Annotated in this window: 45 protein-coding genes and 2 pseudogenes (1 of these 47 cut by a window edge); 28 read left to right on the plus strand and 19 right to left on the minus strand. The window is 60.0% G+C overall.

Annotated features, from left to right (window positions below; genetic code table 11):
* Positions 1–1732, minus strand: the 5' portion of a protein-coding gene (locus tag VNV36_RS12210; RefSeq protein ID WP_325717972.1) for an AsmA family protein. It extends 485 nt beyond the left edge of the window; the window shows 1732 of its 2217 coding nt (coding positions 1–1732); it begins with the start codon at positions 1730–1732; the stop codon falls past the left edge of the window.
* 78 nt (positions 1733–1810) lie between these two features.
* Positions 1811–2005: pseudogene (locus VNV36_RS12215) on the minus strand (acetyl-CoA sensor PanZ family protein); the annotation flags it as partial.
* Positions 2006–2362: 357 nt separating this feature from the next.
* Here VNV36_RS12215 and VNV36_RS12220 point away from each other — a divergent pair.
* The 7 genes from VNV36_RS12220 to VNV36_RS12250 all read left to right on the plus strand — a co-directional run bounded on the left by VNV36_RS12220 (position 2363) and on the right by VNV36_RS12250 (position 8238).
* Positions 2363–4027, plus strand: a complete 1665-nt coding sequence (locus tag VNV36_RS12220; protein ID WP_325717973.1) for an OFA family MFS transporter — start codon at positions 2363–2365, stop codon at positions 4025–4027.
* Between the two features lie 273 nt (positions 4028–4300).
* Positions 4301–4894 (plus strand): imidazoleglycerol-phosphate dehydratase HisB, encoded by a 594-nt coding sequence (hisB, locus tag VNV36_RS12225; protein ID WP_016772125.1) that lies wholly within the window; start codon positions 4301–4303, stop codon positions 4892–4894.
* The gene (gene hisH, locus VNV36_RS12230) at positions 4894–5532 is read left to right on the plus strand and encodes an imidazole glycerol phosphate synthase subunit HisH (RefSeq protein ID WP_325717974.1); all 639 of its coding nucleotides are present in this window, start codon (positions 4894–4896) and stop codon (positions 5530–5532) included. Before hisB ends, hisH begins: the two co-directional genes overlap by 1 nt.
* Positions 5533–5796 carry a DUF2164 domain-containing protein gene (locus VNV36_RS12235; RefSeq protein WP_325717975.1) on the plus strand — a complete coding sequence of 88 codons (264 nt, stop codon included), beginning with the start codon at positions 5533–5535 and terminating at the stop codon, positions 5794–5796.
* Positions 5797–5891: 95 nt separating this feature from the next.
* Positions 5892–6629, plus strand: a complete 738-nt coding sequence (gene hisA, locus VNV36_RS12240; protein ID WP_325717976.1) for a 1-(5-phosphoribosyl)-5-[(5-phosphoribosylamino)methylideneamino]imidazole-4-carboxamide isomerase — start codon at positions 5892–5894, stop codon at positions 6627–6629.
* Positions 6630–6638: 9 nt separating this feature from the next.
* Entirely contained in the window at positions 6639–7409 is a 771-nt protein-coding gene (gene hisF / locus VNV36_RS12245; RefSeq protein ID WP_007909211.1) for an imidazole glycerol phosphate synthase subunit HisF, read from the plus strand.
* Between the two features lie 73 nt (positions 7410–7482).
* Positions 7483–8238, plus strand: coding sequence for a substrate-binding periplasmic protein (locus VNV36_RS12250; RefSeq protein WP_325717977.1), 756 nt, complete (start codon positions 7483–7485; stop codon positions 8236–8238).
* Here VNV36_RS12250 and VNV36_RS12255 read toward each other — a convergent pair.
* The 5 genes from VNV36_RS12255 to gpmI form a co-directional block, all read right to left on the minus strand.
* Positions 8219–9592, minus strand: a complete 1374-nt coding sequence (locus VNV36_RS12255) for a Vps62-related protein (protein ID WP_325717978.1) — start codon at positions 9590–9592, stop codon at positions 8219–8221. The two genes, VNV36_RS12250 and VNV36_RS12255, sit on opposite strands and share 20 nt — an antisense overlap.
* A 115-nt stretch (positions 9593–9707) precedes the next feature.
* Positions 9708–10484, minus strand: a complete 777-nt coding sequence (locus VNV36_RS12260) for a divergent polysaccharide deacetylase family protein (RefSeq protein ID WP_325717979.1) — start codon at positions 10482–10484, stop codon at positions 9708–9710.
* A gap of 2 nt (positions 10485–10486) precedes the next feature.
* Positions 10487–11806: a S41 family peptidase gene (locus VNV36_RS12265; protein WP_325717980.1), complete on the minus strand. Its 1320-nt coding sequence runs from the start codon at positions 11804–11806 to the stop codon at positions 10487–10489.
* Positions 11807–11837: 31 nt separating this feature from the next.
* On the minus strand, positions 11838–13124 hold the full coding sequence (locus tag VNV36_RS12270) for a murein hydrolase activator EnvC family protein (RefSeq protein ID WP_325717981.1): 1287 nt from the start codon (positions 13122–13124) through the stop codon (positions 11838–11840).
* Between the two features lie 217 nt (positions 13125–13341).
* Positions 13342–14871: a 2,3-bisphosphoglycerate-independent phosphoglycerate mutase gene (gene gpmI / locus VNV36_RS12275; protein ID WP_325717982.1), complete on the minus strand. Its 1530-nt coding sequence runs from the start codon at positions 14869–14871 to the stop codon at positions 13342–13344.
* Positions 14872–15024: 153 nt separating this feature from the next.
* Here gpmI and VNV36_RS12280 point away from each other — a divergent pair, with 153 nt between their 5' ends.
* Genes VNV36_RS12280 through secB form a run of 3 tightly spaced genes read left to right on the plus strand, consistent with a single transcriptional unit; the run spans position 15025 to position 16238 of the window.
* Positions 15025–15438 (plus strand): rhodanese-like domain-containing protein, encoded by a 414-nt coding sequence (locus tag VNV36_RS12280; protein WP_016772116.1) that lies wholly within the window; start codon positions 15025–15027, stop codon positions 15436–15438.
* A 1-nt stretch (position 15439) separates the two neighbouring features.
* On the plus strand, positions 15440–15694 hold the full coding sequence (gene grxC / locus VNV36_RS12285) for a glutaredoxin 3 (RefSeq protein ID WP_325717983.1): 255 nt from the start codon (positions 15440–15442) through the stop codon (positions 15692–15694).
* A 58-nt stretch (positions 15695–15752) separates the two neighbouring features.
* The gene (secB, locus tag VNV36_RS12290) at positions 15753–16238 is read left to right on the plus strand and encodes a protein-export chaperone SecB (RefSeq protein WP_016772114.1); all 486 of its coding nucleotides are present in this window, start codon (positions 15753–15755) and stop codon (positions 16236–16238) included.
* A 122-nt stretch (positions 16239–16360) separates the two neighbouring features.
* On the opposite strand, the gene trmL is transcribed toward secB, so the two are convergent.
* The gene (gene trmL, locus VNV36_RS12295) at positions 16361–16816 is read right to left on the minus strand and encodes a tRNA (uridine(34)/cytosine(34)/5-carboxymethylaminomethyluridine(34)-2'-O)-methyltransferase TrmL (RefSeq protein ID WP_325717984.1); all 456 of its coding nucleotides are present in this window, start codon (positions 16814–16816) and stop codon (positions 16361–16363) included.
* Here trmL and VNV36_RS12300 point away from each other — a divergent pair.
* From VNV36_RS12300 to VNV36_RS12310, 3 genes are all read left to right on the plus strand, one after another.
* Positions 16815–17255 carry a hypothetical protein gene (locus tag VNV36_RS12300; RefSeq protein ID WP_325717985.1) on the plus strand — a complete coding sequence of 147 codons (441 nt, stop codon included), beginning with the start codon at positions 16815–16817 and terminating at the stop codon, positions 17253–17255. The genes trmL and VNV36_RS12300 overlap by 2 nt on opposite strands.
* A gap of 493 nt (positions 17256–17748) precedes the next feature.
* Positions 17749–19443, plus strand: a complete 1695-nt coding sequence (locus VNV36_RS12305; protein ID WP_325717986.1) for a leucine-rich repeat domain-containing protein — start codon at positions 17749–17751, stop codon at positions 19441–19443.
* Positions 19444–19590: 147 nt separating this feature from the next.
* Positions 19591–22065: a leucine-rich repeat domain-containing protein gene (locus tag VNV36_RS12310; protein WP_325717987.1), complete on the plus strand. Its 2475-nt coding sequence runs from the start codon at positions 19591–19593 to the stop codon at positions 22063–22065.
* Positions 22066–22593: 528 nt separating this feature from the next.
* On the opposite strand, the gene ntrC is transcribed toward VNV36_RS12310, so the two are convergent.
* Both ntrC and glnL read right to left on the minus strand, forming a co-directional pair.
* Positions 22594–24030 (minus strand): nitrogen regulation protein NR(I), encoded by a 1437-nt coding sequence (gene ntrC / locus VNV36_RS12315; protein WP_016772108.1) that lies wholly within the window; start codon positions 24028–24030, stop codon positions 22594–22596.
* Positions 24027–25112, minus strand: coding sequence for a nitrogen regulation protein NR(II) (gene glnL / locus VNV36_RS12320; protein WP_325717988.1), 1086 nt, complete (start codon positions 25110–25112; stop codon positions 24027–24029). The genes ntrC and glnL overlap by 4 nt, the downstream gene beginning before the upstream one ends.
* Positions 25113–25135: 23 nt before the next feature.
* Here glnL and VNV36_RS12325 point away from each other — a divergent pair, with 23 nt between their 5' ends.
* The gene (locus VNV36_RS12325; RefSeq protein ID WP_325717989.1) at positions 25136–25294 is read left to right on the plus strand and encodes a hypothetical protein; all 159 of its coding nucleotides are present in this window, start codon (positions 25136–25138) and stop codon (positions 25292–25294) included.
* 48 nt (positions 25295–25342) lie between these two features.
* Here VNV36_RS12325 and VNV36_RS12330 read toward each other — a convergent pair whose 3' ends face one another.
* From VNV36_RS12330 to glnA, 3 genes are all read right to left on the minus strand, one after another.
* On the minus strand, positions 25343–25966 hold the full coding sequence (locus tag VNV36_RS12330) for a DUF4124 domain-containing protein (RefSeq protein WP_325717990.1): 624 nt from the start codon (positions 25964–25966) through the stop codon (positions 25343–25345).
* Positions 25963–26475: a DUF4124 domain-containing protein gene (locus VNV36_RS12335; RefSeq protein ID WP_325717991.1), complete on the minus strand. Its 513-nt coding sequence runs from the start codon at positions 26473–26475 to the stop codon at positions 25963–25965. The genes VNV36_RS12330 and VNV36_RS12335 overlap by 4 nt, the downstream gene beginning before the upstream one ends.
* A gap of 283 nt (positions 26476–26758) precedes the next feature.
* Positions 26759–28165 (minus strand): type I glutamate--ammonia ligase, encoded by a 1407-nt coding sequence (gene glnA, locus VNV36_RS12340; protein WP_016772104.1) that lies wholly within the window; start codon positions 28163–28165, stop codon positions 26759–26761.
* A gap of 327 nt (positions 28166–28492) precedes the next feature.
* On the opposite strand from glnA, the gene thiI reads away from it, so the two are divergent.
* Positions 28493–29947: a tRNA uracil 4-sulfurtransferase ThiI gene (thiI, locus tag VNV36_RS12345; RefSeq protein ID WP_325717992.1), complete on the plus strand. Its 1455-nt coding sequence runs from the start codon at positions 28493–28495 to the stop codon at positions 29945–29947.
* 139 nt (positions 29948–30086) lie between these two features.
* Positions 30087–31907, plus strand: a complete 1821-nt coding sequence (typA, locus tag VNV36_RS12350; protein ID WP_003220792.1) for a translational GTPase TypA — start codon at positions 30087–30089, stop codon at positions 31905–31907.
* A 155-nt stretch (positions 31908–32062) separates the two neighbouring features.
* Here typA and VNV36_RS12355 read toward each other — a convergent pair whose 3' ends face one another.
* Positions 32063–32500 (minus strand): YkgJ family cysteine cluster protein, encoded by a 438-nt coding sequence (locus VNV36_RS12355; RefSeq protein ID WP_325717993.1) that lies wholly within the window; start codon positions 32498–32500, stop codon positions 32063–32065.
* Between the two features lie 258 nt (positions 32501–32758).
* Between VNV36_RS12355 and VNV36_RS12360 the strand changes: the two genes are divergently transcribed.
* The 5 genes from VNV36_RS12360 (at position 32759) to VNV36_RS12380 (ending at position 42254) form a co-directional block, all read left to right on the plus strand.
* On the plus strand, positions 32759–35209 hold the full coding sequence (locus VNV36_RS12360; RefSeq protein ID WP_325717994.1) for a glycogen/starch/alpha-glucan phosphorylase: 2451 nt from the start codon (positions 32759–32761) through the stop codon (positions 35207–35209).
* 171 nt (positions 35210–35380) lie between these two features.
* The gene (locus tag VNV36_RS12365) at positions 35381–38968 is read left to right on the plus strand and encodes a DUF2339 domain-containing protein (RefSeq protein ID WP_325717995.1); all 3588 of its coding nucleotides are present in this window, start codon (positions 35381–35383) and stop codon (positions 38966–38968) included.
* Positions 38965–40329 carry a DUF3999 domain-containing protein gene (locus VNV36_RS12370; protein ID WP_325717996.1) on the plus strand — a complete coding sequence of 455 codons (1365 nt, stop codon included), beginning with the start codon at positions 38965–38967 and terminating at the stop codon, positions 40327–40329. Before VNV36_RS12365 ends, VNV36_RS12370 begins: the two co-directional genes overlap by 4 nt.
* Positions 40330–40638: 309 nt before the next feature.
* Positions 40639–41649 carry a class 1 fructose-bisphosphatase gene (locus VNV36_RS12375; RefSeq protein WP_039756611.1) on the plus strand — a complete coding sequence of 337 codons (1011 nt, stop codon included), beginning with the start codon at positions 40639–40641 and terminating at the stop codon, positions 41647–41649.
* A 2-nt stretch (positions 41650–41651) separates the two neighbouring features.
* Complete coding sequence (locus VNV36_RS12380; protein ID WP_325717997.1) at positions 41652–42254, plus strand: DUF924 family protein; 603 nt, start codon at positions 41652–41654, stop codon at positions 42252–42254.
* A gap of 1 nt (position 42255) precedes the next feature.
* Here the strand turns inward: VNV36_RS12380 and VNV36_RS12385 are convergent, their stop codons facing one another.
* From VNV36_RS12385 to VNV36_RS25785, 4 genes and pseudogenes are all read right to left on the minus strand, one after another.
* Positions 42256–42588 (minus strand): type II toxin-antitoxin system RelE/ParE family toxin, encoded by a 333-nt coding sequence (locus tag VNV36_RS12385; protein ID WP_325717998.1) that lies wholly within the window; start codon positions 42586–42588, stop codon positions 42256–42258.
* Positions 42585–42857, minus strand: a complete 273-nt coding sequence (locus VNV36_RS12390; RefSeq protein ID WP_325717999.1) for a type II toxin-antitoxin system Phd/YefM family antitoxin — start codon at positions 42855–42857, stop codon at positions 42585–42587. Before VNV36_RS12390 ends, VNV36_RS12385 begins: the two co-directional genes overlap by 4 nt.
* Positions 42858–43078: 221 nt before the next feature.
* Positions 43079–43843, minus strand: coding sequence for a methyl-accepting chemotaxis protein (locus VNV36_RS25780; protein WP_414705508.1), 765 nt, complete (start codon positions 43841–43843; stop codon positions 43079–43081).
* Between the two features lie 93 nt (positions 43844–43936).
* Positions 43937–45022 (minus strand): annotated as a pseudogene (locus tag VNV36_RS25785) (HAMP domain-containing protein); the annotation flags it as partial.
* A gap of 230 nt (positions 45023–45252) precedes the next feature.
* Here VNV36_RS25785 and VNV36_RS12400 point away from each other — a divergent pair.
* Both VNV36_RS12400 and VNV36_RS12405 read left to right on the plus strand, forming a co-directional pair.
* Positions 45253–45507 carry a hypothetical protein gene (locus VNV36_RS12400; protein WP_016772095.1) on the plus strand — a complete coding sequence of 85 codons (255 nt, stop codon included), beginning with the start codon at positions 45253–45255 and terminating at the stop codon, positions 45505–45507.
* A gap of 29 nt (positions 45508–45536) precedes the next feature.
* Positions 45537–46106, plus strand: a complete 570-nt coding sequence (locus VNV36_RS12405; RefSeq protein WP_325718001.1) for a lipocalin family protein — start codon at positions 45537–45539, stop codon at positions 46104–46106.
* A gap of 120 nt (positions 46107–46226) precedes the next feature.
* Here the strand turns inward: VNV36_RS12405 and VNV36_RS12410 are convergent, their stop codons facing one another.
* Positions 46227–47591, minus strand: a complete 1365-nt coding sequence (locus tag VNV36_RS12410; protein ID WP_325718002.1) for a formimidoylglutamate deiminase — start codon at positions 47589–47591, stop codon at positions 46227–46229.
* Between the two features lie 146 nt (positions 47592–47737).
* On the opposite strand from VNV36_RS12410, the gene hutC reads away from it, so the two are divergent.
* The 5 genes from hutC to VNV36_RS12435 all read left to right on the plus strand — a co-directional run.
* Positions 47738–48448, plus strand: coding sequence for a histidine utilization transcriptional repressor HutC (gene hutC, locus VNV36_RS12415; RefSeq protein WP_162803449.1), 711 nt, complete (start codon positions 47738–47740; stop codon positions 48446–48448).
* Positions 48445–49017: a HutD/Ves family protein gene (locus VNV36_RS12420; protein ID WP_325718003.1), complete on the plus strand. Its 573-nt coding sequence runs from the start codon at positions 48445–48447 to the stop codon at positions 49015–49017. The genes hutC and VNV36_RS12420 overlap by 4 nt, the downstream gene beginning before the upstream one ends.
* Before the next feature lie 478 nt (positions 49018–49495).
* On the plus strand, positions 49496–51184 hold the full coding sequence (gene hutU, locus VNV36_RS12425; protein WP_325718004.1) for a urocanate hydratase: 1689 nt from the start codon (positions 49496–49498) through the stop codon (positions 51182–51184).
* Between the two features lie 137 nt (positions 51185–51321).
* Positions 51322–52791 carry a purine-cytosine permease family protein gene (locus tag VNV36_RS12430; protein WP_325718005.1) on the plus strand — a complete coding sequence of 490 codons (1470 nt, stop codon included), beginning with the start codon at positions 51322–51324 and terminating at the stop codon, positions 52789–52791.
* Positions 52792–52860: 69 nt separating this feature from the next.
* A partial coding sequence (locus VNV36_RS12435) for a glycine betaine ABC transporter substrate-binding protein (protein WP_325718006.1) occupies positions 52861–53492 on the plus strand: 632 nt, incomplete at its 3' end.

The following is a 53492-nucleotide window of genomic DNA, read 5'->3' on the forward strand; positions in this document are numbered from 1 at the left end:
TGGCGTTGAGCAGTACGCCGTTGTTGATGACGAAACTGGCGTTGCCGTTCAGCGTGTCGATCAGCGCCTGTTGGCTGTTGCCGCTGCCGGTAAGGCTGCTGGTCAGGGTCACCAGGCCTTTGACTGGCGGGTTCTTGCCCTGGCTTTCGATGATTTTTTCCGCAGGGACGCGATTAAGGCGGGTCTGCAGGTTCAGCACCGGCGCGCTTGGGCGCACGTCGAGGGTGCCGTTGGCGACGAAGCCGCCGTTGTACAGCTCACCACTCAGGTTGCTCAGGGTCAGCAGGCCGCCCTGGCCGGTAGCCTTGAGCGCGGCGTTCTGGATCGGCAGCTTGTCGAGGGTCAGTTGGCCGAAAGTCAGGTCGGCGTCGACATCAAGTTTGGCCAGGCGCTCGACCGGCAGCAGACGCTCGGTGCTCCAGGCGGTCTTGCTCGGTTTGTCCGGCAGCGGCGTGGTGCCTGCGACGGCTCCGGCCTCGGTGCTGGCGACTTCGGCCTGTCGCGTCTGTGTGGCGCTGTTGGCCTGGGCCGATTTCGGTGGCAGGTAGCGGTCGACGTTGAACGTGTCAGCCTTGAGGATCGCGCGCAGAGACTGTTTGGCAAAGTCTTCGATGGCGATGCGACCGCTGAAGCTGCTGTCGTCGAGTTTCAGGTTGATGTTGTCGAGTGACAGACTGCTCGGAGTGGCGGCGACACGGCTGACCAATTCGACTTTGCTCAGGCTGCCTTCGGCCATTTTCGGCAATGTCTGGCCGATGCTGTCGACAAATTTCGCCAGATCGAACTGGGCGATGGAGATACCGCCGCTGATCTGTGGTGTCTTGTCGAGGTCGTTGGCCTTTAGCTCACCGATGGCGCGTAACTGGTTGGCGGAGAGCTTGATGCCGGTCCATTCGGCGACGTTGGCGGCTTTATCCAGCAACAATTGCCCTTGCGCGGAGAAAGTCATGGTCTTGCCCTGCAGCGGATCGCCGGCCAGTTCGCCGGTAAGCTTCAGGTCTTCGAACTTGTAGCGCTGCAGGGCGCGCTCGAAGCGCAGTTCGCCGTTGAGCTCGGTGCGCACGCGCAGCACGGGCTGGTTGGTGCCGAGGAACGCGGTGGCTTTCACCGGAATATTGGTCGAATCGTGCACCGGACCGGTGCTCAGCTGAATGCTCTCGGCGCTGAACTGCTTGCCGGTCAGCTCGTCGATGTACTCGACGCGGGCGTTGTTGACAGTCAGGCTGTCGATATCGAGGCGGATCGGTTGCGCCGGTTTTTCCACGGCGACGGTCGGCTCGCTGGTCGCAGAGCCAGGCGTGACGGGAGGAGTCGAACCGGGCGCGACCGGCACCTTGCCAATGTCTTCCCAGTTGCCATGGCCGTTCTTGTCACGGTTCAGGCGCAGGTTGAGGCCTTCCACGCGCACGTCGCTCATCTGCACTTCGCGGCGCAACAGCGGCAGTACGCGCACAGACAGGCCGAGCATCTGCAAGTCGGCAAACGGTTCAGTGGGTTTGGCCAGGGTGGCGACGCTGGCTTCGTGCAATTCCAGGCCCAGCCACGGAAACAGGCTCCAGCCGATATCGCCATTGAGCGTCAGCTCGATGTGGGCCTTGTCGCGGGCAATCTGGCGGATCTCGTCTTTGTAGTCGTTGGGATCGAAGAGGTGGGTCAGGGCGAAACCTGCTGCCACGATGATCAGCAACAACCCGAGAAGTACCAGACCCAGGATTTTGCCGAACGCTTTCATGGGCGAGTCCTTGTAGTTAGTCGAATTCGTCAGTTGGCCGGGGAGTATAGCGCTGCAAGCACCCGGTTCGGTGTGGCGTCATCTGCCGAGGGTCGGCGGTGGCACCTGCAACCTCGCCACCGGTGCCTGCGCTTGAGGATGCCCGGCGGGCGCCAGAGGGCGCAATCCGGCCCCCGCTTGCGACGCCATTTTTTGCGCTTGGTTCACCAGTCGTTCAGCCCCGCCAAGGCGACGGGTAACTTTTCGCACGCATAAATGGGACAAGTAGCAAATGCACATCTCGCTCGTCAGGCACCTGAACCACATCCGGCATGGTAACCCCGTTGAAATGCCGTCTGTAGGAGCTGCGGAACGCTGCGATCTTTTGATTTTGGCATTTTCAAAAAGATCAAAAGATCGCAGCGTTCCGCAGCTCCTACAGGGGGCGAGAACAGATGACTTGAAAAAAGGTGATATCAGTTTGGTTTTTCTGTCACGTGAGAATGGTAACCTTCGCCAGTTCGTCCGCCCGTCTGCGACTTAAGGTCGCGCCTTCAAGGAGCTTCACCTAAAAAAACGGTCATGCCTGCGTGCATAAGGCCGAGGGTGAGCAGTGGCTGGCGAACCATACTAACAATTGGGGGATACACAATGAGCACGAGCATCACGGCGGACGGCCAACGCGCCGACCAGCCTGCGTTCCTGTCCAAGGAGCGCATCATCGCCAAGCCCGGTTTCAACCGCTGGCTGGTACCACCGGCCGCTTTGGCCATTCACCTGTGCATCGGCATGGCCTACGGCTTCTCGGTGTTCTGGTTGCCGCTGTCCAAGGCACTCGGCGTTACCGCGCCGGTGGCTTGCGCACCGGACATGAGCTTCATCGCACAGGTATTTTCTTCGAACTGCGACTGGCCGATCTCCATGCTCGGCTGGATCTATACGCTGTTCTTCATCTTCCTCGGCTGCTCGGCCGCGATCTGGGGTGGCTGGCTGGAACACGCCGGCCCGCGCAAGGCCGGCGTAGTTTCGGCACTGTGCTGGTGCGGCGGTCTGTTGATCTCCGCGTTGGGTATCTATACCCACCAGATCTGGCTGATGTGGATCGGCTCCGGCGTGATCGGCGGTATCGGTCTGGGCCTGGGCTATATCTCGCCGGTGTCGACCCTGATCAAGTGGTTTCCGGACAAGCGCGGCATGGCGACCGGCATGGCGATCATGGGTTTTGGTGGCGGCGCGATGGTCGGTGCACCGTTGGCGACTGCGCTGATGAGCCACTTCGCTTCGCCTGAAGGTGTCGGCGTTTGGCAGAGCTTCGTGGCCATGGCGGCCATCTACTTCGTGTTCATGATCGGTGGCGCACTGTCCTACCGCGTGCCGCCAACCGGCTGGAAGCCTGAAGGCTGGACCGCGCCGGCGAAGAAAGCCTCGAACGCGATGATCACCAACCGTCACGTCCACGTGAACGTAGCGTGGAAGACTCCGCAGTTCCGTCTGGTATGGCTGGTGCTGTGCCTGAACGTGTCGGCGGGTATCGGCATCCTCGGCATGGCTTCGCCACTGTTGCAGGAAGTGTTCGGCGGCAAACTGCTGGGCGTTGACGTGCCGTTCGGTCAACTCGACGCTGGCCAACTGGCCTCAATCGCGGCGATCGCAGCGGGCTTCACCGGTCTGCTGAGCCTGTTCAACATCGGTGGCCGCTTCTTCTGGGCCTCGTTCTCGGACTACCTGGGCCGCAAGAACACCTACTTCGTGTTCTTCGCCCTGGGTTTCGCTCTGTACGCGCTGATTCCGAACCTGGGTCACCTGGGCAACGTTGCGCTGTTCGTGGCGGCGTTCTGCATCATCCTGTCGATGTACGGCGGTGGTTTTGCCACGGTTCCGGCCTATCTGGCTGACCTGTTCGGTACGCAGATGGTCGGCGCGATCCACGGTCGTCTGCTGACTGCCTGGGCAGCGGCCGGTGTGCTCGGCCCGGTGCTGGTGAACTACCTGCGTGAATATCAATTGAGCATCGGCGTGGAACGCGCAGCTGCCTACGACATCACCCTGTACATCCTCGCCGGCCTGTTGGTGCTGGGCTTCCTGTGCAACCTGATGGTGCGCCCGGTGGCCGACAAGTACTTCATGACCGACGCCGAACTGGCCGCCGAACAGGCGCTGGGTCACGACAAGGGCGCTGATGCCAGCACCGTTCTGGAGTGGAAAGCCGCGCCGGGCAGCAAGCCGCTGGCCATTGCGGCATGGCTGGTGGTGGGTATTCCGCTGGCGTGGGGTGTGTGGGTGACCCTGCAGAAGACGGCGGTACTGTTTCACTAAGGTGTCAGCTGGATAAACACCGAACCTGTGGGAGCGAGCCTGCTCGCGAAGACGGAGCACCAGTCGACATGAATGTTGGCTGGCAAACCGCATTCGTGAGCAGGCTCGCTCCCACATTTGTTTTTGGCATGCCTGTAATGGCTTGTATGGACATGTCTACCCGCGACGGCCGGGTGTTCTATCCGTCAGGCATCTCACCTATCGTGTTTCTGTTTCGGCCCCGCGTGCCTATAATGGCTGCCTTTTTCGCCCAATGATTTTGCGGAGCTGGTGATGGCCGAACGTAAGGCGTCTGTCGAGCGCGATACTCTGGAAACCCAGATCAAAGCCTCGATCAACCTTGATGGCACCGGAAAGGCCCGATTCGATATCGGCGTTCCTTTTCTTGAGCACATGCTGGATCAGATTGCCCGTCACGGGTTGATCGACCTGGATATCGAATGCAAGGGCGATCTGCATATCGACGACCACCATACGGTGGAAGACGTCGGTATCACCCTCGGCCAGGCGTTCGCAAAAGCCATCGGCGACAAGAAAGGCATCCGTCGCTACGGCCACGCCTACGTGCCGCTCGATGAAGCGCTGTCGCGCGTGGTGATCGATTTCTCCGGTCGCCCGGGCCTGCAGATGCACGTGCCGTACACCCGCGCCACCGTTGGTGGCTTCGACGTTGACCTGTTCCAGGAATTCTTCCAGGGCTTCGTCAACCACGCGCTGGTCAGCGTGCACATCGACAACCTGCGCGGCACCAACACTCACCACCAGATCGAAACCGTATTCAAGGCTTTCGGCCGGGCGCTGCGCATGGCCGTAGAGCTGGACGAGCGCATGGCCGGGCAAATGCCATCGACCAAAGGCGTGCTGTAATGCAGACGGTTGCAGTAATCGACTACGGCATGGGCAACCTGCACTCGGTGGCCAAGGCGCTGGAGCATGTCGGCGCCGGCAAGGTGCTGATCACCAGCGATGCGACCGTGATTCGCGAAGCCGACCGTGTGGTATTCCCCGGTGTTGGCGCGATTCGTGACTGCATGGCGGAGATCCGGCGCCTCGGCTTCGATTCGCTGGTACGTGAAGTCAGTCAGGATCGCCCTTTCCTCGGTATCTGCGTCGGCATGCAAGCCTTGCTCGACAGCAGCGAAGAGAACGACGGCGTTGACTGCATCGGCCTGTTCCCGGGGGCGGTGAAGTTCTTTGGCAAGGATCTGCACGAAGACGGCGAGCACCTGAAAGTCCCGCACATGGGCTGGAACGAGGTGGAGCAGAACATCAGTCACCCGCTGTGGCACGACATTCCGGATCTGGCGCGTTTCTACTTCGTGCACAGCTACTACATCGCCGCCGCCAATGCGCGTCAGGTGGTGGGCAGCGGTCATTACGGTGTCGATTTCGCTGCGGCGCTGGCCGATGGCTCGCGCTTCGCCGTGCAGTTCCACCCGGAGAAAAGCCATACCCACGGCCTGCAATTGCTGCAGAACTTCGCCGCATGGGACGGTCGCTGGTAAATGGCTGCCAAGAAGTCCAGACCGCCGATTCTGACCCTCACTCCCGAACAGGAGAGCGAGGCCAATCGCAAGATTCAGCGGTTCATGGAGGATCGTTTCGAACTGGACCTGGGGGCGTTCGAAGCGGCGGAAATTCTTGAGCTGTTTACCCGCGAAATTGCTCCGCACTATTACAACAGGGCGATTTTCGATGTGCAGACCCACCTCAAAGAGCGGTTTGAAAGCATTGAAAGCGACCTGTGGGCGCTCGAAAAAAGCAGCTGAAAGCTCCAAGCTTCAAGCTGCGAGAGTAAAACGAACACACGCATGCTTGCAGCTTGTGGCTTGCAGCTTGCAGCTCTTTTGACGAAGGAAAAAGCATGCTGATTATTCCCGCTATCGATCTCAAGGACGGTGCCTGCGTACGTCTGCGCCAGGGCCGCATGGAAGATTCCACGGTGTTCTCCGATGACCCGGTGAGCATGGCTGCCAAGTGGGTGGAGGGCGGTTGCCGCCGTCTGCATCTGGTCGACCTGAACGGCGCGTTCGAAGGCCAGCCGGTCAACGGCGAAGTGGTCACCGCGATCGCCAAGCGCTACCCGACCCTGCCAATCCAGATCGGCGGTGGCATCCGTTCACTGGAAACCATCGAGCACTACGTCAGGGCGGGCGTGAGCTACGTGATCATCGGCACCAAAGCCGTAAAGGATCCGGCGTTCGTCGCGCAAGCCTGCCGCGCCTTTCCGGGCAAGATCATCGTTGGCCTGGATGCCAAGGACGGTTTCGTCGCCACTGATGGCTGGGCGGAAATCAGCACCGTGCAAGTGATTGATCTGGCCAAACAGTTCGAAGCCGACGGCGTGTCCGCCATCGTTTATACCGACATCGCCAAAGACGGCATGATGCAGGGCTGCAACGTTCCGTTCACCGCCGCGCTGGCCGCCGCCACCAGGATCCCGGTGATCGCTTCCGGCGGCATCCACAATCTGGGTGACATCAAATCGCTGCTCGACGCCAAGGCACCGGGCATCATCGGCGCCATCACCGGCCGGGCGATCTACGAAGGCACTCTCGATGTCGCCGAAGCGCAAGCTTTCTGCGATTCGTACCAAGGCTGAGGACTGACCATGGCGCTGGCCAAACGCATCATCCCTTGCCTGGACGTGGACAACGGCCGGGTCGTCAAAGGTGTCAAGTTCGAGAACATCCGTGACGCCGGTGACCCGGTGGAAATCGCCCGTCGTTACGACGAGCAGGGTGCCGACGAGATTACCTTTCTCGATATCACCGCCAGCGTTGATGGCCGCGACACCACGCTGCATACCGTCGAACGCATGGCCAGCCAGGTGTTCATCCCGCTGACCGTCGGTGGTGGCGTGCGCACCGTGCAGGACATCCGCAACCTGCTCAATGCCGGTGCCGACAAGGTGTCGATCAACACCGCTGCGGTGTTCAACCCGGAGTTCGTCGGTGAAGCGGCGCAGCATTTCGGCTCGCAATGCATCGTCGTCGCCATCGACGCCAAGAAAGTTTCCGGCCCTGGCGAAACCCCGCGCTGGGAAATTTTCACCCACGGCGGACGCAAGCCGACCGGTCTCGACGCGGTCGAGTGGGCGAAGAAAATGGAAGGCCTTGGGGCCGGGGAAATTCTGCTGACCAGCATGGATCAGGACGGCATGAAAAATGGCTTCGACCTCGGTGTCACCCGCGCGATCAGCGACGCATTGGGGATTCCGGTGATCGCCTCCGGTGGCGTCGGCAACCTGCAGCATCTGGCTGACGGCATTCTCGAAGGTCACGCCAGTGCAGTGCTGGCGGCGAGTATTTTTCATTTTGGCGAATACACGGTGCAGGAAGCCAAGGCCTACATGGCCAAGCGCGGGATCGTGATGCGCTAAACCGTACAGGCCAGTGGACAGCATGGCGTCCCCAAGGCACTCTTGGGCACGCCATGGATTCCGGTAGCCCGACATGATCAAACGCCTGCTTGTTGTACTCGCCAGTGCCGCATTTTTGCTCATCAGCAACGCCCGGGCCGAGAACAGTCCCGATACCGATCTGGTGCTGCTCACCGAAAACTTCCCGCCGTACAACATGGCGAAGAACGGCAAGAATTTCGCCCAGGGCGATAACATCAACGGCATTGCCACCGACATCGTTCGCGAGATGTTCCAGCGTGCCGGCCTCACCTACAGCCTGACCCTGCGTTTCCCTTGGGAACGCGTCTACAAACTCGCTCTGGAAAATCCCGGGTACGGCGCTTTCGTCATGGCGCGCCTGCCTGATCGGGAAAAGCTCTTCAAGTGGGTCGGCCCGATCGGTCCCGACGACTGGATTCTGCTGGCCAAGGCTGACAGCAAAATCACCCTCGACACCCTCAATGATGCGCGCAAATACAGGATCGGTGCCTACAAGGGCGATGCGATTGCCCAGACGTTGACTAAACAGGGCCTCAAGCCTGTGGTCGTGCTGCGCGATCAGGATAACGCGAAGAAACTGGTCAACGGCCAGATCGATCTATGGGCAACGGGTGATCCTGCCGGCCGTTATCTGGCCCGGCAGGATGGCGTGACCGGCCTGAAGACTGTGCTGCGCTTCAACAGCGCCGAGCTGTACCTGGCGCTGAACAAGGATGTCTCCGATGAAGTCGTCGCCAGGCTTCAGGCCGCGTTGGATCAACTGCGCAAGGAAGGCGTGGTCGATGAAATCATGGCGCGCTATCTGTAGCGGCGGACTGATCCGGTTCGGGCAGCGGGATGCTGATTTCGTTCTCTTGCACAGACGGCTGCACAACCGGCTCGTCGACCGCCTCAGGTTCCGCCACGACAACGATCTCAGGCTCGGTGGGCGAGTACTGGCTGATATGCAGACTACTACCATCGGTGTAGCTGAAGACCTCCGTCACTGAGGTGCCGTCTGCGCGCACCAGTCTGTAGTCGCTCTGCGCCAGGTAGGCTGCCACGGATCTGTTTTTGTCCACCACCGCAACCACTTCGATCGCCGTCGAATTGAGCCATTCGTTCGAGTGTATTTCGCATTGAGTGAAATCATGGCCCAGTCGCGCGGAAAACATCACAGCGTTGTGCTGATCGGTTTGCCATTGGGCGCCGAATTCGACGCCAGTAGCCTGGGTGAATGTTCGCAAGCCGGCAGTACGCTGAGCACGAGGGGCAGTCCATCTGAATATCTGGCTGTCGATGCCACTGTTACGTGCATGACCGACGAGGATGTACTGATCCTTGCGTTCCAGCAGATAGAAGGGCGAGTGACGTAATTGTTCGACGGCGGTGTAGCGTGGATCCTTGACCGTGAACCAGGGGAGAACGGCTGTGGAAGAAGGCTCGTCCGCTTGATCTACAGGTGTCGGCGTTTCCCCGCACAGTACGGGTGGCGATGGGCGTGTGTAGAGCTGCAGTCCAATCTGCAAGCGCAAGCAGTAGACCGGGAAACTGGCCGGCCTGGTGTAGTCACTCAAGCTGAAGAAACTGCCCGATGCCAGGTAGACCTCGCCCGATAAAGCGGCTGGAGGAACAGCACTCCAGGTGCTGACGCGCTGCCGGGCCTTGCTGCCCTTGTCGTCCCAGATCAGATCGGTGGTATTCGACGCGATCACCAGGTCTGCGCGAACGCAGCGAACAGCGTTGAGCGACGGTTTCTCATGATCATTCGAGCACACCGACCCCAGCGCCACGTAGCCTTCGGGAGGCAGCGGTCGCCAGATCGACAGATCTCTTTTTGAACCTGACCCGGAATCCTTCCACACCAGCTCGTAATCATCAGGACGCCGTAGTGCCCTGCCTTTGGTGGGATCACTGCTTACAAAGTCTGCTTCGCTAGCCACTGCCACCACTCGTTCGCCATTGATGTTGCCCAGGCCTCTGGTGACGACATCGCCCAAGGGGAAATAACCGGGCAGCGCGTCGGGAGCCGGGGTCGGGCGCCAGAACGACGCGGGTCTGGCCGACAGACCGGTGGTATCCCAGATGCGCAGAAATTCTGTTGTGAAGCTGATCAACAGGTTATCGATCCGGATCGGTTCAGTTCGCCCAAAGGGCGGGGTAATCGGGGCGTTGCTTGTCATGGGCACTCCTGATAGTTGAAAGCGACTCAAAGGAGCCGCGACCTGTAGCAGGTCTCACTATCCGGAACGGGGCGGGGCGTGCGGTGGTAACTATGTATTGCAACGTGACAGGGTGTTACCGGTAAACGCCGTCTTTGCCGTGACCGGCCATGGCGCGGTTGCTGCGCACGCTGATCATCTGTCTGATGTCGATCCAGTCGATGCCCTGAGCCTTGAGTCTGGGCAACTCTCGCTCCAGCACGGCCAGTGTCTGCGGATACGGATGGCCGATCATCACCGCTGAACCCTGCTTGCGCGCCAACGCGATCGCGGTCTGTAGCTGAGTGGCAATGGCCGCTTCGGTACGCTCGTCATCGAGGAATACATCCCGCGAGACACTGGCCAGATCGATTTTCTGCGCCTGTTGCGCAGCCACAGTCTGAGCGCTGGTACGGCTGTCGACGAAGAACTTGTGGCGACGCTGCAGTTCGCCCATCAGCCACGCCATCGCGGCCGGCTGCGCGGTCATGCGGCTGCCCATGTGATTGTTGATGCCAGCGGTAAACGGTACTTTTTCGAACGCGGCATCGAGGCGTTTCTGCAGTTCTTCGATGGGCAGTTCGGGGTGCCAGGCATACGGCCCGGTGGCCGGGTCCATCGGCATGTGCAGGATGACGATCTTGCCGGCGCGATGGGCCTCGCGGGCAAACTCGGTGGCGTGCGGGGTGTCCGGCATGATCGCCGCCGTGACCGGGCCGGGCAGGGCGAGCACCCGACGATCCCGGGGCAGGTTCTGCCCCAGGTCATCGATGATCAGTGTCAGGTAGGCCTTGTGCGGCGACGGACTGACGGGCTCTGCTTGCGCCGCACCCGCCAGACAGCACAACAGAATGCAGACGAAACGCAACAACATCCTCAACGGCCGGAGGTGATGCTCAGCCCTTTGAGCAGGCTCAGGGCCTGGGCCAATTGGTAATCGTCATCCTGCGGCATCGCTTTGGCCTTGCCGCCGGAACCGCTCGGTTTGTCGGCGCCGCCGTTGCCGTTGCCCAGGTGGCCTTGCAGGTCGGCTTCCTTGAAGTATTCGCTGTCGGCTTCGTTGGTGATCTTCGCGCGGCGCACTTCGATGTCCGGCACGATGCCCTGGGCCTGGATCGAACGGCCGTTCGGGGTGAAGTACAGCGCGGTGGTGATTTTCAGCGCACGGTCATTATTCAGCGGCAGTACGGTTTGCACCGAGCCTTTACCGAAACTGGTGGTGCCCATGACCACGGCGCGTTTTTGATCCTGCAGGGCGCCGGCGACGATTTCCGAGGCCGAGGCGCTGCCACCGTTGATCAGCACAACCATCGGCACCGCTTCGCTTTCGTCTTTGCCGGTTGCGGAGAAGCGCAGTTCGGAATTGGCGATGCGGCCCTTGGTATAGACGATCAGGCCTTTGGTGATGAAGTGATCGACCACTTCCACTGCTGATTGCAGCACGCCGCCCGGGTTGTTGCGCAGGTCGAGAATGATGCCGTTGAGCTTCTTGCCGTTGTCCTTGCGCAGCTTGGCCAGGGACTTGGAGACTTCCTCGCCGGTCTTGACCTGGAACTGGGTGATGCGGATATAGCCGTAGCCCGACTCCAGCAGTTGCGCCTTGACGCTCTTCACCTGAATTACCGCCCGCGCCAGGGTCACGTCGAACGGCGTGCCGCCGTCGCGAACCAGGGTCAGGGTGATTTTCTGGCCGATCTTGCCGCGCATCTTGTCGACGGCTTCGGTCATCGTCTGCCCGCGTGTCGGTTGGCCATTGATCTTGACGATGAAGTCACCCGCCTGGATGCCGGCCTTCGAGGCCGGCGTGTCATCGATCGGCGAGACGACTTTGATGAAGCCGTCTTCAGCGCCGACTTCGATACCCAGGCCGCCGAATTCGCCGCTGGTGCTCTCCTGCAACTCGGTGAAGTCTTCCGGGCCAAGGTAGGCCGAATGCGGATCGAGGTTGCTGAGCATGCCCTTGATCGCGTTTTCCAGCAGGGTCTTGTCGTCCACGGGCTCGACATACGCGGCCTTGATCCGGTCCATGACCTCGGCGAAGGTGCGCAACTCTTCCAGCGGCAAAGGCGCCTTGGCGGTCGCGGCAGTGCCTGCCGGAGCGACGGTCGGGGCCGGTTGCGCGGCGAACGCCAGAGGCGCGCCGATCACCAGGGCGATCGTCAGGGCCAGCGAGGTAAGGCGGGACAAATGCAGCATGTCGAACGAACTCCTGAATTAGATACCGTGCTTATCCTTGCGCACGGCACCATTGCGCCGGGTCACTCGGGTGACCCTGCTGACGAATTGCGAAATACAGCGCTGGCGTGTCCTGACCGCCACTGTTACCGACAGTGGAGATCGACTCGCCAGCCTTGACCACATCACCTGCCGACTTGAGCAGCGTCTGGTTGTGACCGTAAAGACTCAGAAAACCGTTGCCGTGATCGAGGATCACCAGCAACCCGGCCCCGCGCAGCCAGTCGGCAAACACCACGCGCCCGCCGTGTACGGCGTGCACCTGACTGCCGGCGGAGGCGCTGATCATCACGCCATCCCATTTGGTACGGGCATCGTCGCCGCGGCTTTCACCGAAGCGTGCGAGTAATCGACCATCAACCGGCCACGGAAGTTTTCCCCGGGTTGCAGCAAATGGGCCACCAAAGGTCTCACCACTGCTCGATACCAGCGCGCCGGGGCTTGATCTGGCAGGTTTTCGTGGGGCGTCGCTGGTGTCAGCCTGCGCCTCACGCAAACGCTTTTTTTCTGCTTCCTGCTGGGCGAGCAGCGCTTTCTGTCGCGCTTCTTCTGCCTCACGAGCCTGGCGAGCCAGGGTTTCTTCAATGGTTTTAAGGACTTTAGACAGGTCTGCCTGATCCTGCTCGCGCGCGGCGAGTTTCTGGTCGCGGGCTTTCACGTCGTCATTGAGCCTGGCGAGAACCTGCTGGCGCTCCTTGCGGACTTTCTCGAGTTCTTCACGCTGGGTGTCGAGGCTGCTTTTCTGCACCAGTAACTGCGCTTGCTGCAGGCCGATGTCTTTTTCGACATTGGCCAGTTGGCGCAGGGTTTCGTTGAAGTTCTTCAACTGCTCGAGGCGCGCCTGGCTCAGGTAATCATAATAGGTGAGGGTGCGGGCGAACTTCTCGGGATTCTGCTGGTTGAGCAGCAGTTTGAGGTATTCCTGGCGACCGTTCTGATAAGCCGCTCGAGCCTGAATGGCGATCAATCGCTGCTGTTCAGTACGCGCGCTCTGGAGTTTTTTTTTCTCTGCATCGAGCCGCTGCAGCTCGGATTCGCTTTTCTGCAGCTCTTTCTGCAGGGCATCGACCTGCTTCTGCAGTTTGCCCATCTCGGTTTCAGTGCCCTTGAGCTCTTTCTGCACGCCGGATTTTTCTTCCTGCAGTTTGCCCAGGAGCTTTTTCAACTCGGCAATATCCTGACGCGTGGCGTCCAACTGCTGTTGGGTTTGCGCGCGCTCGTCGGCGAAGGCCGGCTGGAGCAGACAGGTCAGAGCAAGGGCAATCAGGACGCGAAGCATAGGGGCGGGCGGCACCAGGGTAAGGGACGGCCTAGTATGCCCGCCCGAGGCTGCAAAAAAAACGCCCAATTGGGGCTGTGTGATAACCGGACAGAAAAACACCACAAACCCCATGTGGGAGCGAGCCTGCTCGCGAAAGCGGCGGGTCAGGCAACATCAATGTCGTCTGATCAAGCGTTTTCGCGAGCAGGCTCGCTCCCACAGGGATTATCAGTGATTAAACGAGGATTGAGGTACCGGTCATCTCCGCCGGTTTTTCCAGGCCCAGAAGCATCAGCATGGTCGGTGCCACGTCCGCCAGCACGCCGCCTTCGCGCACTTTCAGGTCGCGCTTGCCGACGTAGATGAACGGCACCGGCTCGGTAGTGTGCGCGGTGTGCGCCTGACCGGTGGATTCGTCAGCCATTTGCTCGACGTTGCCATGGTCAGCCGTGATCAGCGCTTCGCCGCCGACTTTTTCCAGCGCTTCAACGATGCGACCGACGCAGGTGTCCAGGCACTCGACGGCTTTGACCGCTGCGTCGAACACCCCGCTGTGGCCGACCATGTCACCGTTGGCGTAGTTGACCACGATCACGTCGTAACGCTGGTTTTCGATGGCGTCGACGATGCGGTCGGTGACTTCCGGTGCGCTCATTTCCGGCTGCAAATCGTAGGTAGCGACTTTCGGCGACGGAATCAGGATGCGCTCTTCGCCCGGGAACGGCTCTTCGCGACCGCCGGAGAAGAAGAAGGTGACGTGGGCGTACTTCTCGGTTTCAGCGATGCGCAGCTGGGTCTTGCCGTTTTTCGCCAGGTAATCGCCGAGCACATTTTCCAGGCTTCCAGCGGCGAAAGCCGACGGTGCCGGAATGCTGGCGGCGTACTGGGTAAGCATGACAAAACCGGCCAGTTTCGGCTGACGGGCGCGCTCGAATTCCTTGAAGTTGTCTTCGACGAACACCCGAGTCAGCTCACGGGCGCGGTCGGCACGGAAGTTCATGAAGACCACGGCGTCGCCGTCTTCGACCTTCACCGGCTCGCCGATGGAAGTGGCCTTGACGAACTCGTCGCTCTCGCCGCGGGCGTAGGCGGCCTCAAGACCTTCCTGAGCGGTGGCGGCGTTGAATTCGCCGTTGCCGTCGACGATCAGGTTGTAGGCCTGGGCGACGCGATCCCAGCGGTTGTCACGGTCCATGGCGAAGTAGCGGCCGATAATGCTGGCGATGCGGCCCTTGCCGAGTGCCTGGAACGTAGCGTCGAGCAGTTCGATCGACGAGGCTGCACTTTTCGGCGGCGTATCGCGGCCATCGAGGAAGGCGTGCAGGTAGATTTTTTCGGCGCCGCGCTTGAAGGCCAGTTCGGCCATGGCGATCAGGTGATCCTGATGGCTGTGCACACCGCCATCGGACAGCAGACCCATGAAGTGCACAGCTTTGCCAGCGGCGACGGCCTTGTCCACTGCGGCGCAGATGGTCGGATTTTCGAAGAACTCGCCGTCGCGGATCGCTTTGGTCACGCGGGTGAAATCCTGATACACCACACGCCCGGCGCCGAGGTTCATGTGACCGACTTCGGAGTTGCCCATCTGGCCATCCGGCAGGCCGACGTCCATGCCGCTGCCCGAGATCAAGCCGTTCGGCACGGTGGCCCACAGACGATCCAGCACGGGTTTCTTCGCCGCGAACACGGCATTGGATTCGGGGCTGTCACTGTGACCGAAGCCGTCGAGAATCATCAGGACCAAAGGTTTAGGCGTCGTCGTCATGGAATCCACTCGTGGCTGATAAAGAAGAGGGCAATGGAAAACGGAGTTGGAGTTTAAAGCGAAGTTCCGACCGCGTCACCGCCGGACGGGGTTTGGCCGACCATAGTGGCTGTGTATACTGGCCGACATTTTAACGCCCTGGAACCTCTTTCGATGGTTGCTCACCTGATTGAATTTGCCACTAACCACTACATTCTTGTCGGTATCTTCGTCGTTCTGCTGGCTCTGCTGCTGGCGCACACGATGCAGGGCGGCGGTAAAAGCCTGAGCACCGGCGAGCTGACCGCACTGGTCAATAAAGATGCAGGCGTGGTGGTGGACATCCGTCCGGCCAAGGATTACGCCGCTGGCCACATCGTCGGTGCAGTGAACATTCCGCAAGACAAACTGGCCGCCCGCGTCGGCGAGCTGGAGAAGCACAAGGCCAAGACCATCATTCTGGTCGACGCCCTCGGCCAGACCGCCGGTACCCACGCCCGCGAGCTGATGAAATCCGGCTTCACCGCCGCCAAGCTGTCCGGCGGGATTTCCAGCTGGAAAGGCGACAACCTGCCGCTGGTGAAGTGATATGAGCCAAGTCATCGTCTACTCCAGCGATTACTGCCCCTACTGCTCGCGAGCCAAGTACCTGCTCGAGAACAAAGGCGTGGCCTTCACAGAGATCAAGGTCGATGGCAAGCCGCAGCTGCGCGCCGAAATGACCAAAAAGGCCGGGCGCACATCCGTGCCGCAGATCTGGATCGGCGACACCCATGTCGGCGGTTGTGATGAGTTATACGCCCTGGAGCGCGCCGGCAAACTCGATGCGCTGCTCAAGGCCTGAACGGCTGCACCCACGTACAGCACTCCCTAAAAAGACCCAAGATCGATAAGGATCTGAGATGACTGACCAACAGAACACTGCAGCCAGCGAAGAAGAAACCGCACCGCAATTCTCCTTGCAGCGCATCTACGTACGCGACCTGTCCTTCGAAGCCCCGAAAAGCCCGGCGATCTTTCGCCAGCAATGGGACCCGGCGGTCGGTCTGGATCTGAACACCCGTCAGAAGGCGCTGGAAGGCGATTTCTACGAAGTCGTGCTGACCCTGTCGGTGACCGTGAAGAACGGTGAAGAAGTCGCCTTCATCGCTGAAGTGCAACAGGCCGGTATCTTCCTGATCAAGAACCTCGACGCGGCTTCGATGAGTCACACTCTGGGTGCGTTCTGCCCGAACATCCTGTTCCCGTACGCCCGCGAAACCCTGGACAGCCTCGTGACTCGTGGTTCATTCCCGGCGCTGATGCTCGCCCCGGTGAACTTCGACGCCCTGTACGCGCAAGAGCTGCAGCGCATGCAGGAAAGCGGCGAGACTCCGACCGTTCAATAAACGGTTCAGCAACATCCCATGTGGGAGCGAGCCTGCTCGCGAAAGCGGTTTATCAGCAACATCAATGTTGACTGGCACTCCGTAATCGCGAGCAAGCCCGCTCCCACATTTATTATGTGCGGTTACTTGAAGTCGTTCTGACGCCAGGCTTCGTAGACGGCGACGGCCACGGTGTTGGACAGGTTCAGACTGCGGCAGCCCTCACGCATCGGCAGACGCAGACGCTGTTCGGCGGGCAGGGCATCGAGCAAGTCCGCCGGCAGGCCACGGCTTTCCGGGCCGAACAAAAACGCATCGCCGGGCACAAACGCGGCATCATGAAATGGCCGCGAACCTTTAGTGGTGAACGCGAACAACCGTGGGTTGCCCAGGCTTTCCAGGCACGTGGCCAGGTCAGGATGACGCTGCAGGGTGGCGTATTCGTGATAATCGAGACCGGCGCGGCGCAAGCGCTTGTCGTCCATTTCGAAGCCCAGCGGTTCGATCAAATGCAGGTGGCAGCCACTGTTGGCGCACAGCCTGATAACGTTGCCGGTATTCGGCGGAATTTCTGGTTGAAAAAGGATGACGTGAAACATGCACGGCTCCGAAGGTAAAGATGACGCGCATTCTACGCCGCAAGCAGACCCGCGTTCGAAACTATTCCCGCGCGTGATCGGTTCGCTGGCAATTTTCGGTTTGATGATCGGTTTGATGATCGGCCGCCTGACCACGCCGGATCCAAGCGTGCTGGAACAGGTCGAGGTCACTGACGGCGGCCTGGTCGTCTGGTTCAACAATGAACCGAAGCTGCATGGTGAAATCATCGATGGCACCGTCGCACTGTTGTTTCAGGCCGAGGGCCGTGCGCAGAAGGGCCAGCTCAAGCTCAACGGCAAGGACGTGAACTGGCGTACGCGTAAAAGTGACGGTGGGTTGTTACTCACGGTGCTGGCAGCGCGACCGCTGCAGGGTGACTGGGCGGGCAGCCAGGTCGATGACCGCTGGCGCCTGGAGATCCGCTTGCAAATGCACTGACTGGCACCGTCCTTTGCGTTCTCCCACGTTTGCTGGCGGTATTTCCTACTGCCACAGTCTGCCTTTCCGCTCCACTTCAATTCCAGCTCAGGCTATCGTCCGCCCTCCATTCAAATCGGCAGGATGCCGAAAAGTGTCGCCCCGGCCCGAGTGCCCGGGGGCGGCTTTTCAAGGAGGAAACATGCCAGTAAAACCAACGCGCGGGGGCCGCTCCCGTGCTGATGCGGATGCCCGCAGCAACCCCAACCGGCCCGCGGACGTTGACACTTCGCTCCCTGGTCATTCAGGCGCCAGAGGCTTCGATCCAGGCGTGCCACTCGAGCCTGTGCCCAGAGCGGGACCTTCCGGCACGGATGCCATTACTGAACCTCCGGCCGTCGTGGTTCACGTCGGTTCCGCTGACGTTCACCTTCCCGCGCCACAGCTGTCGCTGAATGATTATGTGACCACTCCCATTGCGTTGCTCCCGCCCGTCAACAGTGAGGGAGTGCGGATGATCAACGGGCGTCCATACGTTGACCTGTCGGAAGGCGGCGTTGATCTCGCTCTTGTTGCTCAGGATCCAGAAACGGGACTGTACCGCGCTCGCCGACCAAGCGAGTTGTTTGCTTCAGGCCCGGTGCTGTTGCGCAATCCCGATAGCGGCCTTTGGCGTCCGCGCGCGATCGTAGAGCCCACCACCCGGGAGCAGGTCAGGAAATATTTGCCCGAAGCGACCGATCAGGACGCGGATGGGTTTATTGCCCGGTTCGATGACAAGGATGTGGCTGAGCTTGAACTCAAGCGAATCCAGCATGGACTTGCACAACTTGACAGTGAACGCGTGAGCATCCCGTACCATGAAAATCACGCTGTAAAGGGCCATGAGATAACTGAGGCGTTTGACATGTGGCGCAGGCTACGCCAGGTGTACAGCTGGCAAGGCGTGCCTGATCAGCGGGTCTACGGCGATGGACGGCTATCGGGTTTCAAGCTGGATCTCAATCTCACGCTATGGCCGGTCGATAAGCTGCTTTCATTGAAGTTCAAATCGGTTGTTTCTCTTACCTTAAGAGGATATGCACCGCTGAACCCGGAGGTATTTTTTGCGCAGTTTCCCAACATTGAAAGTCTGACGGTCACAAGTCAGCAAATCACCAGAAGAGGTTTCGGGACTGCTCCGGATGCGGAGGATTACTCCAGGCTCAGTGTGGATCATCGCTTCGCCGAGCAATTGGCCAAACTTCCCCGTTTACGAGAGCTGAGTCTGCAAGACTGTGAATTTCAGGCCGGGTTTTCTGTGAGAGGCATGACCAGGCTGCAGGTTTTGCGGATTGCTGACACACAGAGGGCCGCGGCGACAGGGGGAGCTGGTCCGTTGCGCTTCCCGGTGCCAAACCGGGACCAGATCGATATTTTGCAAGCTGCAGTTGACGTCACCGCGATGAGCGAACTGCGTGTGCTGGATCTGACAGGAAGTGGAATACGCCTGCTCCCTTTCGGGCTTCACACCAACAATGGGTCGTCGAGGCTGGAAGTATTGAGACTGGGTGATAACCCGCTTGCTATCGGGCCTTCGCTCAAAACAATGTCTGCGCTGCAGGAGCTTGATCTATCCAATACACGGTTGGACAGATTTCCCGAGGGCATCACCTCACAGGTTCCCCGCAGAATATTGAATCTGGCGAACAATCGAATTGCCTCGATCCCGGAAACCGTCGAACTTAGAGCGGGCTTCAATCTCAGCGGCAATCCTATAACGGATCCGGTTTCCCTTCGCCGGCTGATACATGCGCGCGTGTGGACAGGCACCGACTTTTGGCTGGGAGCAGAAAGTACTGACCACTCGGTAGACCTGTGGCTGCGAAATCTGCCGTCAAATGTGTCGGCGAAGGAAATAACTACGAGAAGGGCGCTGTGGGACGGCTTGGGCGTTACTGACAACGACATATTGGTCGGGATGCGGAAACTGACGCGTACGCCTGAATTTCTTGTCGAGTACCCCCTTTTGCAGGGGCGTGTCTGGCGGTTTCTCGGTCAATACGGCGAGGCAGACAGTCATGAGCGGAGTCAGCTGAGAGCGATTGTTAACAATGAGCCGAGTCCCGGAAAAATGCTGGACACGCTGGAAGCACTTATGCAGGGGCAGGACCTGGGGCAGCAAAACCAGGCTCCGCATCATTTACCCAAGCGCCCGAGGCTCGAATGACGCAGAGCTGAAGTGCCAGCGGGCGGTGCTGACGCTGCTGAGCAATCGTCAGCAAACCGCCTGCGCAACCCCTCTGACCGGCAGGATGCCGAATTATAAAGCCCTCGCGCGAACGCCGAGGGTCGCTTTCATCAAGGAAGAAGAAAAATGCCATTAAAGCCACCCCGCGATGGCGGCCTCCGAGTGGATGTGGATGTTCACACCAATCCAAATCAAAAGTCGGATAGAGACGTATTACCTGTTGATATGCCGGGTCGCAATGTCGTGGATCCATGGACGCGTGTCGATAATCCGCAGCGGCCGATCAAGTCAGTCGGGCCTGATGCAGGCCTTGATGTGATCCTGCCGGCGCCGACGGTCACGGTTCATCCGGCACTGCATTTCGCTGAGTCGTTTCCCGTCATGAATAAGTCGCTGGAGAGTTACTGGCTCAAGTCAGTGGCCGAGCTACCGGACGCCGACAGGGAAGGCTTCAGGGTGTACCGAGAACGCCAATATGTGGATGTGCCCGATGGCGGTATTGTTCTGGTCGGGATAGATGCGGACACCGGATTTTATCGGGCGCGAAGCTCAAACGAATTGCGTCCCTCCGGCCCATGGATGTTGCGTGATATCGAGAGCGGCATCTGGCATCCGCACAGCGACTTCAACACACGCACCAATGCTCTGACCGACGCAAGCCTGGAAGTCTTTCGTACCGAGCTGGATGTCAGCGGCGTGGAACCGGGCAGCGACGGCGTGATACGTCACGACGGCAAACTCTACGTGGTCATCCATGAGCAGGCGTATCAGGTCATGCAGGATCTTGGTGCGTCCCGCCCGGAATACAAGGTCTGGCGCCTGGTCAATCCCGGGCAACCAGTCGCCACCGACAGCGCGAACATATACCGCGCCCACCTTGGCGGGGAGACCCTTGCCATTACCCTGAGCGAGCGGAACACCTGGGTTTCCATCCTCACAGGTTTGCGCGGCGGTATGGACGCCAATGCTCCGGCAGGTGCCAACCCCTTCAACTTCCACCGCCCCTGGCTTACCGGCGCGGGACCTTCAGGTGGGCAAGCGCCGGTCGTTGTCGCGACTACACGGGCACAGGTCAAACGTTATTTTGCAGACTCGACGGATCAACACGCCGATGATTTCATTGCGCGATTTGGTGAAGCGGGCGTGGCAGAAGTGGAACTCAAGCGGCTTGAACTTGAGTTTCCTCAACTGGATCGTGAGGTCGCTGCGTGGGAGACGGGCTATAAAGGCAAGGACAGTGCCGAGCGCAGACGGCGACAGGCGATAGGTGCCAGAGTGCGTCGTCTGTTCAAGTGGCAGGGAGAGAGTTCGGAAAAAGTCTACGTTGACGGGCGGCTGGTCGGCTTCAAGTTGGAGCTCGATTTGGGCGGTCGGGGAAATCTGACGCTTCCGGTGTTTTCTACCAGGCTCAGTTCCGTTGTTGCTCTTGGCCTCAAGGGCACCACCTCGAAAAATATGGGGAGCTTGTTCTCGATGTTCTCCCATATTGAAACGCTCGAAGTGCACAGATTCACGGGAAAGGGCGATGTTCTGTGGGATGAAATCCATAAGCTTACCCAATTGAGAGTCCTGCAAATACGTGAAAGCAACGTTTGGCTGCAGAGGGTCCATGAAGTGCATTTCATCCGACTGGCAGGTTTACGGGAGCTGAGTCTGGCCAACTGCAGCATCTGGCCTGGCCTTACCGTGGCAGGGATGACCACCTTGCGGGTATTGCGTGTCCGCTCTTGTGATTTGCAGGGTTTGCCTGGAGGACTGAGTGATTTGTCCGTGGTCTCACGTTTACAGGTGCTTGATCTGCACCACAATCCCAACTTGACAGTTGCACCTGACGTCACTCACATGTCTGATTTACGTGAACTGGATCTGTCAAATACCTACATAGTCCGGCCACCTGTCGGGCTGGATTCTCCGACCGGGCCGGTGCGCCTTGAAGTATTGAACTTATCCCACAACGGGTGGCTGGCCGTGCCGCCCACCCTCACAGGCTTGACGGCATTACGGGAGGTCGATCTCAGTCGCACCTCAATAAACAGGTTTCCCGAAGGCGTCACATCCGCGATTCCCAAAACAAGCTTGAACCTGGCTTACAGCGGGATCGCATCGATTCCGCAAACCGTTGAGCTCAGAAAAGGCTTTGACCTCACGGCTACTCCGATTTCCGACCCGGCCGACTTCCGGCGCCTGATTGCCGCGCGCCGGGCAACAGGTGTCGATATCTGGCTGGCCGGCTTCCAGACTTATGGGGGGGGAAATCATTGGCTGCATAACGTTCCACAGGCGCAAATCGCTGCAAAAAATGCCCTTTGGGATGCGCTGAATAGTGAAGAGAATTTCGCAATGATGAAGCAGATCAAAAACCTGCTTCGCACGCCAGAATTCCGGGTCGAGCGTCAACTGTTGCAGCGTCGGGTCTGGAGGTTTCTTGAGTTTTTCCACGAGACCGGCTATCGCGAGCAAGCACGTTTGCGGAATATGGCAACCGAGGAAACCAGTCCCGGCAAAATGCTCGAACGCCTGGAGGACGAGATAAACAAGTCAGACCCACAGTGGCAAAATCCGCCCGTTCATGATTTATCCAAGCGACCGAGGCTGAATTAACGCTGAAGTGTCGGGGGATGTAAAAGCGGGAATCCCTGACCTGCCTGTATCAGGATTCCCAAAAGGCTGGACTTCGCTGACAGCGTCGGTCCGGTGTAAAGAGGGAACCCCCGGCCTGCCTGTACCGAGGATCCCAAAAGGGTGGGCTCGTCGCGTGGCGACCGAGCCCGGTGTAAAGAGGGGATCCCCGGCCTGCCTGTACCAAGGTCCCCGAAACGGGTGGTGAATCGAATCACCTGTAATGGGTATTGCAGGGGGCGTGCCAGGTTTTAATCTGCTGATACAAAAAAATGCACAGAAAAGCGAAAGCCCCGGAATTCGGGGCTTTCGTTTGTTCGAAGCGTGAGTCTTTCCATACTCGATACAGGGCGATAAGAATCGGGCTATGCGCGATCCCGGGTCATCGTGCATTGATGCGGTGCATGCTGGCCCAAGAAGCTTCGCGAGCAGGCTCGCTCCCACAGGGGAAGCGCGTTCCAATTGTGGAAGCAGCCTGCTGGCGAATGGGTTCAACGCAGAACTGGAGACTTAACCCTCTTCCCCCTCATCATCATCCCCACCATCCACCTTCATCCCCAACTCCTTGATCTTGCGTGTCAGGGTGTTACGCCCCCAACCGAGCAGCACTGCCGCATCGCGCCGACGCCCGGCGGTGTGTTTCAACGCCGTCTCGATCATGATCCGCTCGAACGCCGGCACTGCGCTGTCTAGCAGACTCGACTGGCCGCGGGCCAAGGCCTGATCGGCCCATTGGCGCAGCGCCTGTTCCCAGTTGGTCACCGGGGCCGAATCCTGCGGCAGGTTGAGCAGTTCCGGTGGCAGATCGCTGATGTGCACTTCGCGCCCGGAGGCCATGACGGTGATCCAGCGACAGGTGTTTTCCAGCTGGCGCACGTTGCCCGGCCACGGCAGGTTCTTCAGGTATTCCTCGGTCTCGCTTTTCAGCAGCTTCGGCTCGACCGCCAGTTCCTGCGCGGCGCGGCTGAGGAAGTGGCGGGCCAGGGTCGGGATGTCTTCGCGACGATCAGACAGGCGCGGGATATGGATGCGGATCACGTTGAGCCGGTGGAACAGGTCCTCACGGAATTTGCCGGCGTGAACCAGGGTCTCCAGATTCTGGTGGGTCGCGGCGATGATGCGTACATCGACTTTGACCGGCACATGGCCGCCGACGCGATAGAACTCGCCATCGGCCAGAACACGCAACAGACGTGTCTGGGTGTCGGCCGGCATGTCGCCGATTTCATCGAGAAACAACGTGCCGCCATCGGCCTGTTCGAAGCGTCCGCGCCGCAGGTTGGCTGCGCCGGTGAATGCGCCTTTTTCGTGACCGAACAGCTCGGACTCCATCAGATCCTTGGGGATCGCCGCCATGTTCAACGCAATGAATGGCGAGGCCGCGCGCGGGCTGTGGCGGTGCAGGGCGTGGGCGACCAATTCTTTACCGGTACCCGATTCGCCATTGATCAGCACAGTGATGTTGGAGTGGCTCAAGCGGCCAATGGCGCGAAACACTTCCTGCATCGCCGGCGCTTCGCCGATGATTTCCGGGGTGCGGGTCAGCGCGGGAACGACTTCCAGACCCTGCTGCTCCTGCGCGTGCTGATTGGCGCGTTTGACCAGCGACACCGCTTCATCAACGTCGAACGGCTTGGGCAGGTATTCGAATGCGCCGCCCTGGTAGGAGGCGACAGCGCTGTCCAGATCGGAGTGAGCGGTCATGATGATGACCGGCAGCCGTGGATGCTGTTCGCGAATCCGCGCCAGCAGATCCAGGCCACTGGCGCCCGGCATGCGGATGTCGGAGATGATCACATCCGGCTGCTGCCGGGCCAGACGACTCATCACGCCATCGGCGCTGTCGAAGCTCTGGGTGGTCATGCCTTCCTGCTGCAGGGCCTTTTCCAGAACCCAACGGATAGAACGGTCGTCATCGACGATCCACACGGTTTCACTACGGCTCATGTCGATGTGGCTCCTTGTTCCAGTGGCAGAAAGATCGAGAAGGTGGTGTGGCCTGGATGGCTGTCACACTCGATCAGGCCCTGGTGCTGACTGATGATGTTCTGGGTGATGGCCAGGCCCAGCCCGGTACCGTCCGGACGACCGCTGACCATCGGAAAGAAAATGGTTTCCTGCAGTTCCGCCGGGATGCCCGGGCCGTTGTCGATGATTTCGATCTTGGTCACCAGACGGTGGCGGATGTGGCCGATGGTGAACTGCCGCATGGCACGGGTGCGCAGGCTGATGCGGCCCAGGCGCAGCTCGTTCTGGCTGCTGATGGCCTGCATCGCATTGCGAACGATGTTCAGAACGGCCTGAATCATTTGTTCGCGGTCGATCAGCACGTCGGGAATGCTCGGGTCGTAATCGCGCACCAGGGTGATGCAGCCCTGGCTTTCGGCTTCGACCAGTTGGGACACGCGCTCGAGCACTTCATGCACGTTGCACATGGCCAGCGACGGCAATTTGTTCGAGCCGAGCATACGATCGACCAGATTGCGCAGGCGATCGGCTTCTTCAATGATCACGTTGGTGTAGTCGCGCAAGCTTTCTTCCGGCAGCTCGCGGGCCAGCAGCTGCGCGGCGCCACGGATGCCACCGAGGGGGTTCTTGATTTCGTGAGCGAGGCCGCGCACCAGCATTTTGCTGGTTTCCTGTTTGGACAGCTGCGCCTCTTCCTTGGTGATCCGTAGCAGGCGATCACGTGGGTGAACCTCGAGCAAGAGCAGGGTCGCGCCGTTACTGAGAATCGGCGTTACCGCGTAATCCACGGTCAGGGTCTGGCCGGTAAGCGCGGTGAGCATTGCTTCGCGCTTGGTGAACGGGTGCGCCTGCTCCACCGCCTGGCGCAGGGAATTGAGCGCCTCGGGGGATTCGGTGAACAGCTCGCTGATGAACTGGCCATGGCTGCGCTGACCGCTGACGGCCAACAGCATCTCCGCCGCCGGGTTCATGTACTCCAGGCGCAGTTCGGCGTCGAGCAGGATGGTTGCCGTGGTCAGGTTATCGAGCAGCAAACGGTGGATAGCGTCGCTTATGGTCATCTGGACCCCTTTTGGAGCAAGGCGTGCGCGAGAACAAAGCGCTGATATCGGGAAAATGCAAAAACCAAACCAAGGCTCCGAAAAGCAGCGCCCAAGCCGTGAAACAGGCGTTTGATGCGCATTTGTATGGCACGGCGCCAGCCCGGACGGGAAGTTTCGAACCAAAATGGGTTGGCTTCTGAGTACGGCGTGGTTTATTGCACCAATATAGTGCGCTTGAAGGTCGGGTGTTAGAAGAAACGCAGGAAGGGGTTTTTCGACTCTTCAGGTTTATCCCTGAGCGGACATTCCGGGCGTACGCCATAGTCGTCAACGACGCAGGGTTTGACCTGCCGCTTCTGCGCCAGGGAGATGCGCAGCATGTGGAAGGGCTGATTGGCGGTGCGTTCCACGGTACGTCCAGCCGCGTCGAGAATCTCGATCGAAAGACTGTGGCTGCCTCGATCGATGTTGCTCAGCGCAAACACCGGGCTGACGCCGGGCTCGCCGATGGCCTTGCCATCCAGCAGCAGCCGATAGCGATGGCCGCTTTGCAGGCCGGGCTCGCTGGTGACGCTGACGATCAGCTCGCCGGCGCTGCTGCGCAGGGTCGCGTCGGGCTCCGGAATCAGAATGCGCAGCATGTCGTAGTGGAAGGGCGGCTGTTCGGTGGATTGCTTCGCGGTGGTGATCGGCTCGGCAGACGAGGCAGGGGCAGCCATGCGATTGCTCGGCGCGAGGGGCACTCGCTTGGCGTTGGCGCGTGGCTGGTCGGTGTAGACGCGGTTGCCCTGCGCATCGATATAGGTGAAGACCTCGGCTGAGGCGGGCAGCGTTATCAGCGCCAGGATGAGAATCAGCCCTGCACGGATCATGGCGTGTGCACGCGTTGCACGGTGAAGACCGCGGGCGGGCTCTGCTGGATGACGGTCTGGCCGTCGATCACCTGGACTGCCAGACGATGCTCGCCGCGATCCACATTGACCAACTGCAGAACCGGCACGTTGCTCGGCTGGCCGTAGGGCTGGTCGTCGAGCAGCAATCGCAGTTGATGCGGCGCCTGCAGGCGCGGTTTGATCAGGACGTTGACGGTGAAAGTGCCGTTGTTGGCGCGCAGGGCCTCGTCGCTGGGCAGACCGGCGAGCTCAAGGATTTCGTAGGGGTTGCGCGGCGGCTCGTTCTCCTCCGCGCCTTGGGCGGGTGGCGCGCTCGGAGCCTGCGGCTCGACCCGATTGAGCGGCGGCAGCTCTACCGGTTGTGCCTGCACACCGTCCGGCGGCTGATTGCTGTACGCGGTGTTGCCGTTGGCGTCGGTGTACTTGTAGATCTGCGCGGCAGCGGGCAGAGCGATCAGCAGCAGAATGTAGAGAAGCGTGCGACCCATGAAATCGACCGGGGTAGGAAACTGTGTGTAGCAGCATAGGACAGGTGAGGCGGTTGGCCCAGCTGGCGACACATCCGAAGATGATTCAAACACTACCAATCCCCTGTAGCGAGCCTGCTCGCGAAGGCACCGCATCAGTCACCATCATCTTCACTGACCCACCGCTTTCGCGAGCAGGCTCGCTCCCACAGGGGAATGCGCCGCCCTGTAAATTACGGACAATAAAAAAGGCCTTCCGAAGAAGGCCTCTTTGTGTCACGCCGCTTTACGCAGCGCTACCGGATCAGCAGCTGTAGTACAGCTCATACTCCAGTGGGTGTACGAAGGTGCGAACCTTGATTTCTTCTTCCGATTTCAGCGCGATGTAGGCGTCGATGAAGTCGTCGGAGAACACGCCGCCCTTGGTCAGGAACGCGCGGCCCTTGTCCAGTTCTTCCAGGGCTTCTTTCAGACTGCCGCAAACCTGTGGAATCTCTTTCGCCTCTTCAGGCGGCAGGTCGTACAGGTTCTTGTCGGCGGCATCGCCTGGGTGGATCTTGTTCTGGATACCGTCCAGGCCGGCCATCAACAGTGCTGCGAAAGCCAGGTAAGGGTTGGCTGCCGGATCCGGGAAGCGTGCTTCGATACGGCGGGCTTTCGGGCTCGACACGTAAGGAATACGGATCGAAGCGGAACGGTTGCGCGCCGAGTAGGCCAGCATCACCGGAGCTTCGAAGCCTGGTACCAGACGCTTGTAGGAGTTGGTCGCCGGGTTGGTGAAGCCGTTCAGGGCCTTACCGTGTTTGATGATGCCGCCGATGAAGTACAGAGCAGTATCGGACAGACCGGCATAGCCCTCGCCAGCGAAGGTGTTCTTGCCGTCTTTCCAGATCGACATGTGTACGTGCATGCCCGAACCGTTGTCGCCGTACAGTGGCTTCGGCATGAAGGTCGCGGTGCGGCCGTAAGCGTCGGCAACGTTGTGTACAACGTATTTCAGGGTTTGAACTTCGTCGGCTTTCTTCACCAGAGTGTTGAACTTGACGCCGATTTCGTTCTGGCCGGCAGTTGCCACTTCGTGGTGGTGAACTTCAACCGACTGACCCATTTCTTCCAGTGCGTTGCACATGGCGGTACGGATTTCGTGGTCGTGGTCGAACGGAGGAACCGGGAAGTAGCCGCCTTTCACGCCTGGACGGTGACCCTTGTTGCCGCCTTCGATGTCCTGGTCGGACATCCACGAACCTTGCTCGGAGTAGATCTTGAACATCGAGCCGGAGATGTCCGACTTGAATTTAACCGAGTCAAAGATGAAGAACTCAGGCTCCGGACCGGCGAATACGGTGTCACCGATACCGGTGGCTTTCAGGTGCTCTTCGGCGCGCTTGGCGATCGCACGTGGGTCGCGATCGTAGCCCTGCATGCTCGAAGGCTCGATGATGTCGCACACCAGAATCAGGGTTGGGTCTTCGGTGAACGGATCGAGGACGGCCGTTTCGTCGACCGGCATCAGGATCATGTCGGAGGCTTCGATGCCTTTCCAGCCGGAGATGGAGGAACCGTCGAACATCTTGCCGACTTCGAAGAAGTCGTCATCCAGCGCATCGCGAGCCGGCATGGTCACGTGGTGCTGAGTGCCTTTGGTGTCCGTGAAGCGCAGATCAATCCATTTGACGTCATGATCTTTGATGAGTTGAACCGACTTCGACATAGTGTCCTCCGGGTGAATTAGGGCGGGTAGTGGATGCCCTTAATAATGGTGATGCCGGCGCGAATACTCTGCCAAGGCAACCTGCCTCACAAGGGAGCAAATTGCATGCCAGTGCCCCAGCATGGGTTTTTTGCCCCAAATTCACGCTTATTAAGGGATGCAGCGTACTGAATCGACAAAACTCGCCCCTTAATGTTGCGTTTAAATTCAGAAATGACCCGTTTTGGTGCGCGCAAAACCTTCTGCACATTAACTGGTTAAACCTTGAGCAATTTCCGCTATAATCCGCGCCCCCCTTTTTCGGCTGGCCGTTCGCGCGCTGTTTTCATGAAACTTATCGTAAAAGTCTTCCCCGAGATCACCATCAAAAGCCGACCTGTCCGGACGAAATTCATCCGCCAGCTGGCCAAGAACATCCGCGCCGTGCTCCGTGATCTGGACCCGGCCGTGGTGGTGAATGGCGTGTGGGACAATCTCGAGCTGGAAACCCGCGTTACCGACGCCAAAGCCTTGAAAGAGATGGGCGAGCGCCTGACCTGCATGCCGGGTATCGCGCACTTTCTGCAGATCGACGAGTACCCGCTGGGCGACTTTGACGACATCACCGAAAAGTGCAAACAGCACTACGGCGATGCGCTGGCCGGAAAGATTTTCTCGGTGCGCTGCAAGCGTGCGGGCAAGCATGCGTTCAGCTCGATGGACGTGGAAAAATACGTCGGCAGCAAGCTGCGTCGCGAGTGCGGTGCAGCCGGAATCGACCTCAAAGCGCCGGAAATCGAAGTTCGTATCGAAGTTCGCGACAAACGGTTGTTCGTGATTCACAGCCAGCATGACGGCATCGGCGGCTACCCGCTCGGTGCTCTGGAGCAGACGCTGGTGCTGATGTCCGGCGGCTTCGACTCGACTGTGGCGGCTTACCAGATCATGCGTCGCGGCCTGATGGCGCACTTCTGCTTCTTCAACCTCGGCGGGCGTGCCCACGAATTGGGCGTGATGGAAGTCGCGCACTTCATCTGGAAGAAGTACGGCAGCTCGCAACGCGTGCTATTTGTCAGTGTGCCGTTCGAGGAAGTGCTGGGCGAAATTCTCGGCAAAGTCGATAACAGTCATATGGGCGTGGTTTTGAAGCGTATGATGTTGCGCGCCTCGTCCGAGATCGCCGAACGCCTGCACATCGATGCGCTGGTGACCGGTGAAGCGATCTCCCAGGTGTCGAGCCAGACGCTGCCGAATCTGTCGGTGATCGACTGCGTGACCGACAAGCTGGTGCTGCGGCCGCTGATCGTCGCGCACAAGCAGGACATCATCGACACGGCCAACGAGATCGGCACCGCCGATTTCGCCCGACACATGCCGGAATACTGCGGCGTGATTTCGGTCAACCCGAAGACCGCCGCCAAACGCGGTCGGGTTGAGCACGAAGAGAAAGAATTCGACATGGCGGTGCTCGAGCGTGCGCTCGCCAACGCCAAACTGGTACCGATCGATCGGGTGATCGACGAATTGGGCCAGGATCTGCAGATTGAAGAAGTCAGCGAAGCGCTGGCCGGTCAGATCGTGATCGACATCCGTCACCCGGATGCCGCCGAGGATGACCCGCTGGAACTCGCCGGCATAGAGGTACAGACGATGCCGTTCTATGCAGTGAACGCACGTTTCAAGGAACTGGATCCTACTCGCCAGTACCTGCTGTATTGCGACAAAGGCGTGATGAGTCGCCTGCATGCCCACCATTTGCTCAGTGAGGGACATGCCAATGTGCGCGTTTATCGACCGAGCTAAGTGCCCGGGGCTGTTTGCCTGTGGCCTGCGTCACCGGCCCCCCGACACCGCCGTCAAGCTGTAACGGCCATGCCGGACACTACTGCTAATCGCTGCCATGACTTGTCAGCAAACCGAATCCTCTGATCGAGATACACAAGTGATCGAAAATCTACGTAACATCGCCATCATTGCCCACGTTGACCACGGTAAAACCACCCTGGTAGACAAACTCCTGCGTCAATCCGGCACCCTGGAGCGCAACGAGCTCAACGACGAGCGCGTGATGGACTCCAACGACCAGGAAAAAGAACGCGGTATTACCATTCTGGCGAAAAACACCGCCATCAACTGGAACGGCTACCACATCAACATCGTGGACACCCCGGGCCACGCCGACTTCGGCGGCGAAGTTGAACGTGTAATGTCGATGGTCGACTCCGTTCTGCTGCTGGTTGACGCTCAAGACGGCCCTATGCCGCAAACCCGTTTCGTGACCAAGAAGGCTTTCGAAGCCGGCCTGCGTCCAATCGTGGTGATCAACAAGGTTGACCGTCCAGGCGCGCGTCCGGACTGGGTTCTGGATCAGATCTTCGACCTGTTCGACAACCTCGGTGCTACCGAAGAACAACTGGACTTCCAGGTTGTTTACGCGTCGGCCCTGAACGGTATTGCCGGTCTGGATCACACCGCCATGGCGGAAGACATGACTCCGCTGTATCAGGCAGTTGTCGACCACGTTCCGCCTCCGGCTGTTGACCGTGATGGTCCGTTCCAGATGCAGATCTCCGCACTGGACTACAACAGCTTCCTGGGTGTTATCGGTGTTGGCCGTATCGCTCGCGGTCGCGTCAAGCCGAACACCCCGGTTGTCGCTATCAGCGCCGACGGCAAGCGTCGCAACGGTCGTATCCTGAAGTTGATGGGTCACCACGGTCTGCACCGCATTGACGTTGAAGAAGCAGCAGCCGGCGACATCGTCTGCATCAGCGGCTTCGACGAGCTGTTCATCTCCGACACTCTGTGCGATATCAACACCGTCGAGGCGATGAAGCCGCTGACCGTTGACGAGCCAACCGTTTCCATGACCTTCCAGGTCAACGACTCGCCATTCTGCGGTAAAGAAGGCAAGTTCGTGACCTCCCGTAACATCAAGGATCGTCTGGACAAAGAGCTGCTGTACAACGTTGCACTGCGCGTTGAAGAAGGCGACTCTGCTGACAAGTTCAAGGTTTCCGGCCGTGGTGAGCTGCACCTCTCGGTACTGATCGAAACCATGCGTCGCGAAGGCTTCGAGCTGGCCTTGGGCCGTCCTGAAGTGATCATCCGTGAAGTTGACGGCGTGAAGCAGGAACCGTTCGAAAACGTCACCATCGACATCCCTGAAGAATCCCAGGGCAAGGTCATGGAAGAGATGGGTCTGCGTAAGGGCGACCTGAGCAACATGGTGCCGGATGGCAAGGGCCGTGTGCGTCTGGAATACAACATCCCTGCTCGCGGTCTGATCGGTTTCCGTAACCAGTTCCTGACCCTGACCAACGGTGCTGGCATCCTGACCTCGATCTTCGACCGTTACGCTCCAGTGAAGTCGGGCCACATGTCCGGCCGTCAGAACGGCGTTCTGGTTTCGGTTGAAACTGGCAAGGCGCTGACCTACTCGCTGGAAACCCTGCAGGCTCGTGGCAAGCTGTTCGTAGAACACGGCCAGGAGATCTACAACGGTCAGATCGTTGGTCAGAACAGCCGCGACAACGACTTGGGTGTGAACCCGACCAAAGGCAAGAAGCTCGACAACATGCGTGCGTCGGGTAAAGACGAAACCATCGCCCTGGTTCCACCTGTTCGCTTCACTCTGGAACAGGCTCTGGAATACATCCAGGAAGACGAGCTGTGCGAAGTCACGCCGAAGTCCATCCGTCTTCGCAAGAAGATCCTGGACGAAAGCGAGCGTACCCGCGCTGCCAAGAAAGCCAAGGCGTAATTCAGCCCTGGCATAAAAAACGCCCCCGGTCGCGAGACCGGGGGCGTTTTTGTTTGTCCGCAATTCAAGGCAAAAAAAGATCGCAGCCTTCGGCAGCTCCTACAGGGATACGCATCCCCCTGTAGGAGCTGCCGAAGGCTGCGATCTTTTGATCTTCAGAATTTCTCGATCGACCGCGAATTCTGCACCCGTTCGACTTGCTTCGGCTTGTACGCGCAATACCCCGGCCGCGGGCCGATTTTCGGGTGGTTGCGGCAGGTGTCCGGGCGCTTGTCATAAATGGTGCACAGGCGGCTTTTACGATCGAGGTAATAGCAGTCGTTGTTGCTCATGCGCTGCAGGGTGAAGATCCCCGATTTCTGATTGAAGCGCTCGACCAGACCTTCCTTCTGCAGCCGTTTGGCGATGTTCTTCGGCGGGTCGCCCAGTTCGAACTCGTCGACCACACCGATGCGCACCAGATCCTTGATCTTCACTTCGACCGGCAGCGTGCAGCAGCTGGAGATGCACGAGCCGCACATCGGCGCCGAGTATTTGGCCCACGTATCGAGACGATCAATCTCGGCGGCGGCGATCAGGTTGGGCTTCATCATCGGGGGTTACCAGGCGTGTGTGCATCAGGGCGCGCGATCATACCGGGACGGCTGCAATTTTGAACAACCTTTCGCCGGATTTTTTCTCGATGAGTGCATTTTGCCCGGTGACACGGCACGGCCCCTGCATTCACTCGTTCATCCGTCAAGGTAATGCCGGGCTGCGCACAGTCTCGGGAAATACTGCCGAACCAGAGCCATTACCGTCGGTCAGACCGTCTAGGCTCAGACAATTCCCGCTCGCTCGAGGTCCTGTTAATGACTCAAGAACCACTAGTTCGAGAAGCAGAGGTGGCCGCATTTCGCGACGCCGTCCTGACCAAACTCACCTACGCCGTGGGCAAAGACCCCGATCACGCTTTCGACCATGACTGGTTCGAGGCCATCGCCCTGGCTGCGCGTGATCATATGGTCGAACACTGGATGGACCACACTCGGCAGATTTACCGCAAAGGCCAGAAGCGCGTTTATTACCTCTCGCTGGAATTTCTCATCGGCCGCCTGCTGTACGACAGCCTGAGCAACCTCGGTCTGCTCGACGTCGCTCGTGAAGCATTGACTGAACTGGGTGTCGATCTGGAGCGCATCCGCCTGCTCGAACCCGACGCGGCGCTCGGCAACGGCGGTCTCGGTCGTCTCGCAGCGTGTTTCATGGAAAGCATGTCGACCCTCGGCATTGCCGGCCATGGCTACGGTATTCGTTACGAGCATGGCTTGTTCCGTCAGGCGATTGTCGACGGCTGGCAGCAGGAGCAGACCGAACACTGGCTGGATTTCGGCAACCCGTGGGAATTCGAACGGCCGGAAGTGGTGTATCCGATCGGTTTTGGCGGCAGCGTCGAAACCGTGACCGATGCCAACGGCAAGACTCGCCAGGTCTGGTCGCCGGCGGAAACCGTACGTGCGATCGCCTATGACACGCCGGTGGTCGGCTGGCGCGGGGCAAGCGTCAACACCCTGCGGTTGTGGCGTGCCCGCGCCATGGAAGACCTGCATCTGGAGCGCTTCAACGCTGGTGACCACTTGGGCGCAGTGGCTGAAGTGGCCCGCGCCGAAAGCATCTCCCGCGTGCTCTATCCAGCCGACAGCACCGAGGCCGGGCAAGAGCTGCGCCTGCGTCAGGAATACTTCTTCGTCGCCGCCTCGCTGCAGGATCTGCTGCGCCGTCACCGCAATATGCACACTTCGGTGCTGACCCTCGGCGATCACGCGGCGATTCAGCTCAACGACACCCACCCCTCGATCGCCGTCGCCGAACTGATGCGGCAACTGGTCGACGTTTACGACGTCGCGTGGGACGCCGCATGGCAAGTCACCGTCGACACCCTGTCGTACACCAACCACACGCTGCTGCCCGAAGCGCTGGAAACCTGGCCGGTCGGCCTGATGGAACGCATGCTGCCTCGGCACATGCAGATCATTTACCTGATCAACGCCCAGCACATCGATTCGCTGCGGGCCAAGGGCATTCACGACTTCGACGTGCTGCGCGCGGTGTCGCTGATCGAAGAGGACAATGGTCGCCGTGTGCGCATGGGCAACCTCGCGTTCCTCGGTTCGCACAGCGTCAACGGCGTGTCCGGTCTACACACGCAACTGATGCGCAAGACGGTGTTCGCCGAACTGCACAAGCTCTATCCGGAGCGGATCAACAACAAAACCAACGGCATCACCTTCCGCCGCTGGCTGTATCAGGCCAACCCGGAACTGACTTCGATGCTGGTCGATGCCCTCGGCCCGGACGTGCTCGACAACCCTGAAGAACGCCTGCTCGACCTTGAACCGTTCGCCGAGAAAACCGCGTTCCGCAAAGCCTTCGCCGAGCAACGTTTGCACAGCAAGAAGGCGCTGGCCTATCTGATTCACGAGCGCCTGGGGATCGCGGTCAACCCGGCGGCGATGTTCGACGTGCAGGTCAAACGGATCCACGAGTACAAACGCCAGTTGCTCAATCTGCTGCACACGGTGGCGCTGTATCAGGCAATTCGCGCCGAACCGGAAGTCGACTGGGTGCCGCGGGTGAAAATCTTCGCCGGTAAAGCAGCGGCGAGTTATCACCAGGCCAAACTGATCATCAAGCTGACCAACGACATCGCCCGGGTGGTGAACAACGACCCGACCGTGCGTGGCCTGCTGAAAGTGGTATTCCTGCCCAACTACAACGTCAGCCTGGCCGAAAGCATCATCCCGGCGGCGGACTTGTCCGAGCAGATCTCCACCGCCGGCTTCGAAGCGTCGGGTACCAGCAATATGAAATTCGGCCTCAACGGGGCGCTGACCATCGGCACCCTTGACGGGGCCAACGTGGAGATGTGCGAGCGCGTCGGCGCCGAGCACATGTTCATCTTCGGCCTCAGCGCTCAACAGGTCGAAGCGCGTAAACAGAACCACGAGTTCAGCGCCGTGCCCGACATCGCCGCGTCCCATCGTTTGAACGATGTGCTGCAAGCGATTCGCAGCGGTGTGTTTTCGCCGGACGACACCTCGCGCTACACCGGGCTGATCGATTCTTTGATCGACTACGACCGCTTCCTGGTCTGCGCCGACTTCGATTCGTACTGGGAAGCGCAGAAACGGGTTGATACGCACTGGCATGATTCGCAGAACTGGTGGCGTTCGGCGGTGCTCAACACCTCACGGATGGGCTGGTTCTCCTCGGACCGGACGATTCGCGAGTACGCCACGGATATCTGGAAAGCGCTGGAGTAACTTTGCGCCTGGCTCGATATAATCGGCGCGCCGGAAAAGATCGCAGCCTGCGGTAGCTCCTACACAAAGTGTTCGCACAAACCTTTGTAGGAGCTGCCGCAGGCTGCGATCTTTTTGCGACAGGCTGCGCTAATCTTCCCGGATTGGCCTTTGCGCTCAGGGATATCGACCATGCAATGGATGTTCATGTTGATCGGGCTGGTGCTCGGTGGACTGCTCGACGAGTCGTTCAGTGGCGCGCTGTTGGGCGCGCTGCTGGGGCTGGTCATCGGCCAGACGATTCGTATCGCGCGTCTTGCTGCACAGGCGACGGAGCAACAGCGCCAACTCGAACAGGTGCGCGCAGCCTTGCAAGGCGTGGCTCAACGCCTGCTGGAACTGGAGGAATCACCCTCGCATGCGCCGACACCGCCCGGCGCGGAACCTGTTGCCCAGCCGGTCGTCGCACCGGTCGATGTCGCCGATCAGCCCGCAACTCCAGAACTTGTCTGGGAGCTGCCTCCCGAACTGGAACCGATTCCTGTCGCTGCCCGCCAAACCAGTCAGCCGCTGCCAGCGGATGTCTGGCGTGCCGAACCAGTCCCTGTTGAACCACCCAAAAAACCTGCCGAACCCCGTGGCCCGAATCTGATCGAGCGTGGCATCCGTGCGGCGCGCAATTGGCTGTTCGGTGGCAACACCGTGCTGCGCGTTGGTGTGGTGCTGCTGTTTTTCGGTCTGGCTTTCCTGCTGCGTTACGCCACTGAAGGCATGGTGGTACCGATCGAATTGCGTTACGCCGGCGTCGCGGCAGCGGCATTGGCCCTGCTTGCGCTGGGTTGGTGGCTGCGCCGACGCAACAGCAACTACGCGTTGATGCTGCAAGGCACCGGGATCGCGGTGCTGTACCTGACGGTGTTTGCGGCGATGCGGCTGCACCCGTTGCTCGATCCTTCTGCCGCGCTGGGCCTGCTGGTCGCAGTCACGGTGTTCTCGGCGATTCTGGCGATTACCCAGGATGCGCTGGGGCTGGCGGCAGCGGCGGCCCTGGGCGGTTTCGCCGCGCCGATCCTGACCTCTACCGGTGAAGGCAACCATGTCGCGCTGTTCAGTTATTTCGCCTTGCTCAACGCCGGCATTCTCGCCATCGCGTGGTTCAAGGCCTGGCGCCTGCTCAACCTGATCGGCTTCGTCGGCACCTTCGGCATCGGTTTCGCCTGGGGCTTGCGTTCCTACACGCCGGAACTGTTGTGGAGCACCGAACCGTTTCTGATTTTGTACTTCGTGATGTACCTCGCCATCGGCCTGTTGTTCGCCCGACGCAAATTGCGCGACATGCCGGATGCCCCGGCGGATGGAGATCGTGAGGCGCTGCTGCACTGGTCGGCGCGCAAGGGGGATTATGCCGACGGCACGATGCTGTTCGGCCCGCCGATCATTGGCTTCGGTTTGCAGTTCGCGCTGGTCCAGCATCTGGAATTCGCGGCGGCGTTCAGTGCCCTGGCGCTGGGCATGATCTACATGGCGCTGGCCAAAGCGCTGATGGGCGGGCGCGCGGTGCTGCTGGGCGAAACGTGCCTGGCGCTGGGGGTGATCTTTGCCAGTCTCGCGATTCCGCTGGGGCTCGACGCGCGCTGGACGTCAGCGGCGTGGGCCGTGGAAGGCGCGGGGATTTTCTGGCTGGGCCTGCGTCAGCATCGACCGTTCGCCCGAGCCTTTGCCTTGCTGCTGCAACTGGGTTCGGCGCTGGCGTTCCTCGGCCAGTTGCAGGTCGGCGAAAGCAGCTTGCTCGACGGTGCTCCGCTTGGCGCGCTGATGCTTGGCGCGGCGCTGCTGTTCAGCTTCCATCAACTGCGCAAGGCTGCGTCTGAACAGACATCGCCATGGGAAAGGCAAGTCCTGCCGGTGCTGGCATGCCTGGGCCTGACTTTCCTCTATCTGCTGGCACCGTTGTTCCTGTTTATTCAAGGCACGGCGATCAGTTGGGCCTTGGCCGGTTTGGTGACGTTGTTGGTTGGGCTGCGCATTCAATCGCGCACGTTCCTGTTCACCGCGTTCGCCGTGCAACTGCTGGGCGGCGCGTTGTTTCTGTTGCGCCTGCAAAGTGCGGGGGAGGATTCGGCGGCAGTGTTCAGCGCAGGCTGGAGCGGGTTGCTCAGTGCATCCCTGATCGGTCTGGCGTTGATCGCCGGCATGCTGCTGGCGGCTCGCGATGAGATGGTGCGCGCCGATGTGCGCTTGCTGCGCGGTTTGTCGGTGGTGTTGCTGGCCGGGCTGGCGCTGATCAATCTGGCAGTGTTGTTCGTCTTGCCCTGGCAAACCGCGAGTGCGGTGTGGGCGGCCAGCGGCTTGCTGATCATCTGGCTGAGCCTGTACCTGCAGCAGCGCCTGAGTTTTGTCTTCGGGCTATTGTTGCAGGTGATCGGCGGCGCAGCGTTTTTGCTCGCCGGTCCCGAATTGCTCGGGTCGCTGTCCAGCGAAGGGCTGAAGCCGTTGGCCCATGGCGGATTCTGGACGCCACTGGTACTGGGGCTGGCCGCGCTGATCGGCGCGTGGCGGTTGCAATTGGGCAACCATCCAACTGCTTTTGATGCCTTTAGTTTGCAGCGCTTGTCGCAGGTGCTACTGGTGTGGGGCGCCGGTTGGTGGACGCTGGCGTGGGGCAGCGAAATCGTGCGTTTCGCCTCACCGAACCTGCAAGGCACGTTGTTGCTGCTGATCGCTGCGATCAGTGTGGCGCTGTGGACAGTGTTGTCGTTGCGCCTGAAATGGCCGGCGCTGGGGTTGCTGTGCACTTTGCAGATTCCGGCGGCGGCGTTGGTGTTGCTCGGCGCATGGCATTCGCGTTATCACCCGGCCGCCGACTTCGGCTGGCTGGCGTGGCCGGCGCTGTTCGCGGTGCACTTCTTCAGCCTGCGCCGTCTGGCGTCGATGCTGCCGATGCGTGCCTTGAGTAGCGCTCATGTGCTCGGTTGCTGGCTGCTGATTGGCGTGCTGGCGCTGGAATTGCGTTACGGCCTGCTGCAGTTGTCCGAGCAATACAACGCCTGGCGCTGGCTGGGCTGGGCTATTCTGCCGAGTCTGTATCTATTGTTGATGGCTGCGCCGCGTACCTGGGCCTGGCCGATCGCTGCGTTTGCCCGCGAGTACCGCTTGTATGCGGCGGCACCGCTGGCAGTGTTGATGCTGGCGTGGTTCTGGCTGGCCAATGGCGTCAGCGATGGCAACGCCGAGCCTTTGCCTTACGTGCCACTGCTCAACCCGCTGGAACTGGGTCTGCTGTTCGCGCTTTTCGGGGTTTACGTGTGGTCGCGCACTGCGGTTGCACAAGTGTCGATTCGTCAGAACTCCGCCGATTACGCCACGCAATTGATCGCCGGCATTTCGCTGTTCGCCTTCTGCACCGCGCTGGTCACCCGCGCTGCGCACCATTGGGCCGGCATCCCGTTCGAGCTCGATCAATTGCTCGCCTCGATGCTGGTGCAGGCCGGGTTGTCGATCGTCTGGACGCTGATGGCGCTGGGGCTGATGATCGGTGGCCATCTGCGTCATCGTCGCGAAGTGTGGCTGATTGGCGCGGCACTGATTGCGCTGGTGGTGGCCAAACTGATTTTTGTCGAACTGAGCAACCGTGGCGGCCTCGCCCGGATCGTCTCGTTTATCGGCGTCGGCGTGCTGCTGCTGGTGGTGGGCTACTTCGCGCCGCTACCACCGAAACGTGTCGAGGCTGAACCGGCAGCGGACAAACCCGCGCCGGAAACCGAAGGAGTTGCATCTTGAGTCGCATGCTGAATCTGGGGTGGTTGGCGCTGGGCGTGGTGATGGTCGCCGGCGCGCAGGAAAAACCGGCGGACTTTGCCTCGCAGGTGCCATTGTCGGTGAGCGGCAACGGCCCGTGGTATCGCCTCGACTTGCCGCTGAGCGCGCAATTGCAGGCGCGCCAGACCGATCTCAGCGACTTGCGTGTGTTCAATGCCGCCGGCGAAGCGCAGGCTTACGCTTTGGCTCGCGAGTCGGCGCAGACCCGCGACGATGGCAAGTTGCACCAGGTGAAGTGGTTCCCGCTGTACAACGCCGCCGACGCCAGCGAGCGCGCACCCAACGTGCGCGTGCAGTCGACCACCAATGGCACGCTGGTCGAAGTGCAGCCGTCCTCGCAACTGGAGGCGGGCGAAGAAGTGCTGCGCGGCTGGCTGCTCGATGCCAGCGCGATCAAGGCGCCGTTGCAGCAATTGATCCTCGACTGGACCAGCGAGCGCGACGGTTTCCAGCGCTTCAGCATTGAAGCCAGCGACGACCTGCAGCACTGGCAGGCATGGGGCGAAGGCCAGGTTGCGCGGCTGACTTTTTCCGATGAGCGCATCGAACAGCACGAAGTGACCTTGCCAGGGCAGACCGCGCGCTATGTGCGATTGCTGTGGGAGTCGCCGGGCTCGGCGCCGATCCTGACTTCGGCGCAATTGAAAAGCAGCGACCCGCGCAACCTGCCGCTGCCGTTGGTCTGGTCGCCGAGCGTGGCCGGCAGCAGTACCAAGTCCGGAGAATATATCTGGCAGTTGCCGATGGGGCTGAATGTCGAGCGGGTGCAGATTGCGCTGAAGCAGCCGAACAGCCTGGCACCAGTCACCCTGGCCGGCCGCCGCGACAGCAGTTTGCCGTGGCAGACGTTGAGCAGTGGCTTGCTGTATCGCCTGACGCAGAACAGTCAGGACTTGGTGCAGAATGAAATCCCGCTTTCCGGACAGACCGTGCAGCAACTCAAGCTGACCGTGGATGAGCGCGGCGGTGGTCTGGGTGAGCAAGCGCCGGATATGAAATACGCGGTGCGCGCCACGCAAGTGATTTTCCTCGCCCGGGGCGAAGGGCCGTACAGCCTGGCGTTGGGCAATCCGAGTGTGAAGACAGCGAATCTGCCGCTGACGACGCTGATTCCGGATTTCAAACCGGAAAAGCTGGCGACCCTGGGCAAGGCGACAGTGCAGAGCGCAGCGGCAGTGACGCAGACCTCGACAGCGACAACGGCTGCGGTGGCCGAGACCAATTGGAACAAGATCGGCTTGTGGGCGGTGTTGTTGCTCAGTGTGGTGTTTCTCGGAGCGATGGCATTCAGTCTGTTGCGCAAACCGCCTGCCAATACCTGAGCATGGCCGGCGCTGCGCGCCTTCGCGAGCAAGCTCGCTCCCACACAGGATTTGTGAACGACGCAGATCCAATGTGGGAGCGAGCTTGCTCGCGAAGGCGGTTTATCAATCAATACATATCCCAAGCCAGTCACCTTCGCCCGATTACGGACTACGCTCAATCCGACACCTGAACTCTCCACCGACAATCACGTCTCATACAGGCAACTACACCCAGGCGCACGTTAGCCGGCGTCTTCGCTCGCTAGGTTTTCAGACTCCCTGTAAACTGCGCGGGTTTTCAGCCCCCCCATTCCACCGGAGCCGTCCATGTCCCGCGTTACCTTGAGTCGCTATTTGATTGAGCAGACCCGCAGCAACAACACTCCTGCCGATCTGCGCTTTTTGATCGAAGTGGTGGCGCGTGCCTGCAAGGAGATCAGCCACGCCGTATCCAAAGGCGCCCTGGGTGGTGTTCTGGGCAGCATGGGCACCGAGAACGTGCAAGGCGAAGTGCAGAAGAAACTCGACGTGCTGTCGAACGAAATCCTGCTCGAAGCCAACGAATGGGGTGGTCACCTGGCTGGCATGGCGTCCGAAGAAATGGACAACGCCTACCAGATCCCGGGCAAATACCCGAAAGGCGCCTACCTGCTGGTGTTTGACCCACTGGACGGCTCGTCGAACATCGACATCAACGCCCCGGTCGGCACCATTTTCTCGGTATTGCGTTGCCCGAACGAATACCTGAGCCAGAACGAGCCGCTGAACGAAAAAGCTTTCTTGCAACCAGGCACCCAGCAAGTGGCCGCCGGTTACGCCATCTACGGCCCGCAGACCATGCTGGTGCTGACCCTGGGCGACGGCGTCAAAGGCTTCACGCTGGACCGCGAAATGGGCAGCTTCGTCCTCACCCACGAAGACATCACCATTCCTGAAACCACTCAGGAATTCGCCATCAACATGTCCAACCAGCGTCATTGGGAAGCCCCCGTGCAGCGCTACGTCGGCGAGCTGCTGGCTGGCGAAGAAGGCCCGTTGAAGAAGAACTACAACATGCGCTGGGTCGCGGCGATGGTCGCCGACGTGCACCGCATCCTGACCCGTGGCGGTCTGTTCATGTACCCGCGCGACAGCCGCGAGCCGTCGAAACCGGGCAAGCTGCGTCTGATGTACGAAGCCAACCCTATGTCGTTCCTTGTCGAACAGGCGGGCGGCGCGTCCACCGACGGCCACCAGCGCATTCTCGACATTCAGCCTGAAGGCCTGCACCAGCGCGTGGCAGTGTTCCTCGGCTCGAAAGAAGAAGTCGCTCGCGCCACGGCCTACCACAAGGAATAACCATGCACGCGCCCTGGCAGCCGTTGCTCGACTGGTGGTTCGGACACGCCGAATCAGCGAACGCAGTAGCGGCGCAAAAGGGCAAGTTGTGGTTCGGTAAGCGAAAAAGCCAGGACCTCGAAGCGCAGATGCGTTTCGGGGTCTTTGTCGATCAGGCCCTGGCCGGCGAACTGACCGAGTGGACGCAACGTCCCGAAGGTTGGCTGGCGGTGGTGCTGTTGCTCGATCAACTGCCGCGCATGATCTATCGCGACACCCCCAAGGCCTTTTCCGGCGATTTACGTGCGCAGAGGCTCGTCGCACAAGGCATTGCGGCGGATTTTGATCAGCAACTGAAGCCGATTCAACGGGTGTTCATTTACCTGGTGTTCGAACACTGCGAAAACCTGGCGGTGCAAAACGAGGCCGTATCGCGGTTCATGGCGCTGGTGGCTGAGCAGCCGGAGGCGGAGCGTGCGGTGTTCGCCGACAATCTGGATTACGCCGAAAGGCATCAGAAGGTGATTGCGCGGTTTGGCCGGTTTCCGCATCGCAATGCGGTGTTGGGGCGGGAGTCTACGGCGCAGGAGCTGGTATTTCTCGATCAGCCTGGATCACGGTTCTAAATCAAGGATTGCCTCGTAGAAGCCGTTTCATCAACAATGCCGGTAGGCTTTTTCGCGTATCGACAATGATATGGATGAAAACCGTTTTTTCTCGCACCTCATAAATAATCCGGTTCCTTCCCAAAACAATCTGGCGGTATTGGCCGAGATTGAGCTTCTCGATTTCTTCGGGGATTGAGCCTGAATAAGGCAGCTCTGCGAGGCCGAGAATCGCAGTTTTGAGATCGGCATAAGTGTTTTGCCAAATTCGGAATGAGAACTGTCTGACGAGGCAGGAGCGAAGTTCTTTGAGATCTGCTTGTGCGGACTGAAGAATAACGACCTTCAAACTCATTGATGATCGGCCTTGTCCATTTCGGCAAAGACGTCTTCAGCATCACTGTATTTGCCTTCCTCAATCTCCCGATTACCCATCGCCAACAGTTTCAACAAGGCCATCGTGCCTTCTTGCTCTTCAAAGCTTTTCACATCCATAACCACTAGCTTGGCTTCACCGTTTTGAGTGATTACCAGCGGCTCGCGGCTTTCTGTGATTGATTTGACGATTTCGGCCGTGTGACTTTTCAGGTAACTGATGGGTTTGATTTGCGATGACAGCTTCATGGTTGAGTCCCGCTAAATTGAATGGGACTGAGTTTAGTCTTAATTCAGTCCAGCGTCAGGGCGGGCTGACCAAGCGTATTCAATTCAAAACGTTTTCATCTCCAATGCCGCTTTCGCGAGCAGGCTCGCTCCCACAGGACTTCGTGGTGCACACAGAATGTGTAAACACCGAAGATGCCTGTGGGAGCGAGCCTGCTCGCGAAGGGGCCTGAGGCCGCAGCTTAGATCCTGAAGCTGCCGACCAGATGTTTCAACCGCGCCGCCTGCTGCTCAAGATCCGAACACGCGCGCAACGTCGCCTGCAAGTTTTCCACACCTTCCTGATTGAGCGTGTTGATCTCATTGATATCAACGTTGATCGACTCGACCACTGCGGTCTGTTCCTCGGTCGCGGTAGCCACCGACTGGTTCATCCCATCGATTTCGCCGATGCGCTGAGTCACGCTGCCCAGGCGCTCGCCGGCCTGGTTGGCGATGCCGACGGTGCTTTCGCTTTCGCGCTGGCTCTCGGTCATGATGCTGACCGCCTGACGCGCGCCGATTTGCAGTTCTTCGATCATCTTCTGCACTTGCTGCGCCGAATCCTGAGTGCGGTGCGCGAGGTTGCGCACTTCGTCGGCGACTACGGCGAAACCGCGCCCGGCTTCCCCGGCACGCGCCGCTTCAATCGCCGCGTTGAGCGCGAGCAGGTTGGTCTGCTGGGAAATGCTGGTGATCACTTCGAGAATCTGGCCGATGTTCACCGTGTTGCTGTTCAGGGTTTCGATGTTGCCGCAGGAGTCACTGATTTTCGCCGACAGCTGTTGCATGGCCTGAATGGTTTTATCCACTACCTGCTGACCGTCGACCGCCAGGCTGCGTGCATCGCTGGAATGCTGCGAGGCGAGGGCGGCGTTCTGGGCGATTTCCTGGGCGGCGGCGCCGAGCTGATTGATCGCAGCGGCAACGCTGTTGGTACGGCTGGCCTGTTGATCGGAGTTGTACATCGACGAATTCGAAGCGGCGACCACGCGCAGGGCGACTTCGTTGACCTGACCGGTGGCCGAAGACACTTCGCGGATCGAGGTGTGGATGCGCTCGACGAAGTGGTTGAACGAAGTGCCCAGTGCGCCGAATTCGTCGTTGCCGTGAATCACCAGACGTTTGGTCAAATCGCCTTCGCCCTCGGCGATGTCATGCATGGCACGACCCATGGTCAGCAGCGGTTGCATCAGCACGCGGATAAGCATGCCGAGCAAGCCGATGATGATCAGTACGGCGATGATCATGGCAATCAGCGCCGAGGTGCGGAATTCGCTGAGCATCGAGAACGCGGTGTCTTTATCGAGCACCAGTGCCACATACCAGTCGGCCGACGGCACGCCGTTGACGCGGGTGAAGGAAATCAACTGGGTCTTGCCGTCGAACTCGACCTCTTTCAGGCCCGGGCTGACTTTAGGCGCACCGTTCGGATACGCCTCGGCGAGGGTTTTGAGCACCAGTTTGCTGTCCGGATGGATCAGGATCTTGCCTTCGGCGCTGACGATGAACGCGTGACCGTGGCCACCGAAGCTCAGCGAGTTGATGATCGCGCTGACACTGCTCAGGTCGATGTCGGCACCCGCGACGCCAAGCATCTGCCCCTGACGCTGTACCGGGGTGGCCACGGTGATCACCAGTTTGCCCGACGAAGCGGCGATGTACGGCTCGGTAACGATGGTCTGTTGCGCGCTGTTCGCCGCTTTGTACCAGCCACGGGCGCGCGGGTCGTAGTCCGGCGCGCGGTTGCCGGCCGGTACGGAGAACATCACGCCGTCGGCGCCGCCGAAGTAGCTGAGCTGGAAATTGCCGGTGTAGGCGGGCAGGTCAATGATGCGCTTGAGGCTGGCGGGCGCGTTGCCGTCGACAGCGACCTGTTGCGACAGGGACTGCAGCAGTTGAATGCGGCTTTCCAGCCAGGTCTGGATGTTGCTGGTGGTCAGGCTGCCAAGCTCCTGCATCGTCGCTTCGGTACTGCTGCTCAAGGCCTGACGCTGGCGATAGTCGTTGAACAAAATGAAACAGGCGAACGCAACGGCCACCACCAGGGCGGCAGCCAGCAGGATCTTGTGGCTGAATTTCATGTTTTTGGTCATCGAATGAACTACCGCGAAGGGGCTGGTCAAGAAAGGGCGGCAATTTGCCATATTCGGCAGCGTTGCGCTGCTCTTATTTCGACCGCGCCGCGCCAAAGATTAGGCGCTTGAGAGGAAAGTCGACGAAATGCTCGATAGCGTCACAACGTTCTTGATTTATCGGCAAAAGCCAGACGGGCGGGCTAATAAATAGGCGTCCGGCCACGGAACCAGATGACACTTTTCTCTTCTAAGCTTCTGGTTGGCACCATGCCATCCCCCCTCGTTCCAGGAGTTACACCATGTCGCTGCGATCTATCGCCCTGCTGTCGTTTTGCGTGCTGTTGGCCGCATGCAGCAAGGTCAATCAGGAAAACTACTCCAAGCTCTCGGCCGGCATGGCCAAGTCCGAAGTGGAAACCCTCCTCGGCAAGCCCACCGATTGCTCGGGCGCGCTCGGTATGTCCAGCTGCACCTGGGGCGACAAGAACAGCTTTATCAGCGTGCAATACGCCGGTGACAAAGTGCTGATGTTTTCCGGCCAAGGCCTGAAGTAAACCGGGGCCTCGCGCCCACGGAGATAAAAATGAAGCGGTTATTGCTGATCCTTTTTGCTGGCCTGGTACTGGCCGGCTGCGCCACTTCCGGCGTCGACCCGTTGGCGCCGAAGACCGTCAACAGCGTCAATCTCAAGCGTTATCAGGGCACCTGGTATGAACTGGCACGCTTGCCGATGTATTTCCAGCGCCACTGCGCGCAATCCGAAGCCCATTACACCCTCAAGCCTGACGGTAACGTCGGCGTGCTCAACCGCTGCCTGACTCCGGACTGGCAGTGGGAAGAGGCCAAGGGTACGGCTTATCCACAAGTGCCGGGCAAGACCGACAAGCTCTGGGTCGAATTCGATAACTGGTTCTCGCGCCTGATTCCCGGTGTGGCCAAGGGCGAGTATTGGGTGTTGTACCTCAGCGATGATTACAAGACCGCGATCGTTGGCGATCCGAGTCGCAAGTACCTGTGGCTGTTGTCACGCACGCCGACCGTCAATGGCGTAGTGCGCGAAGAACTGCTGAGCAAGGCGCGTCAGCAGGGGTACGACACCACGCGACTGATCTGGCGCGCGTCGGATCGGCAGATGGCCAAGACGTCTAATTAAGTCTCGATACAAATCAAATGTGGGAGCGAGCCTGCTCGCGAAGAGGGTGTGTCAGTCGACATGAATATTGACTGATGCACCGCTTTCGCGAGCAGGCTCGCTCCCACAGTTTGTTTTGTGTCAGCCTAAAAGATCGCGCAGTACCTGGGTGAACGCTCCGGCGCTTTGCTCTTCCCCGGCATGCCGTCCATCCCTCACCACCCATTGACCGTTCACCAGCACATCGCGCACCTGGCGATCGCCGCCGGCGAACAACCAGCGATTCAGAATCCCGTCCCCCGAAGCTGTCGCCAGATACGGATCGGCACCATCCAGGACAATCCAGTCCGCACGCTTGCCCACCTCCAACGCCCCGATCGGCTGCCCCAGCGCCTGCGCGCCACCCTCCAGCGCTGCGTCATACAGCGTGCGTCCGACCATCGGCTGCTGCGCTCCATACAAGCGATTGCGCCGTTGATCGCGCAGGCGCTGGCCATATTCCAGCCAGCGCAGTTCTTCCACCACGCTCAGCGACACATGGCTGTCGGAACCAATTCCCATGCGCCCGCCCTGCGCGAGAAAATCCACCGCCGGGAAAATCCCGTCGCCCAGATTCGCTTCGGTGGTCAGGCACAGCCCGGCGATCGCGCGACTGTTGGCCATCAGCGTGACTTCTTCCGGATTGGCGTGGGTGGCGTGGACGAGGCACCAGCGCTGATCGACTTCGGTATTTTCATACAGCCATTGCAACGGACGCCGACCGCTCCAGCTCAGGCAGTCGTCGACTTCCTTTTGCTGTTCGGCGATGTGGATGTGCACCGGGCATTGTTGGTCGCTGGCGGCGAGCACTTCGCTGATCTGCTGCGGCGTGACTGCGCGCAACGAGTGGAAACACAAGCCCAGCGATTGCGCTTTTTGCTGCGCCAGTAAAGGCTGCAAGCGCGCTTGTAGATTAAGGTAGTTTTCAGTGCTGTTGATAAACCGGCGCTGGCCGTCGTTGGGCGTCTGCCCACCGAAACCGGAATGGCTGTAGAGCACCGGCAGCAGGGTCAGGCCGATTCCGCTTTCGCTGGCGGCCTGACTGATGCGCAACGCCAGCTCGGCCGGGTCGGCATAGGGCTGGCCGTTGCTGTCGTGGTGCACGTAGTGAAATTCGGCGACCGAGGTGTAACCGGCCTTGAGCATTTCGATGTACAGCTGACGGGCGATGATGCCGAGCTGGTCGGGACTGATTTTTCCGACCAGGCGGTACATCAGATCGCGCCAGGTCCAGAAACTGTCGTTGGGATTGCCGGCCACTTCCGCGAGACCGGCCATGGCCCGCTGGAAGGCGTGGGAGTGCAGATTGGGCATTCCCGGCAGCACCGGCCCGCTCAGCCGTTCGGCACCGTCTGCGGTGGAATCGGCCTGGATTCGGGTCAACAGGCCGTCGGCGCTGACCTCAAGACATACGTTATTGGCCCATCCGTTAGGCAGCAGTGCGCGTTCGGCAAAGAAGGCGGACATGGTTCGGCACCCCATCGTGTGTTATTTGTATATACATATACAGACGTTTGCCTGCCCGGTAAACTCCGGCAAGCTAGTCACTTTCATCCAATGAACAGGGATCAACCGTGCCGACTCCGCCTCCAGTCTCTCCGTTGGCCGCGAACATGGGCGACAGTCCGGCGCCTTTGTACGCCCGCGTCAAACAGATGATCACCCAGCAGATCGACAGCGGTAACTGGCCGCCGCACTACCGCGTGCCATCAGAAAGCGAACTGGTCAGCCAGCTCGGCTTCAGCCGCATGACCATCAATCGCGCCCTGCGAGAGATGACCGCCGATGGCCTGCTGGTGCGCATGCAAGGCGTCGGCACGTTTGTCGCCGAACCGAAGAGCCAGTCCGCGCTGTTCGAAGTGCACAACATCGCCGACGAAATCGCCTCGCGCGGCCACCGCCACACCTGCCAGGTGATCACCCTGGAGGAAGAGGCCGCCGGCTCCGAGCGCGCGCTGGCGCTGGACATGCGTGAAGGACAGAAGGTGTTTCATTCGTTGATCGTGCATTACGAAAACGATATTCCAGTGCAAATCGAAGACCGTTTCGTCAATGCCCTGGTCGCGCCGGAATACCTCAAGCAGGATTTCACCCTGCAAACTCCTTATGCCTATCTCAATCAGGTCGCGCCGCTGACCGAGGGCGAGCACGTGGTCGAGGCGATCCTCGCCGAACCGTCCGAGTGCAAGTTGCTGCAGATCGAAAAGGGCGAACCGTGCCTGTTGATTCGCCGCCGCACATGGTCGGGGCGTCAGCCGGTGACCGCAGCTCGCCTGATCCATCCCGGTTCGCGTCATCGTCTGGAAGGACGGTTCCATAAATGAACTATGAATTGAAGGTTCTACGCGCCGAGGGCTACCCGCGCATGCCGTGGAAGAACGGCGGCGGCAGCACCGAAGAAATCACCCGTGATGCGGGCGCTGGTCTGGACGGTTTTGGCTGGCGTCTGTCGATTGCCGATATCGCCGAGTCGGGCGGTTTCTCGACGTTCGCGGGCTACCAGCGGGTGATCACCGTGTTGCAGGGCGACGGCATGACCCTGTGCGTCGACGGTGACGATAGCCGCCCACTGTTACCCCTCGACCCGTTTGCTTTCAACGGCGAAAGTCGGGTGTCCTGCACGCTGCTCGGCGGTGCAATTCGTGACTTCAATCTGATCTACGCGCCGCAGCGTTACAGCGCGCGGTTGCAGTGGCTGGACGGTGCGCAGCGGTTTTTCAGCTCGGCGGGGACGGTACTGGTGTTCAGTGTCAGTGAATCGCTGCAGGTGCAGGTCGGTAGCCGCGTTTCGCAACTGGGCCGCCATGATTGTCTGCAACTGGACGCAAACAACGGCTTGGTCGAAGTTTCTACCAATGCCGCTTGCTGCGTAATCGAACTTCTCCAGAACTGAATACACTTCTGTGGCGAGGGAGCTTGCTCCCGCTGGAGGCCGAAGGACTCCCAACGCCAGTCGACACCGATTTTGGGGCCGCTTCGCAGCCCAGCGGGAGCAAGCTCCCTCGCCACAATGGCGTCGCAGCCCTGTTCCCCAAAGCGCACCAGCTTGTTACCGAACGCCCCAGCAAGGCGCAAAGCCACGCTTTCGTAACAACCCCTCAGAACCTCAATCTCCCCTCGAAAAAAGATTCATCCACGCCAGAACCCTTGTTTCAGGCGCTCTCCAGCCCTGTCCGCCATTTTTCTTGAGCAACCCTTCAGCAAGTTGGCCGCTTGATTGCATATGCTTGTATGTACAAGTAAAGACGTATGCGTATGAGTCGTCCGAGACTCTCCGCAGCGTCCACTGATTCGCTTGTCGCGCAGCGAAGCGCGCAGGCTGCTGCCCACTGCCAGGGTTGGTTTGAATTGATCGCTGAGGAGTCTTTTTCGTGACTGACAATACCCAGAACAGCAACAAGTTTCGTGACGTACAGATCCGCGCCGCACGCGGTAACACGTTGACAGCCAAGAGCTGGCTGACCGAAGCGCCGCTGCGCATGTTGATGAACAACCTCGACCCGGAAGTTGCCGAGAACCCGAAGGAGCTGGTGGTCTACGGTGGCATCGGCCGCGCCGCGCGGAACTGGCAGTGCTACGACAAGATCGTCGAGAGCCTGACCAACCTGAACGACGACGAAACCCTGCTGGTGCAGTCGGGCAAGCCGGTCGGTGTGTTCAAAACCCACGCCAACGCCCCGCGCGTGCTGATCGCTAACTCCAACCTGGTGCCGCACTGGGCGAGCTGGGAACACTTCAACGAACTCGACGCTAAAGGCTTGGCCATGTACGGCCAGATGACCGCCGGCAGCTGGATCTACATCGGCAGTCAGGGCATCGTCCAGGGCACCTACGAAACCTTCGTCGAAGCCGGACGCCAGCATTACAACGCTGACCTCAAAGGTCGCTGGGTGCTGACCGCGGGCCTCGGCGGCATGGGCGGCGCGCAACCGTTGGCCGCCACCCTGGCCGGCGCCTGCTCGCTGAACATCGAATGCCAACAGGTCAGCATCGATTTCCGCCTGAAAAGCCGTTACGTCGACGAACAGGCCAAAGACCTCGACGACGCCCTGGCGCGCATCGACAAGTACACCAGGGAAGGCAAAGCGATCTCCATCGCCTTGCTCGGCAACGCTGCCGAAATTCTCCCGGAACTGGTCAGGCGCGGTGTACGCCCGGACATGGTCACCGACCAGACCAGCGCCCACGACCCGCTCAACGGTTACCTGCCGGCCGGCTGGAGCTGGGACGAATACCGCGCCCGCGCCAAGACTGAACCTGCAGCTGTGATCAAAGCCGCCAAGCAGTCGATGGCCGTGCACGTCAAGGCGATGCTGGAATTCCAGAAGCAAGGCATCCCGACCTTCGACTACGGCAACAACATCCGTCAGATGGCCCAGGAAGAGGGCGTCGACAACGCCTTTGATTTCCCGGGTTTCGTGCCGGCCTACATCCGTCCGCTGTTCTGCCGCGGCATCGGCCCGTTCCGTTGGGCGGCGCTGTCGGGTGATCCGCAGGACATCTTTAAAACCGACGCCAAGGTCAAAGAACTGATCCCGGACGACGCCCATCTGCACAACTGGCTGGACATGGCTCGCGAGCGCATCAGCTTCCAGGGTCTGCCGGCGCGTATCTGCTGGGTCGGCCTGGGCCAGCGCGCCAAGTTGGGCCTGGCGTTCAACGAAATGGTGCGCAGCGGCGAATTGTCCGCCCCGATCGTGATCGGCCGTGACCACCTGGATTCCGGCTCCGTGGCCAGCCCCAACCGTGAAACCGAATCCATGCAGGACGGTTCCGACGCGGTCTCCGACTGGCCGCTGCTCAACGCCTTGCTCAACACCGCCAGCGGTGCGACCTGGGTTTCGCTGCACCACGGTGGTGGCGTCGGCATGGGCTTCTCCCAGCATTCGGGCATGGTGATTGTCTGCGACGGCACCGATGAAGCGGCCGAGCGCATTGCCCGCGTGCTGCACAACGATCCGGGTACTGGGGTGATGCGCCATGCTGATGCTGGCTACCAGATCGCGATTGATTGCGCCAAGGAACAGGGGCTGAACCTGCCGATGATCACCGGCAAGTAACCCCGGAGCCCATGTGGGAGCGAGCTTGCTCGCGATGAGGGCGTGTCAGTCGATGCAACAGGTACCGACCCACCGCCATCGCGAGCAAGCTCGCTCCCACAGGGATGAATTCCAGAGCAATCCACAGAGGTTGAACCATGGCTGTCAGTAGCACACGCGCAAGCAGCAAGCCGTTGATCGAGAAACGCTCGATCGACTACATCCCGGAAGCGGAGAGACACGGCCGATTGTTGAGCCAGTTCACCCTCTGGATGGGGGCCAACCTGCAAATCACGGCCATTGTCACCGGCGCATTGGCGGTGGTGCTGGGTGGTGATGTGTTCTGGTCGTTGATCGGTTTGCTGATCGGCCAACTGCTCGGCGGTGGTGTCATGGCGTTGCATGCCGCCCAAGGGCCCAAGCTCGGCCTGCCGCAGATGATTTCCAGCCGGGTGCAGTTTGGTGTGTATGGCGCGGTCATCCCGATCGTGCTGGTGTGCCTGATGTACCTGGGTTTCACCGCAACGGGAACCGTGCTTTCCGGCCAGGCGCTGGGCCAGTTGTTTGGCGTCAGCGACAGTGTCGGCATCCTCATCTTCGCCAGTGTCATCGTGCTGGTCACGGTGCTCGGTTATCGGGTGATTCACTTCATTGGCCGTGTCGCCAGCGTCATTGGGGTGATTGCCTTTGTTTACCTGTTCGCTCGCCTGATGAGCCAGACGGACGTTGGCGCACTCCTGCAAATCCGTCATTTCAGCTGGAGCAGTTTCCTGCTTGCGGTGTCGCTCGCGGCTTCCTGGCAGATCGCCTTCGGCCCCTACGTGGCGGACTATTCGCGTTACCTGCCGAGCAAGACGTCCTCGGTGAAAACCTTTTTTGCCGCAGGCGCCGGTTCAGTCATCGGCGCACAAGTGGCGATGATCCTCGGCGTGTTTGCCGCCGCCTCGGCCAATGGGCAGTTCGCGGGTCACGAAGTCGCCTACATCGTGGGCCTGGGTGGGACCGGTGCCACCGCTGCGTTGCTGTACTTCAGCATCGCGTTCGGCAAGGTCACTATCTCCACGCTGAACTCCTACGGCAGCTTCATGTGCATTGCGACCATCATCAGCGGTTTCCGTGGTCACCTGAACGTCACGCGCTTGCAGCGCCTGGTCTTCGTGCTGGTCATCGTCGGCGCGGCGACCCTGATCGCGCTGCTCGGTCAGCACTCATTCCTCGGTGCGTTCAAGTCTTTCATCCTGTTCTTGCTGGCGTTCTTTACGCCTTGGAGCGCGATCAACCTGGTGGACTACTACTGCATCACTCGCGAGCGCTATGACGTACCGGCACTGGCCGACCCGAACGGTCGCTACGGTCGCTGGAACGCCCTCGGTATCAGCGTCTATGTCTTCGGTGTACTGGTTCAACTGCCGTTCATCGCCACCAAGTTCTATACCGGCCCATTGGTGGAAGCCATGGGGGGTGTGGATATTTCCTGGATCATCGGCCTGGTGGTCCCGGCGGGGCTGTATTACGTCGCCGCCAAGAAGTGGCACAGCGCTGTACCCGACCAATTGATCCTGCCAATCGAGCGGGACGCGGTTGACGCACAACAACCGAGTAGGGCGGGCCGCATTCAAGCGGTCTGATGGGACGTTGACAGGGCTGGATGCCTCTTGACTGCCGTAAGCCAATTCACTGATTAGGAGCGTCACACAATGAAATCGAACAAGACCCTGCTGACCACATTGCTTTCCATGGGCCTGCTGGCCAGCGCCGGCGCCACACAAGCGGCGGGTTGGTGCGAGTCGGGTAAACCGGTGAAGTTCGCCGGCCTGAACTGGGAAAGCGGCATGCTGCTGACCGACGTCCTGCAAGTGGTGCTGGAAAAAGGCTACGGCTGCAAGACCGACAGCCTGCCAGGCAACTCCATCACCATGGAGAACGCCCTGAGCAGCAACGACATCCAGGTGTTTGCCGAAGAGTGGGTCGGCCGTAGCGAGGTTTGGAACAAGGCCGAGAAGGCCGGCAAAGTGGTCGGTGTCGGTGCGCCGGTGGTAGGCGCCATCGAAGGCTGGTATGTGCCGCGCTACGTGGTTGAAGGCGATGCCAAGCGCAAGCTCGAAGCCAAGGCACCAGGCCTGAAGAACATCGCCGATCTGGGCCAGTACGCCGCCGTGTTCAAGGATCCGGAAGAACCGTCCAAGGGCCGCTTCTACAACTGCCCGGCCGGCTGGACCTGCGAGCTGGACAACAGCGAAATGCTGAAAAGCTACGGCCTGGAAAACAGCTACACCAACTTCCGCCCGGGCACTGGTCCGGCGTTGGATGCGGCCGTGCTGTCGAGTTA

Origin of the sequence: Pseudomonas sp. (assembly GCF_035554175.1) — a bacterium.
GTDB lineage: Bacteria > Pseudomonadota > Gammaproteobacteria > Pseudomonadales > Pseudomonadaceae > Aquipseudomonas.

What these genes read in the sequence shown, in the direction of transcription:
- VNV36_RS12220 (WP_325717973.1), top strand. Translation starts at nt 2,363, where the DNA reads ATGAGCACGAGCATCACGGCGGACGGCCAACGCGCCGACCAGCCTGCG.
- hisB (WP_016772125.1), top strand. Translation starts at nt 4,301, where the DNA reads ATGGCCGAACGTAAGGCGTCTGTCGAGCGCGATACTCTGGAAACCCAG.
- hisH (WP_325717974.1), top strand. Translation starts at nt 4,894, where the DNA reads ATGCAGACGGTTGCAGTAATCGACTACGGCATGGGCAACCTGCACTCG.
- VNV36_RS12235 (WP_325717975.1), top strand. Translation starts at nt 5,533, where the DNA reads ATGGCTGCCAAGAAGTCCAGACCGCCGATTCTGACCCTCACTCCCGAA.
- hisA (WP_325717976.1), top strand. Translation starts at nt 5,892, where the DNA reads ATGCTGATTATTCCCGCTATCGATCTCAAGGACGGTGCCTGCGTACGT.
- hisF (WP_007909211.1), top strand. Translation starts at nt 6,639, where the DNA reads ATGGCGCTGGCCAAACGCATCATCCCTTGCCTGGACGTGGACAACGGC.
- VNV36_RS12250 (WP_325717977.1), top strand. Translation starts at nt 7,483, where the DNA reads ATGATCAAACGCCTGCTTGTTGTACTCGCCAGTGCCGCATTTTTGCTC.
- VNV36_RS12255 (WP_325717978.1), bottom strand. Translation starts at nt 9,592, where the DNA reads ATGACAAGCAACGCCCCGATTACCCCGCCCTTTGGGCGAACTGAACCG.
- VNV36_RS12260 (WP_325717979.1), bottom strand. Translation starts at nt 10,484, where the DNA reads ATGTTGTTGCGTTTCGTCTGCATTCTGTTGTGCTGTCTGGCGGGTGCG.
- VNV36_RS12265 (WP_325717980.1), bottom strand. Translation starts at nt 11,806, where the DNA reads ATGCTGCATTTGTCCCGCCTTACCTCGCTGGCCCTGACGATCGCCCTG.
- VNV36_RS12270 (WP_325717981.1), bottom strand. Translation starts at nt 13,124, where the DNA reads ATGCTTCGCGTCCTGATTGCCCTTGCTCTGACCTGTCTGCTCCAGCCG.
- gpmI (WP_325717982.1), bottom strand. Translation starts at nt 14,871, where the DNA reads ATGACGACGACGCCTAAACCTTTGGTCCTGATGATTCTCGACGGCTTC.
- VNV36_RS12280 (WP_016772116.1), top strand. Translation starts at nt 15,025, where the DNA reads ATGGTTGCTCACCTGATTGAATTTGCCACTAACCACTACATTCTTGTC.
- grxC (WP_325717983.1), top strand. Translation starts at nt 15,440, where the DNA reads ATGAGCCAAGTCATCGTCTACTCCAGCGATTACTGCCCCTACTGCTCG.
- secB (WP_016772114.1), top strand. Translation starts at nt 15,753, where the DNA reads ATGACTGACCAACAGAACACTGCAGCCAGCGAAGAAGAAACCGCACCG.
- VNV36_RS12300 (WP_325717985.1), top strand. Translation starts at nt 16,815, where the DNA reads ATGCACGGCTCCGAAGGTAAAGATGACGCGCATTCTACGCCGCAAGCA.
- trmL (WP_325717984.1), bottom strand. Translation starts at nt 16,816, where the DNA reads ATGTTTCACGTCATCCTTTTTCAACCAGAAATTCCGCCGAATACCGGC.
- VNV36_RS12305 (WP_325717986.1), top strand. Translation starts at nt 17,749, where the DNA reads ATGATCAACGGGCGTCCATACGTTGACCTGTCGGAAGGCGGCGTTGAT.
- VNV36_RS12310 (WP_325717987.1), top strand. Translation starts at nt 19,591, where the DNA reads ATGCCATTAAAGCCACCCCGCGATGGCGGCCTCCGAGTGGATGTGGAT.
- ntrC (WP_016772108.1), bottom strand. Translation starts at nt 24,030, where the DNA reads ATGAGCCGTAGTGAAACCGTGTGGATCGTCGATGACGACCGTTCTATC.
- glnL (WP_325717988.1), bottom strand. Translation starts at nt 25,112, where the DNA reads ATGACCATAAGCGACGCTATCCACCGTTTGCTGCTCGATAACCTGACC.
- VNV36_RS12330 (WP_325717990.1), bottom strand. Translation starts at nt 25,966, where the DNA reads ATGATCCGTGCAGGGCTGATTCTCATCCTGGCGCTGATAACGCTGCCC.
- VNV36_RS12335 (WP_325717991.1), bottom strand. Translation starts at nt 26,475, where the DNA reads ATGGGTCGCACGCTTCTCTACATTCTGCTGCTGATCGCTCTGCCCGCT.
- glnA (WP_016772104.1), bottom strand. Translation starts at nt 28,165, where the DNA reads ATGTCGAAGTCGGTTCAACTCATCAAAGATCATGACGTCAAATGGATT.
- thiI (WP_325717992.1), top strand. Translation starts at nt 28,493, where the DNA reads ATGAAACTTATCGTAAAAGTCTTCCCCGAGATCACCATCAAAAGCCGA.
- VNV36_RS12355 (WP_325717993.1), bottom strand. Translation starts at nt 32,500, where the DNA reads ATGATGAAGCCCAACCTGATCGCCGCCGCCGAGATTGATCGTCTCGAT.
- VNV36_RS12360 (WP_325717994.1), top strand. Translation starts at nt 32,759, where the DNA reads ATGACTCAAGAACCACTAGTTCGAGAAGCAGAGGTGGCCGCATTTCGC.
- VNV36_RS12365 (WP_325717995.1), top strand. Translation starts at nt 35,381, where the DNA reads ATGCAATGGATGTTCATGTTGATCGGGCTGGTGCTCGGTGGACTGCTC.
- VNV36_RS12375 (WP_039756611.1), top strand. Translation starts at nt 40,639, where the DNA reads ATGTCCCGCGTTACCTTGAGTCGCTATTTGATTGAGCAGACCCGCAGC.
- VNV36_RS12380 (WP_325717997.1), top strand. Translation starts at nt 41,652, where the DNA reads ATGCACGCGCCCTGGCAGCCGTTGCTCGACTGGTGGTTCGGACACGCC.
- VNV36_RS12385 (WP_325717998.1), bottom strand. Translation starts at nt 42,588, where the DNA reads ATGAGTTTGAAGGTCGTTATTCTTCAGTCCGCACAAGCAGATCTCAAA.
- VNV36_RS12390 (WP_325717999.1), bottom strand. Translation starts at nt 42,857, where the DNA reads ATGAAGCTGTCATCGCAAATCAAACCCATCAGTTACCTGAAAAGTCAC.
- VNV36_RS25780 (WP_414705508.1), bottom strand. Translation starts at nt 43,843, where the DNA reads ATGTACAACTCCGATCAACAGGCCAGCCGTACCAACAGCGTTGCCGCT.
- VNV36_RS12400 (WP_016772095.1), top strand. Translation starts at nt 45,253, where the DNA reads ATGTCGCTGCGATCTATCGCCCTGCTGTCGTTTTGCGTGCTGTTGGCC.
- VNV36_RS12405 (WP_325718001.1), top strand. Translation starts at nt 45,537, where the DNA reads ATGAAGCGGTTATTGCTGATCCTTTTTGCTGGCCTGGTACTGGCCGGC.
- VNV36_RS12410 (WP_325718002.1), bottom strand. Translation starts at nt 47,591, where the DNA reads ATGTCCGCCTTCTTTGCCGAACGCGCACTGCTGCCTAACGGATGGGCC.
- hutC (WP_162803449.1), top strand. Translation starts at nt 47,738, where the DNA reads ATGGGCGACAGTCCGGCGCCTTTGTACGCCCGCGTCAAACAGATGATC.
- VNV36_RS12420 (WP_325718003.1), top strand. Translation starts at nt 48,445, where the DNA reads ATGAACTATGAATTGAAGGTTCTACGCGCCGAGGGCTACCCGCGCATG.
- VNV36_RS12430 (WP_325718005.1), top strand. Translation starts at nt 51,322, where the DNA reads ATGGCTGTCAGTAGCACACGCGCAAGCAGCAAGCCGTTGATCGAGAAA.